The 54280-nt window shown below is 50.5% G+C and carries 70 protein-coding genes and 5 tRNA genes (2 of these 75 only partly in view); 72 read left to right on the top strand and 3 right to left on the bottom strand.

Annotated features, from left to right (window positions below; all coding sequences use genetic code 11):
- Positions 1-556, top strand: partial view of a c-type cytochrome biogenesis protein CcsB gene (ccsB, locus tag ACIKP9_RS08665; protein WP_400881921.1) — the final stretch only. The gene continues 590 nt to the left of window position 1, outside the view; only the last 556 of its 1146 coding nucleotides appear in the window; its start codon lies beyond the left edge, outside the window; its stop codon occupies positions 554-556.
- A 99-nt stretch (positions 557-655) separates the two neighbouring features.
- Here the strand turns inward: ccsB and ACIKP9_RS08660 are convergent, their stop codons facing one another.
- A complete protein-coding gene (locus tag ACIKP9_RS08660) occupies positions 656-2581 on the bottom strand; it encodes an ATP-binding protein (RefSeq protein ID WP_400881469.1) in 1926 nt (641 codons plus the stop codon).
- Positions 2582-3072: 491 nt separating this feature from the next.
- A complete protein-coding gene (locus tag ACIKP9_RS08655) occupies positions 3073-4779 on the bottom strand; it encodes a sensor histidine kinase (protein ID WP_400881468.1) in 1707 nt (568 codons plus the stop codon).
- 235 nt (positions 4780-5014) lie between these two features.
- Here ACIKP9_RS08655 and ACIKP9_RS08650 point away from each other — a divergent pair, with 235 nt between their 5' ends.
- The 25 genes from ACIKP9_RS08650 (at position 5015) to tatC (ending at position 21598) form a co-directional block, all read left to right on the top strand.
- Positions 5015-5677, top strand: coding sequence for a prepilin-type N-terminal cleavage/methylation domain-containing protein (locus ACIKP9_RS08650; RefSeq protein ID WP_400881466.1), 663 nt, complete (start codon positions 5015-5017; stop codon positions 5675-5677).
- Between the two features lie 109 nt (positions 5678-5786).
- Entirely contained in the window at positions 5787-6593 is an 807-nt protein-coding gene (locus ACIKP9_RS08645) for an ABC transporter ATP-binding protein (RefSeq protein WP_400881464.1), read from the top strand.
- Positions 6586-7377 (top strand): lipid asymmetry maintenance ABC transporter permease subunit MlaE, encoded by a 792-nt coding sequence (mlaE, locus tag ACIKP9_RS08640; protein WP_230348106.1) that lies wholly within the window; start codon positions 6586-6588, stop codon positions 7375-7377. Before ACIKP9_RS08645 ends, mlaE begins: the two co-directional genes overlap by 8 nt.
- 21 nt (positions 7378-7398) lie before the next feature.
- Positions 7399-7866: an outer membrane lipid asymmetry maintenance protein MlaD gene (mlaD, locus tag ACIKP9_RS08635; protein ID WP_400881461.1), complete on the top strand. Its 468-nt coding sequence runs from the start codon at positions 7399-7401 to the stop codon at positions 7864-7866.
- Between the two features lie 40 nt (positions 7867-7906).
- The gene (locus tag ACIKP9_RS08630; RefSeq protein ID WP_400881919.1) at positions 7907-8506 is read left to right on the top strand and encodes an MlaC/ttg2D family ABC transporter substrate-binding protein; all 600 of its coding nucleotides are present in this window, start codon (positions 7907-7909) and stop codon (positions 8504-8506) included.
- Positions 8507-8520: 14 nt separating this feature from the next.
- A complete protein-coding gene (locus tag ACIKP9_RS08625) occupies positions 8521-8826 on the top strand; it encodes an STAS domain-containing protein (RefSeq protein WP_400881459.1) in 306 nt (101 codons plus the stop codon).
- 30 nt (positions 8827-8856) lie between these two features.
- Positions 8857-9750, top strand: coding sequence for an ABC transporter ATP-binding protein (locus tag ACIKP9_RS08620; RefSeq protein WP_400881457.1), 894 nt, complete (start codon positions 8857-8859; stop codon positions 9748-9750).
- A complete protein-coding gene (locus ACIKP9_RS08615) occupies positions 9750-10529 on the top strand; it encodes an ABC transporter permease (protein WP_400881455.1) in 780 nt (259 codons plus the stop codon). Before ACIKP9_RS08620 ends, ACIKP9_RS08615 begins: the two co-directional genes overlap by 1 nt.
- A gap of 3 nt (positions 10530-10532) precedes the next feature.
- Positions 10533-10784: a BolA family protein gene (locus ACIKP9_RS08610; protein WP_400881453.1), complete on the top strand. Its 252-nt coding sequence runs from the start codon at positions 10533-10535 to the stop codon at positions 10782-10784.
- A gap of 30 nt (positions 10785-10814) precedes the next feature.
- Entirely contained in the window at positions 10815-11132 is a 318-nt protein-coding gene (grxD, locus tag ACIKP9_RS08605; RefSeq protein ID WP_400881451.1) for a Grx4 family monothiol glutaredoxin, read from the top strand.
- A 3-nt stretch (positions 11133-11135) separates the two neighbouring features.
- Positions 11136-12407, top strand: a complete 1272-nt coding sequence (murA, locus tag ACIKP9_RS08600; protein WP_400881449.1) for a UDP-N-acetylglucosamine 1-carboxyvinyltransferase — start codon at positions 11136-11138, stop codon at positions 12405-12407.
- A 15-nt stretch (positions 12408-12422) separates the two neighbouring features.
- Positions 12423-13067: an ATP phosphoribosyltransferase gene (hisG, locus tag ACIKP9_RS08595; RefSeq protein ID WP_400881448.1), complete on the top strand. Its 645-nt coding sequence runs from the start codon at positions 12423-12425 to the stop codon at positions 13065-13067.
- 12 nt (positions 13068-13079) lie between these two features.
- Positions 13080-14387, top strand: coding sequence for a histidinol dehydrogenase (gene hisD / locus ACIKP9_RS08590; protein ID WP_400881446.1), 1308 nt, complete (start codon positions 13080-13082; stop codon positions 14385-14387).
- A 2-nt stretch (positions 14388-14389) separates the two neighbouring features.
- The gene (gene hisC, locus ACIKP9_RS08585; RefSeq protein ID WP_400881444.1) at positions 14390-15454 is read left to right on the top strand and encodes a histidinol-phosphate transaminase; all 1065 of its coding nucleotides are present in this window, start codon (positions 14390-14392) and stop codon (positions 15452-15454) included.
- A gap of 165 nt (positions 15455-15619) precedes the next feature.
- On the top strand, positions 15620-16285 hold the full coding sequence (gene hxlA, locus ACIKP9_RS08580) for a 3-hexulose-6-phosphate synthase (RefSeq protein WP_230348286.1): 666 nt from the start codon (positions 15620-15622) through the stop codon (positions 16283-16285).
- A gap of 131 nt (positions 16286-16416) precedes the next feature.
- Entirely contained in the window at positions 16417-17004 is a 588-nt protein-coding gene (hisB, locus tag ACIKP9_RS08575; protein WP_230348094.1) for an imidazoleglycerol-phosphate dehydratase HisB, read from the top strand.
- 27 nt (positions 17005-17031) lie between these two features.
- The gene (gene hisH / locus ACIKP9_RS08570; RefSeq protein WP_400881442.1) at positions 17032-17676 is read left to right on the top strand and encodes an imidazole glycerol phosphate synthase subunit HisH; all 645 of its coding nucleotides are present in this window, start codon (positions 17032-17034) and stop codon (positions 17674-17676) included.
- Positions 17677-17695: 19 nt separating this feature from the next.
- The gene (gene hisA, locus ACIKP9_RS08565; protein WP_230348092.1) at positions 17696-18439 is read left to right on the top strand and encodes a 1-(5-phosphoribosyl)-5-[(5-phosphoribosylamino)methylideneamino]imidazole-4-carboxamide isomerase; all 744 of its coding nucleotides are present in this window, start codon (positions 17696-17698) and stop codon (positions 18437-18439) included.
- Positions 18436-19194, top strand: coding sequence for an imidazole glycerol phosphate synthase subunit HisF (hisF, locus tag ACIKP9_RS08560; RefSeq protein WP_230348091.1), 759 nt, complete (start codon positions 18436-18438; stop codon positions 19192-19194). Before hisA ends, hisF begins: the two co-directional genes overlap by 4 nt.
- Complete coding sequence (gene hisI, locus ACIKP9_RS08555; protein WP_400881439.1) at positions 19191-19583, top strand: phosphoribosyl-AMP cyclohydrolase; 393 nt, start codon at positions 19191-19193, stop codon at positions 19581-19583. Before hisF ends, hisI begins: the two co-directional genes overlap by 4 nt.
- Positions 19576-19896, top strand: coding sequence for a phosphoribosyl-ATP diphosphatase (locus ACIKP9_RS08550; RefSeq protein WP_400881437.1), 321 nt, complete (start codon positions 19576-19578; stop codon positions 19894-19896). Before hisI ends, ACIKP9_RS08550 begins: the two co-directional genes overlap by 8 nt.
- 34 nt (positions 19897-19930) lie before the next feature.
- Positions 19931-20269, top strand: coding sequence for a histidine triad nucleotide-binding protein (locus tag ACIKP9_RS08545; RefSeq protein ID WP_400881435.1), 339 nt, complete (start codon positions 19931-19933; stop codon positions 20267-20269).
- Positions 20270-20285: 16 nt separating this feature from the next.
- Positions 20286-20504: a Sec-independent protein translocase subunit TatA gene (tatA, locus tag ACIKP9_RS08540; protein ID WP_400881433.1), complete on the top strand. Its 219-nt coding sequence runs from the start codon at positions 20286-20288 to the stop codon at positions 20502-20504.
- A 15-nt stretch (positions 20505-20519) separates the two neighbouring features.
- Positions 20520-20867 carry a Sec-independent protein translocase protein TatB gene (gene tatB / locus ACIKP9_RS08535; protein ID WP_400881431.1) on the top strand — a complete coding sequence of 116 codons (348 nt, stop codon included), beginning with the start codon at positions 20520-20522 and terminating at the stop codon, positions 20865-20867.
- Positions 20864-21598 (top strand): twin-arginine translocase subunit TatC, encoded by a 735-nt coding sequence (gene tatC / locus ACIKP9_RS08530; RefSeq protein ID WP_400881429.1) that lies wholly within the window; start codon positions 20864-20866, stop codon positions 21596-21598. Before tatB ends, tatC begins: the two co-directional genes overlap by 4 nt.
- A 42-nt stretch (positions 21599-21640) precedes the next feature.
- On the opposite strand, the gene ACIKP9_RS08525 is transcribed toward tatC, so the two are convergent.
- Positions 21641-22807: a Do family serine endopeptidase gene (locus tag ACIKP9_RS08525; RefSeq protein ID WP_400881427.1), complete on the bottom strand. Its 1167-nt coding sequence runs from the start codon at positions 22805-22807 to the stop codon at positions 21641-21643.
- A 40-nt stretch (positions 22808-22847) separates the two neighbouring features.
- On the opposite strand from ACIKP9_RS08525, the gene ACIKP9_RS08520 reads away from it, so the two are divergent.
- The 46 genes from ACIKP9_RS08520 to rpsM form a co-directional block, all read left to right on the top strand.
- Positions 22848-23594 (top strand): Nif3-like dinuclear metal center hexameric protein, encoded by a 747-nt coding sequence (locus ACIKP9_RS08520; RefSeq protein ID WP_400881425.1) that lies wholly within the window; start codon positions 22848-22850, stop codon positions 23592-23594.
- A gap of 166 nt (positions 23595-23760) precedes the next feature.
- Entirely contained in the window at positions 23761-24360 is a 600-nt protein-coding gene (locus tag ACIKP9_RS08515; RefSeq protein ID WP_400881423.1) for a glutathione S-transferase N-terminal domain-containing protein, read from the top strand.
- 8 nt (positions 24361-24368) lie between these two features.
- The gene (locus ACIKP9_RS08510) at positions 24369-24788 is read left to right on the top strand and encodes a ClpXP protease specificity-enhancing factor (protein ID WP_400881421.1); all 420 of its coding nucleotides are present in this window, start codon (positions 24369-24371) and stop codon (positions 24786-24788) included.
- Between the two features lie 14 nt (positions 24789-24802).
- Positions 24803-24878 (top strand) — tRNA-Thr (locus tag ACIKP9_RS08505).
- Between the two features lie 60 nt (positions 24879-24938).
- Positions 24939-25023: transfer RNA gene (locus ACIKP9_RS08500), tRNA-Tyr, on the top strand.
- 42 nt (positions 25024-25065) lie between these two features.
- Positions 25066-25141: transfer RNA gene (locus tag ACIKP9_RS08495), tRNA-Gly, on the top strand.
- A gap of 24 nt (positions 25142-25165) precedes the next feature.
- Positions 25166-25240: transfer RNA gene (locus ACIKP9_RS08490), tRNA-Thr, on the top strand.
- Between the two features lie 61 nt (positions 25241-25301).
- A complete protein-coding gene (gene tuf / locus ACIKP9_RS08485; RefSeq protein WP_400881408.1) occupies positions 25302-26492 on the top strand; it encodes an elongation factor Tu in 1191 nt (396 codons plus the stop codon).
- Positions 26493-26550: 58 nt separating this feature from the next.
- Positions 26551-26626: transfer RNA gene (locus tag ACIKP9_RS08480), tRNA-Trp, on the top strand.
- A gap of 18 nt (positions 26627-26644) precedes the next feature.
- The gene (gene secE / locus ACIKP9_RS08475) at positions 26645-26992 is read left to right on the top strand and encodes a preprotein translocase subunit SecE (protein WP_400881419.1); all 348 of its coding nucleotides are present in this window, start codon (positions 26645-26647) and stop codon (positions 26990-26992) included.
- Positions 26992-27531 carry a transcription termination/antitermination protein NusG gene (gene nusG / locus ACIKP9_RS08470; protein WP_230346614.1) on the top strand — a complete coding sequence of 180 codons (540 nt, stop codon included), beginning with the start codon at positions 26992-26994 and terminating at the stop codon, positions 27529-27531. Before secE ends, nusG begins: the two co-directional genes overlap by 1 nt.
- Before the next feature lie 148 nt (positions 27532-27679).
- Positions 27680-28111: a 50S ribosomal protein L11 gene (gene rplK / locus ACIKP9_RS08465; protein ID WP_067267457.1), complete on the top strand. Its 432-nt coding sequence runs from the start codon at positions 27680-27682 to the stop codon at positions 28109-28111.
- Entirely contained in the window at positions 28112-28804 is a 693-nt protein-coding gene (rplA, locus tag ACIKP9_RS08460; RefSeq protein ID WP_025873088.1) for a 50S ribosomal protein L1, read from the top strand. It abuts the gene before it with no gap.
- A 234-nt stretch (positions 28805-29038) separates the two neighbouring features.
- Complete coding sequence (gene rplJ, locus ACIKP9_RS08455; RefSeq protein ID WP_230346613.1) at positions 29039-29563, top strand: 50S ribosomal protein L10; 525 nt, start codon at positions 29039-29041, stop codon at positions 29561-29563.
- A 31-nt stretch (positions 29564-29594) separates the two neighbouring features.
- On the top strand, positions 29595-29978 hold the full coding sequence (rplL, locus tag ACIKP9_RS08450) for a 50S ribosomal protein L7/L12 (RefSeq protein WP_230346612.1): 384 nt from the start codon (positions 29595-29597) through the stop codon (positions 29976-29978).
- A gap of 122 nt (positions 29979-30100) precedes the next feature.
- Positions 30101-34273 carry a DNA-directed RNA polymerase subunit beta gene (gene rpoB / locus ACIKP9_RS08445; RefSeq protein ID WP_400881415.1) on the top strand — a complete coding sequence of 1391 codons (4173 nt, stop codon included), beginning with the start codon at positions 30101-30103 and terminating at the stop codon, positions 34271-34273.
- A 12-nt stretch (positions 34274-34285) separates the two neighbouring features.
- Positions 34286-38515 (top strand): DNA-directed RNA polymerase subunit beta', encoded by a 4230-nt coding sequence (gene rpoC, locus ACIKP9_RS08440; RefSeq protein ID WP_400881413.1) that lies wholly within the window; start codon positions 34286-34288, stop codon positions 38513-38515.
- A 94-nt stretch (positions 38516-38609) separates the two neighbouring features.
- Positions 38610-38987 (top strand): 30S ribosomal protein S12, encoded by a 378-nt coding sequence (gene rpsL, locus ACIKP9_RS08435; protein ID WP_230346609.1) that lies wholly within the window; start codon positions 38610-38612, stop codon positions 38985-38987.
- 36 nt (positions 38988-39023) lie between these two features.
- Positions 39024-39494, top strand: coding sequence for a 30S ribosomal protein S7 (rpsG, locus tag ACIKP9_RS08430; protein WP_230346608.1), 471 nt, complete (start codon positions 39024-39026; stop codon positions 39492-39494).
- A gap of 31 nt (positions 39495-39525) precedes the next feature.
- Entirely contained in the window at positions 39526-41619 is a 2094-nt protein-coding gene (gene fusA, locus ACIKP9_RS08425; RefSeq protein WP_400881410.1) for an elongation factor G, read from the top strand.
- A gap of 48 nt (positions 41620-41667) precedes the next feature.
- Positions 41668-42858: an elongation factor Tu gene (gene tuf / locus ACIKP9_RS08420; RefSeq protein ID WP_400881408.1), complete on the top strand. Its 1191-nt coding sequence runs from the start codon at positions 41668-41670 to the stop codon at positions 42856-42858.
- Positions 42859-42938: 80 nt separating this feature from the next.
- The gene (rpsJ, locus tag ACIKP9_RS08415; protein WP_011478646.1) at positions 42939-43247 is read left to right on the top strand and encodes a 30S ribosomal protein S10; all 309 of its coding nucleotides are present in this window, start codon (positions 42939-42941) and stop codon (positions 43245-43247) included.
- A gap of 98 nt (positions 43248-43345) precedes the next feature.
- Complete coding sequence (gene rplC, locus ACIKP9_RS08410) at positions 43346-43990, top strand: 50S ribosomal protein L3 (RefSeq protein ID WP_230346605.1); 645 nt, start codon at positions 43346-43348, stop codon at positions 43988-43990.
- On the top strand, positions 43990-44616 hold the full coding sequence (gene rplD, locus ACIKP9_RS08405) for a 50S ribosomal protein L4 (protein WP_230346604.1): 627 nt from the start codon (positions 43990-43992) through the stop codon (positions 44614-44616). The genes rplC and rplD overlap by 1 nt, the downstream gene beginning before the upstream one ends.
- Positions 44613-44921 (top strand): 50S ribosomal protein L23, encoded by a 309-nt coding sequence (rplW, locus tag ACIKP9_RS08400; protein ID WP_230346603.1) that lies wholly within the window; start codon positions 44613-44615, stop codon positions 44919-44921. Before rplD ends, rplW begins: the two co-directional genes overlap by 4 nt.
- Before the next feature lie 8 nt (positions 44922-44929).
- Positions 44930-45763 (top strand): 50S ribosomal protein L2, encoded by an 834-nt coding sequence (gene rplB, locus ACIKP9_RS08395; protein WP_230346602.1) that lies wholly within the window; start codon positions 44930-44932, stop codon positions 45761-45763.
- Between the two features lie 5 nt (positions 45764-45768).
- Positions 45769-46044, top strand: coding sequence for a 30S ribosomal protein S19 (gene rpsS / locus ACIKP9_RS08390; protein ID WP_230346601.1), 276 nt, complete (start codon positions 45769-45771; stop codon positions 46042-46044).
- Positions 46045-46054: 10 nt separating this feature from the next.
- On the top strand, positions 46055-46384 hold the full coding sequence (gene rplV, locus ACIKP9_RS08385) for a 50S ribosomal protein L22 (protein WP_230346630.1): 330 nt from the start codon (positions 46055-46057) through the stop codon (positions 46382-46384).
- Between the two features lie 10 nt (positions 46385-46394).
- Positions 46395-47105, top strand: coding sequence for a 30S ribosomal protein S3 (rpsC, locus tag ACIKP9_RS08380; protein WP_400881403.1), 711 nt, complete (start codon positions 46395-46397; stop codon positions 47103-47105).
- On the top strand, positions 47089-47505 hold the full coding sequence (gene rplP, locus ACIKP9_RS08375) for a 50S ribosomal protein L16 (RefSeq protein ID WP_011478654.1): 417 nt from the start codon (positions 47089-47091) through the stop codon (positions 47503-47505). The genes rpsC and rplP overlap by 17 nt, the downstream gene beginning before the upstream one ends.
- 2 nt (positions 47506-47507) lie before the next feature.
- Positions 47508-47717, top strand: coding sequence for a 50S ribosomal protein L29 (gene rpmC, locus ACIKP9_RS08370; RefSeq protein WP_011478655.1), 210 nt, complete (start codon positions 47508-47510; stop codon positions 47715-47717).
- Positions 47718-47728: 11 nt separating this feature from the next.
- Positions 47729-48001: a 30S ribosomal protein S17 gene (rpsQ, locus tag ACIKP9_RS08365; RefSeq protein WP_025872351.1), complete on the top strand. Its 273-nt coding sequence runs from the start codon at positions 47729-47731 to the stop codon at positions 47999-48001.
- A 162-nt stretch (positions 48002-48163) separates the two neighbouring features.
- Positions 48164-48532, top strand: coding sequence for a 50S ribosomal protein L14 (gene rplN, locus ACIKP9_RS08360; protein WP_011478657.1), 369 nt, complete (start codon positions 48164-48166; stop codon positions 48530-48532).
- Positions 48533-48543: 11 nt separating this feature from the next.
- A complete protein-coding gene (rplX, locus tag ACIKP9_RS08355; RefSeq protein ID WP_400881400.1) occupies positions 48544-48861 on the top strand; it encodes a 50S ribosomal protein L24 in 318 nt (105 codons plus the stop codon).
- A 9-nt stretch (positions 48862-48870) separates the two neighbouring features.
- Complete coding sequence (rplE, locus tag ACIKP9_RS08350) at positions 48871-49410, top strand: 50S ribosomal protein L5 (protein ID WP_230346598.1); 540 nt, start codon at positions 48871-48873, stop codon at positions 49408-49410.
- A gap of 2 nt (positions 49411-49412) precedes the next feature.
- Positions 49413-49718, top strand: a complete 306-nt coding sequence (rpsN, locus tag ACIKP9_RS08345) for a 30S ribosomal protein S14 (RefSeq protein WP_400881397.1) — start codon at positions 49413-49415, stop codon at positions 49716-49718.
- Between the two features lie 14 nt (positions 49719-49732).
- Positions 49733-50128 carry a 30S ribosomal protein S8 gene (gene rpsH, locus ACIKP9_RS08340; RefSeq protein WP_400881395.1) on the top strand — a complete coding sequence of 132 codons (396 nt, stop codon included), beginning with the start codon at positions 49733-49735 and terminating at the stop codon, positions 50126-50128.
- Positions 50129-50138: 10 nt separating this feature from the next.
- Positions 50139-50672 carry a 50S ribosomal protein L6 gene (gene rplF / locus ACIKP9_RS08335; protein WP_400881393.1) on the top strand — a complete coding sequence of 178 codons (534 nt, stop codon included), beginning with the start codon at positions 50139-50141 and terminating at the stop codon, positions 50670-50672.
- Positions 50673-50681: 9 nt separating this feature from the next.
- Positions 50682-51035, top strand: coding sequence for a 50S ribosomal protein L18 (gene rplR, locus ACIKP9_RS08330; protein ID WP_230346594.1), 354 nt, complete (start codon positions 50682-50684; stop codon positions 51033-51035).
- A 15-nt stretch (positions 51036-51050) separates the two neighbouring features.
- Complete coding sequence (gene rpsE, locus ACIKP9_RS08325; RefSeq protein ID WP_230346629.1) at positions 51051-51560, top strand: 30S ribosomal protein S5; 510 nt, start codon at positions 51051-51053, stop codon at positions 51558-51560.
- Positions 51561-51565: 5 nt separating this feature from the next.
- Positions 51566-51763 (top strand): 50S ribosomal protein L30, encoded by a 198-nt coding sequence (rpmD, locus tag ACIKP9_RS08320; RefSeq protein WP_230346593.1) that lies wholly within the window; start codon positions 51566-51568, stop codon positions 51761-51763.
- Positions 51763-52197: a 50S ribosomal protein L15 gene (gene rplO, locus ACIKP9_RS08315; protein WP_230346592.1), complete on the top strand. Its 435-nt coding sequence runs from the start codon at positions 51763-51765 to the stop codon at positions 52195-52197. The genes rpmD and rplO overlap by 1 nt, the downstream gene beginning before the upstream one ends.
- 7 nt (positions 52198-52204) lie before the next feature.
- On the top strand, positions 52205-53527 hold the full coding sequence (gene secY / locus ACIKP9_RS08310; RefSeq protein WP_230346591.1) for a preprotein translocase subunit SecY: 1323 nt from the start codon (positions 52205-52207) through the stop codon (positions 53525-53527).
- An 8-nt stretch (positions 53528-53535) separates the two neighbouring features.
- Positions 53536-53754, top strand: coding sequence for a translation initiation factor IF-1 (infA, locus tag ACIKP9_RS08305; protein ID WP_011478668.1), 219 nt, complete (start codon positions 53536-53538; stop codon positions 53752-53754).
- 22 nt (positions 53755-53776) lie between these two features.
- Positions 53777-53890 (top strand): 50S ribosomal protein L36, encoded by a 114-nt coding sequence (gene rpmJ, locus ACIKP9_RS08300; RefSeq protein WP_081620790.1) that lies wholly within the window; start codon positions 53777-53779, stop codon positions 53888-53890.
- Positions 53891-54014: 124 nt separating this feature from the next.
- Positions 54015-54280 carry the 5' portion of a 30S ribosomal protein S13 gene (gene rpsM, locus ACIKP9_RS08295; RefSeq protein WP_011478670.1) on the top strand. Its footprint extends 97 nt past the window's final position, so 266 of the gene's 363 nt are visible here — the first part of the coding sequence; its start codon is at positions 54015-54017; its stop codon lies off the right edge, out of view.

Here is a 54280-nt window from a genome sequence, read left to right as displayed (position 1 = left end):
TGCCACGCGTCAATTGGGTGGCTTTGTGTTGATCGTGATCAATGCCGCGGTCGGCTTTATCCTCTGGTATACCTTTGATCGCCAAGCGTATGAAATCCAGCCACTGGTGCCCGCACTACAATCTTACTGGATGAAAATCCACGTACCGGCCAACTTTATCGGCTATGGCACATTTGCGCTGGCAGCGATGGTGGCTGCTGCTTATCTGCTGGTGAGCAAGGGTATTCTTGCTTCACGCCTACCCAGCCTGGAAGTGCTGGATGATCTGATGTACAAGGCGATTTCTGTAGGTTTTGCCTTTTTTACCATCGCTACTATTCTTGGTGCCATGTGGGCTGCTGAGGCTTGGGGCGGTTACTGGTCGTGGGATCCTAAGGAAACCTGGGCCTTGATTGTCTGGCTCAACTATGCGGCTTGGTTACACCTGCGGCTCGTTAAGGGGCTGCGTGGCCCTATCTTGGCCTGGTGGGCACTGGTCGGTTTGGTAGTCACTACCTTTGCTTTCCTCGGGGTGAACATGTTCCTGTCTGGCTTGCATTCTTATGGTGAGTTGTAAGTGATTTCATCATAAAAAAGGCCGCAGTGATGCGGCCTTTTTTATTGCCTGCTAGTTGATGTGCCTGTGCTTAGGCTCCCTGTGGCCTGTTCTCAAAGGCTATTCACTACTTACTGAATGGGTGAGAGCAGCTGCTGTATATGCCTGCAATGGGGAGCTTGGCGTGTTAGGCATTATCATCGCAATACGTTTTTGGCTAAGCAAAGGTCTCAAGTAGTTCTGTCTAATAGTTTCAGCATTCCTCTTTAAGATCAAAGATAACTCATCAACTCGCCATGCTCTGTACTGGCAAAGCTCCACAATGAGATCTTGCACTTCAGAAGGAGGGTGGCGCCGACCTACAGCTCCAACCTTTGCTGCCAACTGGCCCGGTAAAATATCCAATATGGAGTTACGTGCACCTTCAAGCTCCCTACTATGTTGGGAGTTATCCTTACTAGATAAGGAATCAAGCTCACTAGATAATTCTGTAGGCCTACTAGATAGCTCACTCTCCTTACTAGATAACGCCTCCACCTTACTATCTAAGCTCTTATCTCCTATTAACTTCAATGTAGGTATGTAGTATGTTGCTGAAGCCCTACCTTGTTGGACAAGCAGGCCAGCATCACGAAGCTTACGTAAAGCACTACTAGCTGCCAAAGCGTCAACCTTATTGATAGCTCGATAAGTAGCGTTATCTATAAAGCCAGCCTCTCTTGCCACGACAAGAGACCTGCACTCTTCATTATTAAGATGCAAGTCCTTAAACCTGGACAGCCAACGTAAATCATCCTCACCCAAGAAGTGATGAAATAGAAACTGTGTCACAAAAATATCTTGGCTGCGATCAGATTCGAACAATGGTGGCACTAAACCGCTAGATTCCATAGCTTCGCGTATGGCGCGAATGCCACTTCCTTTGGTTTCAGCAAAGCGAGTTTCATTTAAAACTGCGGCAATGACGGGGTTTCGAGGTATAGAGCCTGGCTCCCCCAAATGCTCAGGAGATTTCAAGGAAAATCCTGGATTCCGTATTTCCAATCGATTTGAATATCGAATTACTTGAACTGGAGCATTGGTGCGATAAGTTCTATGGAGCAAAGCGTTGACGATGGCTTCACGTAAAGCGCGCAGAGGTATTATCGGGGTGTCATTTCGCTGGAGAGATCCTTCATCTAATCCAAAGGCCTTGGGCAAGTCATCAATGATCGAAGTTTGTGTTCGGCGAAGTAAGCTGAATAATGGCCCCCTCAACTCTACGCTTTCAAAGCGAACATCTGGCTGTGGTACCCACTCTCTCCCAGGTACTCGAATGTAATCCACCCTAGTCATGGGAAATGATCGCCTAAGGGCAAAGCTTTTTCCGAAAAGCAAAATTCCAGCAACTGTAGGCTTAAAATCACCTTGTACAGTACGCCTAACTGCCTTGATTGCTTCAAGAAGCTCAATATCGGTCCACCTTAACTCTTCCGCATCAGGATTGGCATCTGCTCGAGACTTACGGTAGTCATTAATTGCCGCTTCATCAAAATCATCTATAGATGCATCTAAAACGACACCTGCATCGAAACTTTCCGCATGCCGAGATTGGAAAAAAATTTCCAAATCATCATCGGTACACCTTTGATCTGTGCTACCTATACGTCTATAAGCACCTTTGGGCAGTCCCGTTGCTTTGAAACTGACGGGCTTATCTTGTGGCGAAGCCTCTGGCACATAAACAGCAATTACTGTCTTGCCATTTATTTGCTCTGTGGATATGTCCACCCTGACAGACGTATTGAATGTAGTAGCACACTGGCTAGCTAAATCTGCACTCACTTTGTCAGGATTGGCGACTCCATTGACTACATATGATGTGAATAAAGACGAATCATCCCTTTGCACCCCTAGCAGAATCCATCCTCCATCAAGGCCTGGCTCATTTGAAAACGCGCACACAGTCTCCAATAGAGATTTACCCACTTCACTGGCGCTTTTTGCTTCTATGCGTTCATTCTCATCAAGAAGGTTTAACTGTTCTAATAACTCTGAGGGTTTCATGGAGAGGAATGCCGTTTTAAACTGATGATTTGAGAGATAGCTACAATTGTCCTTAATCTGTTTATAAGTTGCAAATAACTAAACCACCCCAACCTCACCACGCAGAAACTACACCCATAGCAGCGCTGGAGTATCATCAAGCTGCCTTTAGCTATAAAGTCGGAGGGCCACGGAGTGATGTCTACACGTTGTAAAAATGAAACATCTGCTTAATGATTAGTCAATAATTTTACGGTGCCCAAAGCACTCATATGAAAGTGCCCGATTCATACCTTACCCAAATTAGGTAGCAATAAAAAAATTGGGGTAACTAAGGGGGTAACTGAAAAACTACTATATTTAGATTCATTGCTATATCAACGTTTCAACGATTTGTTCTAGAGGCCCCATCCCAAACATTTTGTCATTGGTGATTAGCCAAGCTAATAAAAAAACTGCTTCAGCCGGGTTTTTTATTGCGTAATGTGGCGCCTGCCTGGTTGAGTCTTATGCTATTTCATTGCTAGCCTGAAGCATACTTGGCGCGGCTGGTTGTTTACCAGTGAGAGCTGGTAGCCTGCTTGTTGTGCTTGGCGTCCAGCCTGGTATAGCCCGATGCCCAGCCCACCTTCGGAGCGGATACGCTTGCGGAACAGGCTTGCAGCCACATCATCCGGCATCGGGTTGCCGCTGTCGGTGACTTCAACAAAAACCTGTTCATTCATTACTACATGAGCGTGGATAGCAATTTCAGGTTCTTGCCTGGCTTTTGCCAGGGCATTTTGTAGCAAGTTATCTACTACGCTGTCCCACACCTCGCTATCGATTTTGCATTCGCTATCCATCATGATGATTTCGCTGAAGCTGATGCGTGTGCCGTTGTAGCGTTGTTGCAGGTTGTCCCACCATTCTAGTAGGGGCAGCATGCGCGTGGCCTCGTTGCGCGGCGCTCCCAGCTTGTCCAGCGTCAATGCCAAGCGTTGGTTGAGGAGAGGCAACTGTTTACGAATCAGCGCTACCAGGCGATCGTTATCTGCTTCTGTTGCTTGTTCCGCAGCGCTGCATAGTGCGTTCATGGATTGCACGATGTTTTTCATGTCGTGCGTGAGTCTTGCGCCAGTTTCATAGATGGCCTGCATATAAGTGTTTTGCAGCAAGGCCTCCTCGCGGCGCTTCGCTTCATGAAACTCGCCTAGGATTTGCGTGAGTAGTTTGAGATGGATGATCAGGGCTGGCGTGAGAGGCCAGCGGCTATAAAGCGTGAGGTGGAAATCGTGAAACTCAAGATCAGCATGGTAAGGTGCCTGGGCGCCAAATTCGCCTTCATCCTCTTCGGTTTGCCAGTGTCCACCTGCCACCCAGGGCAAGGTCTCTACTTCATTCATGGCTGCATGCATGAACTCTTTGGCGCTGGTTTCTCGCTCGGCAAGCTCGGCGATATTCTTGATCCAGCGCTCGAATGGCAAGCCTACGCTCAGTAGGTAGCGTGATAGCAGCTGCCCGATGCCGCTAAAGCCAGCGCGCGGGTTCCATAGCCAGCTGGCCAGCACCAATGCGCCTGCCAGGCCAAACACTACCCACACCACTACTTCAGCATAATCTGCTTCAGTGGTACGCGAGATCGTGACAATGCTCAGGATGAGCGTCACCGAAAGCAGGAACAGCAACAGTGTGTAGAAAAAATCGAGGATAGGCGCATGTTGATGGGTTTCTTGCTTGACGCGCAGAAACAAGATCACCAGTGGCAGGATGGGTAGCAGGTAGAACATCAGGAAGGCTGCTACTTCTATTGCCGTATCGGCACCTAGTAAATGAGGGATGACCCACAGCAGCAGGACTGAAAGCAGATACGTGGCGGCGAATAAGTAACTGAGGCGCGAGGCCTGTGCAGTTGCCGAAAAGATGCGCCCGCCCAGCAGGCCAAACAAGGCAGAAAGCCAGATGGCAAGCAGCCACCAACTGACAAACGTAGCGAGCAAAATGCCGCCTGCCGCAAACAGAAGTATGGCCTGCGCTGAAAGCTTTTCCTTGGTTTGCCAGATCGGCTGCCAGATCAGGAACAAGCCGTAATGGCAGAGCAGGAGGCCTTTTTGCAACGGGTCATCAAATCCCCAAAGCATGACGCCGTGCAGGCTTAACAACATCAACCCTAACATCCACTGTTGCATGGTGGATGCACTGGGGCGGTAGGTGTTGCTCAGGCTATTCAGACTGGCCATGAAATAAAGGCATCTCTAGTAATGAGTGTCGTAATTTTGTCACTATGGACGAAATCTCAACACTTTGGCGATGTTTTGGCAAGCATGGAATTCGGCCAAATCTGGTTGAAACCTGCGCCGTTATTGGGTTTATCTTTAATTTGGGCTGGATGTTAATTGGCATGAGAGTTGCATATCTCATACCAACTTATTTATTTGGGGCTGCCATGCCGGCAACCTCGCGCAAGGATAGCATATGAAAAAAACATCCGGCTTCACGCTGATCGAGCTGGCGATAGTCCTGGTGATTATCGGTCTGCTGCTGGGCGGCGTGCTCAAGGGGCAGGAATTGATTAATAGTGCCAAAGCGAAAAATATTGCCAATGATTTAAAAAACGTACAGATATTGCTTTATGGATATCAGGATAAGTATAGAGCATTGCCTGGGGATGATGCGGCTGTTGCTATGCATATAACCAATGGGACACCGGCGGCGGCCGCTAGTCGTGGTAATGGGCGAATTGATGGACATTGGAATTCTGTTACGCAGACAGATGAGTCTTACTTATTCTGGCAGCATGTCCGGCTGGCGGGTTTGGCGACAGGTTCGACGCAAGTTGGAACTGATGCTTATATTCCAAGGAATGCAGACGGCGGACGTATTGGAGTGCAAAGCCTGAATGGGTTCAATACGATTCAGGATGAAGCCAATCCTATGGTGGGTACATTTGTTGTGTGTTCTGAGGGAATTACTGGGCGGCTAGCAAAGCAGATTGATGTGTTGCTGGATGATGGGTTGACAAATAACGGAGCTGTGCGTGTTGCTACTACTCCTGCTGCTGTTGGTACAGCTGGCAACTCGCTTGAGAATGGAGGTGTTCCTGATGGTGGTACTTTCACTGTTTGTATGTCTTTCTAATATGGATGTTTGAAGTAAAAGCCCGCATTTGCGGGCTTTTACTTTTCCTGCGTTATGAACTCGAGCGCTTTTGCATTAAAATAGTCGGCTAATCAAAAAAGTAGCGATCATGAGCGACAACATCGTCGAAATCGACAACTTATCTTTTGGATACAAGACGCGCCTGTTACACAAGGGAATCAATATGAAGTTCCCACGTGGCAAGGTGGTGGCCATCATGGGTGGGAGCGGCAGTGGCAAGACCACGTTGTTACGCCTGATTGGTGGGCAGTTGAAGCCATCGGGTGGTGAAGTGCGCGTGACCGGCAAGGTGGTGCACAAGCAGGATCGCAAAGGGTTGCAGACATTGCGCCGCAAGATGGGCATGCTGTTTCAGCAGGGCGCTTTGTTCACTGATCTGTCCGTGTACGAGAATGTTGCGTTCCCTATTCGCGAGCATACTGATCTGCCAGAGTCCATGATTCGCGACTTGGTCATGATGAAGCTCAATGCAGTTGGTCTGCGTGGTGCTCGTGATCTCAAGGCTACCGAGCTTTCCGGTGGCATGGCGCGGCGTGTGGCGTTGGCACGTGCTGTGGCGCTTGATCCTTCCATTATCATGTATGACGAGCCGTTTGCCGGCTTGGACCCGATTTCAATGGCGGTAACTTGTAACCTGATCCGCAGCCTCAATGATGCGCTGGGTGCCACCTCTATCATCGTCACGCATGATGTGGAGGAGGTGTTTGCCTTCGCTGATTATGTATATTTCGTCGCTGATGGTGTGGTGGCTGCAGAGGGCTCTCCAGAGGATTTGCGCAAATCCGAGCTGCCATTTGTTCACCAATTTGTACATGGTGAAGTGGATGGTCCTGTGCCTTTCCACTATGCAGCCCCTGACTACAGGCAGGATATCTTGAGGAGTGCGAATGTTTAGTGCTGTGGCGAATGTGTTGCGTGGTATCGGTCACCGCGTCATTGATCGTATCTGGCGCTTTGGCTCCAGCTTGCGCTTTTTCTTTTATGTGCTGATCTACTCGGGCGAAAGCTTCCGTCGCTTGCACCTGACCATACGCGAGATTTATGCGACGGGCGTGCTGTCGTTGATTATTATCCTGGTGTCGGCATTTTTCGTTGGCATGGTGTTGGCGTTGCAGGGTTACAACACCTTGCAACGGTATGGCTCCTCAGAGGCCATCGGTGTATTGGTGGCCTTGTCGCTGGTGCGTGAGCTGGGGCCTGTGGTCACTGCGCTCCTGTTTGCGGGTCGCGCTGGAACAGCGATTACTGCGGAAATCGGCCTGATGAAGGCTACGGAACAGTTATCTGCCATGGAAATGATGGCGGTGAGTCCCGTTGGGCGCGTGGTGGCTCCGCGATTCTGGGCTGGCGTTATTTCAATGCCTTTGCTGGCAGCCTTGTTTTCCATGGTGGGCGTACTGGGCGGTTACCTTGTGGCGGTGCCACTGATTGGTGTTGATGCAGGTGCCTTCTGGTCACAAATGCAGGCTAGTGTGGATTGGCGTGAAGATATTGTGAATGGGGTGATCAAGAGTGTGGTGTTTGGCATTGCTTGTACCATGATTGCCTTGTTTGAAGGGTTTGATGCGCCGCCGACGGCGGAAGGTGTGAGCCGTGCGACGACGCGCACTGTGGTGAATTCATCACTGGCAGTGTTGGGTCTTGATTTTGTAATGACTTCGTTCATGATTGTTGCGTAAACGCAACACACTGGAGAAAAGATGGAACGTACAACAATTGATCTTTGGGTCGGTGTTTTTGTTGCAGCAGGTGCTGCTGCACTGTTTGGTTTGGCTTTGAAAGTAGGTAATTTTAATAGCGCCACCTTGGGGGAAACCTACAGTGTGACGGGAGCTTTTGAGAATATTGGCAGTCTCAAGCCACGTGCACCGGTGAAAAGTGCTGGTGTGGTAGTTGGGCGTGTAGACAGTATCAAGTTCGATCCCGAGACTTATGAAGCGCTGGTGACAGTCAAGGTCGACAAACGGTATCCTTTCCCCAAAGATACGTTTGCCAACATCTATACTGCTGGCTTGCTGGGCGAACAGTACATCGGCCTGGAGGCTGGTGGTGATGACAAGATGCTGAAGAATGGCGACAAGTTCAGCAAGACACAAGATGCTGTAGTGCTGGAAAAGATGATCAGCCAGTTCCTCTACAGCAAGGCATCGGAATCAGACGACAAGTAAGTCGAACGATAACTAAAGAGGCGGAGTAAGTATGCAAAAGATGATGAAGTGGATGGCCGCAATGGCATTTGTCGGTTGCGCAAATCTGGCGATGGCAGAGATAGCGCCAGATGCCTTGGTGAAGAAAACAGCGGAAGATGTGCTTGCCGTTGTGAAGCAGGATAAGGACATCCAAGCCGGTAACCAAAGCAAGATTTTTGCATTGGCAGAAGAAAAGATCCTGCCTAACTTTAACTTTGACCGTGTGTCACGCCTGGTGCTGGGCAAGGCTTGGGGCAAGGCTTCAGCTGAGCAGAAGAAGGCTTTCCAGGAAGAGTTCCGTAGCTTGTTGCTGCGCACCTATGCCACTGCGCTGTCTAAATATCGCAACCAGACCATTGAATACAAGCCATTCCGTGCGCAGCCTAGCGACACCGATGTGACAGTGAAAACCCAGATTCTGCAACCCGGTGGTCAGCCTGTTGCGGTAGATTACAGCCTGGAAAAAAATGGCGAGAGCTGGAAGGTTTATGACATCACGATTGAAGGTGTTAGCCTAGTGACCAACTATCGTGGTCAATTCAGCAACGAGATTCGTCAAGGTGGCCTGGATGGTTTGATCCAGAAGTTGGCTGCCAAGAATCAGGAATCCAACAAGTAAACGAAGAGTAGAACTTGGCACAGATTCAACAACAAGGAAGCCGCTGGCTAATCAGCGGTGAGATGACCATCAATCAGGTAGATGTGTTGCTGGCTGAAAGCAAGGCCTTGCAGATGCCTGCTGAACTGGAGGTTGATCTTGCTCAAGTGGCAGAGGTCGATACCGTGGCACTCAGCCTGATCTTTGAGTGGCTACGTCATGCTGCCGCCAACAAGGCCAATATCAAGCTGGTTAATTTGCCGGCTAATCTTGTCAGCTTGGCGACGCTATACGGCGTGTTAGCGCTGATTCCACAATCAGGCACTAGCCACAGCCATTGAGTTTTGGGGCTTCGGCCCCAATTTCTATTCATGATTCCCGCAATCAATATCCAACAGGTACACAAGCGTTTTGGCGATTTACATGCGCTAAAAGGGATAGATTTGTCTATCAAGCAAGGCGAATTTTTTGCGTTGCTTGGCCCGAACGGTGCGGGAAAATCCACCCTGATCAACCTGTTGGCAGGCTTGCTTCGCCCTACCAGCGGGCAATTGCAAGTCATGGGTTTTGACGTCAATACCCAATATGCCCAAGCGAGACAGGCCTTAGGGGTGGTGCCGCAAGAGTTGGTGTTTGACCCGTTTTTCAATGTGCGTGAAATGTTGCGTTTCCAGGCTGGCTACTTCGGCAAGGGGCGCAGCAATGATGCCTGGGTGGATGAAATCATCGAATCACTCGGTCTGGCAGACAAGGCGCATGTCAATATGCGCCGCTTGTCTGGAGGTATGAAGCGCAGGGCATTGATCGGCCAGGCTTTGGCGCATAAGCCTCCCGTCATCGTGTTGGATGAGCCAACTGCGGGCGTGGACGTCGAGTTGCGCCAAAGCATGTGGGAGTTCATTCGTCGCTTGAATCGCGAAGGTCACACCATCATCCTGACGACCCACTATCTGGAAGAGGCAGAGACACTCTGTAGCCGGATTGCCATGATGAAGCAGGGTGAAATCGTTGCATTGGATAGCACGCGCAATCTCTTGAATCGCGTGCCCGGCAAGCGTTTGTGCCTCAAACTTGCTGCTGCCTTGCCTGCAATCTTGCTGCCACTGGTGCGTGACCAGCAAGGCGATACTTATGTGCTGGCGCTGACCGAAGTCGCGCAACTGGAATCCATCTTGGCAGAATTGCGGCTTGCAGGTGTGGCAGTAGAGGATATGCAATTGATCGAAGCAGATCTTGAAGATGTGTTCGTGGAGATCGTGAGCTGATGAACGGCCTGATCAAGCATAATCTGCGCGGCCCGTGGACTTTGTTCAAGAAAGAGTTGCTGCGTTTCTGGCGTGTGAGCTTCCAGACGGTGGCAGCCCCGGTCATGACGGCATTGCTTTATCTGCTGATTTTCTCGCATGTGCTGGAAGGGCGGGTGCAGGTGTACCCTGGAGTGGGCTACACGGCTTTTCTTATTCCTGGCCTGATCATGATGTCGCTATTGCAGAATGCCTTTGCCAATAGCTCCTCCAGCCTGATTCAGTCCAAGGTCATGGGTAACCTGATTTTTATCTTGCTGACGCCGATTTCCTATCTGGGGATGTATCTGGCTTTTCTGGCAGCTTCGATCATTCGGGGCTTGGTGGTCGGCTTGGGTATTTACCTGGTATCTATGATCTTCATTGATCTGCCCGTGACACACCCAGGCTGGATATTGACGTTTGCTGTGCTGGGCAGTGGCTTGCTCGGTACTTTTGGCATCATTGCCGGTATCTGGGCAGAAAAATTCGATCAAATGGCTGCGTTCCAGAATTTTGTCATCATGCCGCTTTCATTCCTGTCAGGAGTGTTTTACTCGATACACTCCTTGCCACCATTCTGGCAGCAGGTATCGCACCTTAATCCATTTTTCTACATGATAGATGGCTTTCGTTACGGCTTTTTCGGCACTGGCGATATTTCGCCCTATATCAGCCTGGGCGTTGTGGCTGGATGCTTTTTTGCCCTATCATTCATTACTTTACAGATGCTGAAATCTGGCTACAAATTGCGAGGCTGAACCGTGTTAAGTGCAGAAGCATTGAAAAACTACATTACCCAGGGCCTGGCTTGCGATCATGTGCAGGTGCTGGGTGACGACGGACAGCATTTTGAGGCTGTGATTGTCAGCCCGTTGTTCACGGGCAAGAACATGGTGCAACAGCACCAACTGGTTTATCAGGCGCTGGGTGAGCGCATGCGCGAAGAGATTCATGCCTTGTCGATGCGTACATTTACCCCGGAAGCCTGGGCCAAACTCAATGCCACGCTGTAATGGCAACTGATTTTATTTGAAGGAAACAACATGGATACGCAAGAACTGATCAAGAGCCAGGTAACAAGCAACCCGGTAGTGCTTTACATGAAGGGCAGTCCAAAATTCCCACAATGTGGTTTTTCTGGCCTGGCCGTACAAATTCTGCAAGCCAGTGGCCTGAAGGATTTTGTCGCGATTGATGTATTGGCTGATCCCGCCATCCGCGAGGGCATCAAGGTCTATGCCAACTGGCCGACTATCCCGCAGCTGTACATCAATGGCGAATTCATTGGTGGTGCAGACATCATGCGCGACCTGTATCAGCAAGGTGAGTTGCAAAAACTATTGCAGGAAGCCCAGGCATAACACGTGGATAAGCTAGTCATCCAGGGCGGCAGCCCTTTAAATGGTGAAATATCAGTCTCCGGTGCCAAGAATGCGGCCTTGCCCATTCTGTGTGCCGCGCTGTTGACGGATGGGCCGTTGGTATTAGGCAATGTGCCAGAGTTGCATGACATTGCCACCATGCGTAAATTGCTTGCCCATATGGGCGTCAAGATTGAGGCCGCAGGTGAGGCTGGCTTGAGCCTGGATGCCAGCGACATTCATACCTGTGAAGCACCTTACGACATGGTCAAGACCATGCGAGCTTCCATTCTGGTGCTGGGGCCTTTGCTTGCGCGATTTGGCCATGCCCGGGTTTCGTTGCCGGGTGGCTGTGCGATAGGCTCTCGCCCTGTTGACTTGCACATCAAGGGCTTGCAAGCCATGGGTGCGGAAATCCATATTGAGCACGGGTATATCGAAGCCAAGGCAGCCAAGCTCAAGGGCGCACGCGTCTTCATGGATATCGTCACCGTGACGGGGACGGAAAACCTCATGATGGCAGCTGCGCTGGCAGAGGGCACCACTGTGCTGGAGAACGCCGCCCGTGAGCCTGAAGTGGTGGACCTTGCCGAATGTCTGATCAAGATGGGTGCCAAGATTGAAGGGGCTGGCACAGATGTGATCACTGTCACCGGTGTTGCCAGCCTGCATAAGGCCCAGCATGATGTGGTCTGTGACCGCATTGAAGCGGGTACTTACATGGTGGCTGCCGCGATGACCGGTGGCAAGGTCAAGCTCAACAATGCGCGTGCCGATTTACTGGATGCCGTGATCGACAAATTGCGTGAGAGCGGTGCGCAGATTGAATATGACAGTCATAGTATTACGGTGAAAAGCCAGGGTGTGCTTCAGCAACGGGGAGCGCTAAAATCTGTCAATATCAGAACCGCACCACATCCGGCTTTCCCGACTGATATGCAGGCGCAATTCATGGCCTTGAATACGGTAGCGGATGCCGTGGCCACCGTGACGGAAACGATTTTCGAGAATCGCTTCATGCATGTGCAAGAGATGCAGCGCCTGGGAGCCAATATCGAAGTGGAAGGCAATACTGCGATTGTGCGTGGTTGTGAGTTCCTTGAGGGAGCTACCGTTATGGCGACTGATTTGCGTGCTTCTGCCAGTTTGGTGTTGGCTGCCCTGGTGGCACGTGGCGAGACGGTGATTGAGCGTATCTACCATCTTGACCGTGGCTATGAGCGCCTGGAAGAAAAATTGGGTCAACTGGGTGCAAACATCCAGCGGGTCAAATAACCAAGAAAGACAGCAATGATTACTATCGCCCTTTCCAAGGGTCGCATTTTCGAGGAAACCACGCCCTTGCTGGCGGCGGCGGGTATTACCGCGCTTGAAGATCCCGAAGCATCCCGCAAGCTGATCCTCCCGACCAATCGCCCTGATGTGCGCCTGATCATCGTACGCGCCACTGATGTGCCAACCTATGTGCAATACGGCGCTGCCGATTTGGGCATTGCTGGCAAGGATGTACTGGATGAGCATGGCGGGGATGGCTTGTACCAGCCACTGGATCTGAACATTGCACGTTGTCGCATGATGGTGGCGGTGCGCGAGGATTTTGATTATTTCGGTTCTATTCGCCGTGGTGCTCGCCTCAAGGTGGTGACCAAGTACGTGAAGACTGCCCGTGAACATTTTGCTGCCAAGGGCATGCATGTTGACCTGATCAAGCTCTATGGCTCTATGGAATTGGGGCCTTTGGTAGGCCTTGCTGATGCTATCGTGGACTTGGTGAGCACTGGCGGCACGTTGCGTGCCAATAATCTCAAGGCGGTGGAAGAAATTACCGACATCAGTTCGCGTCTCGTCGTGAACCAGGCGTCGCTCAAACTCAAGCGCGACCAGTTGCAGTCTATCATGGATGCATTTGCCAAGGCCGTGGCGGCCAATCAATAACAGGTTGAAATCATGAATATCAGACGTTTTTCTACTAACGATGCGAGCTTTGATCAAGACCTGAAGGCCTTGCTTGCATTCGAGACCGCGCAAGATGACCAAATAGACAACGTGGTGGCCGATATCCTGCGCAATGTCAAAACGCGTGGTGATGCTGCGGTGCTGGAATATACCCAGCGCTTTGATCGTCTGGATGCGCAAGCTGCACAATCAATGTCGCAGCTTGAGATTGCTCATGATGAGTTGCAAGCCGCGCTGGCCGGATTGCCTGCTGAGCAGCGAGATGCGCTGCAACAGGCCGCTGAACGTGTGCGCACTTATCACGAGAAGCAACTGATGGCTTCCTGGACTTATACCGAGGAAGATGGCACTTTGCTCGGCCAGCAGGTGACGGCCTTGGATCGTGTTGGTCTCTACGTGCCGGGTGGCAAAGCGGCTTATCCGTCATCCGTCTTGATGAATGCCATCCCTGCCAAGGTGGCAGGTGTGCAAGAGCTCATCATGGTGGTACCGACACCAGGTGGTGAGAAGAATCAACTGGTGCTAGCGGCTGCCGCTGTTTGTGGTGTTGACCGTGTATTCTGTATCGGCGGTGCCCAGGCGGTGGGTGCATTGGCTTATGGCACGGAAACCGTACCACAAGTCGACAAGATTGTTGGCCCCGGTAATGCCTATGTGGCCGCCGCCAAGCGTCGTGTATTTGGCGTAGTGGGTATCGACATGGTGGCAGGCCCTTCTGAAATCCTGGTTATTTGCGATGGCAAGACCAACCCGGACTGGGTGGCGATGGACTTGTTCTCCCAGGCCGAGCACGACGAATTGGCGCAAGCCATCTTGCTTTCACCTGATGCCGCGTTCCTTGATGCCGTGCAAGCCAGCATTGAAAAACTAGTGGAGGAAATGCCGCGCAAGGAAATCATCCGTACGTCGCTACAAAACCGTGGCGCCTTGATCAAGGTACAGGATCTGGAACAGGCGGCAGAGATTGCCAACTATATTGCGCCAGAGCACTTGGAGTTATCGGTGGATGAGCCGCTGGCATACAGCAAGAAAATCCGTCACGCCGGTGCAATTTTCATGGGGCGAGATAGCTGCGAGGCCTTGGGCGATTACTGTGCTGGTCCTAACCACGTATTGCCGACGTCGCGTACTGCACGCTTCTCCTCGCCATTAGGTGTTTACGATTTTCAGAAGCGCTCCAGCCTGATCATGGTCTCCAGCGCCGGTGCACAGAAGTTGGGACGTGTAGCTGCCACCCTCGCATATGGCGAAGGTTTGCAGGCTCATGCACGCTCGGCTGAATTCCGTTTGAAAGGCTGATCTTGAGCAAGTTCTGGAGCAAGGTTGTTCATGAGCTAACCCCCTATGTCCCGGGGGAGCAGCCTAAACTGGCGAATCTGGTCAAGCTCAATACCAACGAAAATCCCTATGGGCCCAGCCCCAAGGTGTTTGCTGCACTTGAGGCGGAAGTTGGTGATAGTCTGCGCCTCTACCCTGATCCAACGTCAGAGCGCTTGGTGCAAGCGGTGGCGCAGTTTTACGATGTGCCTGCTACCCATGTGTTTGTCGGTAATGGTTCTGACGAGGTGTTAGCGCATACTTTCCAGGCCTTGCTCAAGCATGATGCGCCCATTCTGTTTCCTGATATCACCTACAGCTTTTACCCTGTCTATTGTGGTTTGTATGGCATAGATTACCAAACGGTGGCCTTGGGTGAAGACTTTGAGATCAATATCGCTGATTACCAGCGACCGAACGGCGGCATTATCTTCCCCAATCCGAATGCACCCACTGGCCGAGGTTTGCCACTGGCAGAGATTGAGCGCTTGCTTAACGCTAATACAGAGTCGGTCGTGGTGATCGATGAAGCCTATGTCGATTTTGGCGCAGAGTCTGCGGTTGGCCTGGTGGCGCAGTATCCTAATCTGCTCGTGACCCATACCTTGTCCAAGGCGCGCTCATTAGCAGGCTTGCGTGTTGGTTATGCGATTGGGCAGCCTCACTTGATTGAAGCCCTAATCCGGGTCAAGGATAGTTTCAACTCTTATCCGCTGGATCGTTTTGCCATCAGTGGCGCAGTTGCTGCGATTGAGGATAAGGCCTATTTTGAAGAGACTTGTCGCAAAGTCATGGCGACCAGGGAAGCGTTGATCGCCGACTTGCAGGACTTGGATTTTGTCGTCCTGCCCTCCGCGGCCAATTTCATTTTTGCCCGGCATGGCACGCGTAGTGGAGCAGAGCTGGCTGCTAGTTTGCGGGAACGCAGCATCATCGTACGTCATTTCAGCAAGCCTGCACGTATCAGTGATTTCTTGAGGATTACCATCGGTACTGATATGCAGTCGCAAGCCCTGGTTAATGCATTAAAAGAGATTTTAACCCCTTAAAAACTGGCGCATTTAGCGGGCTATGGCGTTGATTTCCCGATAAATTAAGAGAATAGTGCACCATTACTTCCCTTAATCCGTGGAAAAAATGTATCATAGCGCGGTCAGTACATCATAATTCTGTAATTAAGCGGAGGAAGCATCGTGGCAAAACCATTAGTTCAAATGGCATTAGATTCACTAGATTTCGATCAGACCGTAGCACTTGCTACGACTGTTGCACCACACGTTGATATTCTTGAAATTGGTACACCCTGCATCAAGTACAACGGTATCAAACTGCTGGAAACTCTGCGCGCAAAGTTCCCTAACAACAAGATCCTGGTTGACCTGAAGACTATGGATGCTGGCTTCTACGAAGCTGAGCCATTCTTCAAGGCTGGCGCTGACATCGTTACCGTATTGGGTACTGCTGACATCGGCACTATCAAGGGTGTAATTGATGTAGCTAACAAGTACGGCAAGAAGGCACAGATCGACCTGATCAACGTAGTTGATAAGGCTGCTCGCACCAAGGAAGTTGCTAAGCTGGGCGCGCACATCATTGGCGTTCACACTGGTCTGGACCAACAAGCCGCTGGTCAAACTCCTTTCGCTGACCTGGGTCTGGTATCCGGTCTGAACCTGGGCGTGGATATTTCCGTTGCAGGTGGCGTGAAGGCAACTACTGCTAAGCAAGTGGTTGATGCAGGCGCGACTATCGTTGTTGCTGGTGCTGCTATCTACGGTGCGGCTGATCCAGCTGCTGCTGCTGCTGAAATCAGCGCTGCTGCTAAGGGTACCCAAAGCAGTGGTGGTGTGTTCGGCTGGCTGAAGAAGCTGTTCAGCTAATCAAGCTGTTTGCGGCATATCCAGTAGATATGCCGATATTTAGCTTGTCTGGAACCGTTGCAAGACTGTATCGACTGTTTTGCAACGGTTTTGATTTTATGACTCAATGATTTGTGATGTGAATGACTGCCATGCGTAACGCTGAAGTGAGCCGCAATACTCTAGAAACCAAGATTGCTGTTGCCATCAATCTGGATGGCACCGGTGTATCCAAGCTAAATAGCGGGGTTGGTTTTTTTGATCATATGCTGGATCAAATCGCCCGACATGGCATGATGGATATTAATGTTGAGTGTCAGGGCGACCTGCATATTGACGCTCACCACACCGTTGAGGATGTAGGCATTGCCTTGGGCCAGGCCTTTAGCCGGGCATTAGGCGACAAAAAGGGCATACGCCGTTATGCACATGCGTATGTGCCATTGGATGAAGCTTTATCGCGCGTTGTGCTGGATATTTCCGGGCGTCCAGGGCTGGAGTTCAACGTGGACTTTACCCGTGCTCGCATCGGTGAATTCGATGTTGATTTGGTGCGTGAATTTTTCCAGGGCTTTGTTAATCATGCTGCGATTACGCTGCATATCGACAACCTGCGTGGCAAGAATGCGCACCATCAAGCAGAAACCATTTTCAAGGCTTTTGGCCGTGCTTTGCGCGCTGCGGTTGAACTTGACCCCCGTATGGTGGGTATAATGCCTTCAACCAAAGGCAGTTTATAGACATTTCCGGTTTCCTACCGACTTACCATGACAGATATAGCCGTTGTTGATTATGGCATGGGCAATCTGCGCTCAGTGTCCAAGGCGTTGGAGCACGTTGCGCCCAACCAGACCGTTGTTGTGACCAGTGACCCGGCAGAGATTGCTGCTGCCTCACGTGTGGTTTTTCCTGGCCAAGGTGCCATGCCGGACTGTATGCGTGAGTTGGAGGCACGTGGCTTACGCGAGGCGGTGATGGTTGCCGCAGCAGATAAGCCATTCCTGGGCATCTGCATTGGCTTGCAGCTATTGTTTGAGCATAGCGAAGAGGGAGATGCCTCAGGGTTGGGATTGTTCAAGGGCCAGGTCAAGCGCTTTGCCGCTGCCGACATGCATGATGAGCATGGCGCTAAACTCAAAGTGCCACACATGGGCTGGAACCAAGTGCGTCAAAGCATAGCTCATCCGCTATGGCATGGCATTGAGGATGGCGAGCGCTTTTACTATGTGCACAGCTATTATGTGGCTCCTGAAAATGCCAGTTTGGCTGCGGGATATAGCGAATATCCCAAGCGCTTTACTAGTGCTATTGCCCATGGCAACCTGTTCGCGGTGCAGTTTCATCCGGAAAAGAGCCATCATGCTGGCCTTCAACTTCTTTCAAACTTCGTCCAGTGGGACGGGGTGTTTTAATCGTTAATTCGTCAATATCATGCTGATTATTCCTGCTATCGACCTGAAAGATGGTCATTGTGTTCGTTTAAAACAAGGTTTAATGGAAGATGCCACGGTGTTTTCCGAAGATCCCGGTGCCATGGCCAGACATTGGGTTGACCAAGGCGGCAAGCGATTGCACTTGGTTGACCTGAATGGCGCGTTTGCCGGCAAGCCTGTGAATGAAGATGCCATCAAGGCGATTGTGCAAGCCGTGGGTAACGATATCCCTATCCAGTTGGGTGGCGGTATCCGCGATCTCGAGACCATAGAGCGTTACTTGGATAACGGTATCAGCTATGTGATCGTGGGCACAGCTGCGGTCAAGAGTCCAGGTTTCTTGCATGAAGCCTGTTATGCTTTCCCTGGCCAGATCATGGTCGGGTTAGATGCCAAGGATGGCAAGGTTGCGGTCGATGGTTGGTCCAAGCTGACCGGCCACGACGTCATCGACCTTGCCAAGAAGTTCGAGGATTACGGTGTAGAAGCCGTGGTTTATACCGACATTGGGCGTGATGGCATGCTAACTGGTGTCAATATTGAGGCGACCGTGGCATTAGCCCAAGCGCTGACTATTCCAGTGATCGCCAGTGGCGGTGTCACCAATCTTGATGATGTGCGGCGTCTGGTTGAGGTTGAGAGTGAGGGTGTAATGGGTGCGATTACAGGTCGTGCTATTTACGAAGGCACTTTGAATTTTACCGAGGCCCAAGCGCTCGCGGATGAATTGAGTCAGGCATGAGCTTAGCCAAGCGCATCATTCCTTGCCTGGATGTCACCAATGGCCGCGTGGTCAAGGGGGTGAATTTCCTGGAACTGCGTGATGCTGGCGATCCCGTGGAGATTGCGCGCCGGTATGATGAGCAGGGCGCGGATGAATTGACTTTTCTGGATATTACCGCCAGTTCTGACAATCGTGGACTAATTCTTGGCATCATCGAGCAAGTCGCTTCGCAAGTATTTATTCCATTGACGGTGGGCGGTGGTGTGCGGGCGGTGGAAGATGTCCGTCGATTGCTCAATGCTGGTGCGGATAAAGTCAGCATTAATACTGCCGCAGTGACAAATCCTCAATTGGTGGCAGATGCTGCCAGTCGATTCGGTTCGCAGTGCATAGTCGTGGCTATTGATGCCAAGCAGGTTGGAGACCATTGGGAGATATTTACCCACGGTGGGCGCAATCCCACTGGTCTGAATGCGGTAGATTGGGCGCGCAAGATGGTAGAGCTGGGTGCTGGCGAGTTGCTAGTGACCAGCATGGATCGTGACGGTACTAAAATGGGTTTCAATCTCCCGCTGAATCGGGCAATCAGTGAGGCTGTGGATGTGCCCATTATTGCTTCCGGTGGTGTGGGGAACCTAGTGCACCTGGTTGAAGGCGTGAAAGAAGGTGGGGCAGATGCGGTGCTGGCTGCCAGTATTTTTCATTATGGCGAATATACCGTGCGTCAAGCCAAGGAATATATGCGAGAGCATGGGATCGAGGTGCGCTTATGAGCATGCAATGGCTGGAGCATGTTAAATGGACCGAAGATGGTCTGGTGCCTGTGATTGCTCAGGAAGTCGGGACCAACAAGGTATTAATGTTTGCCTGGATGAATCGCGAAGCATTGCGCCTCACTGCTGAAACCCAGCAAGCTGTTTATTGGTCACGTTCGCGAGGCAGGCTCTGGCATAAAGGCGAGGAATCTGGTCATGTGCAGAAAGTGCATGAAATCAGATTGGATTGCGATGAAGATGTCATCCTGATTCAAGTGGAGCAGGTGGGTGGTATCGCTTGCCATACCGGGCGCCATAATTGTTTTTTCCAGAAGTTGGAACAGGAACATTGGATTGTTGACCAAGCGGTTATCAAGAATCCAGAGGATATTTATCACCATGAGTGACGTGCTAGATAGATTAGCTGAGTTGCTGGAACAGCGCAAAAGTGCAGATCCGCAGTCATCTTATGTCGCCAAGCTATATGCAAAAGGCCTGGATGCTATCTTGAAAAAGGTAGGCGAAGAAGCGGCTGAGACGATTATTGCTGCCAAAGATGGCGATGCGGATCAGATCATTTATGAAACGGCTGATCTCTGGTTTCATAGCCTCGTTATGTTGGCCCATGCAGGCTTAGGTCCTCAGGATGTGCTGAAAGAGCTGGCTAGGCGCGAAGGCTTGTCTGGGCTTGAAGAGAAGGCCTCTCGTCCGGTAGAGTGAGAAATAAGCGTTTTGTATTGGAGTGGAATATCAGATGAGTGCTGATTGTATTTTTTGTAAGATAGTGACGAATGATATTCCTTCCAATAAGTTCTACGAGGATGATGAAGTCATTGCTTTTCACGACATTCGTCCTATTGCCCCCGTGCATTTTCTGATCGTGCCGAAAGTCCACGTGGAGAGCTTGGCTAGCTGCGATGCTTTGCACCAGGTCTTACTTGGCAAGATAATGTTGCTAGCCCCCAAGCTTGCTGCGCAGTTGGGCTTGAAGGGCTTTCGTACCATGATCAATACTGGTCGCGAAGGTGGGCAAGAAGTCTTTCATTTGCATATTCACGTATTTGGTGGTGGCGACACCTTGCCAAAAGTTTGACATTAGGAGACTGGCGATGGGTTCATTCAGCATTTGGCATTGGTTGATCGTGCTTGCGATCGTGGTTCTGATTTTTGGCACCAAGCGTTTACGTAATTTAGGTAGCGATGTCGGTGGTGCGGTCAAGGGCTTCAAGGAAGCAGTCAATCAAGGTAAATCTGGCAATGCTGCGCTTGATGATGATGCCAAGGGGCAGACAGTAGACAACGATATCAGACACAAGGAAAAGCAGTAGCATTCCGAGTCGCCTGTGTTCGATATTGCTTTTTCAGAACTGGTGGTGATCGGGATCGTGGCACTTGTGGTCATTGGTCCGGAAAAACTCCCCAAGGTTGCCCGCACAGTAGGTCTACTGTTAGGGCGGGTGCAGCGTTATGTCAATAACGTCAAGTCGGATATCAGTCGGGAATTACGCTTTGAAGAGTTGCAGCGATTGCAGTCTGATATGCGCGATGCCGAGTCTGCCTTGAAGCAGGTGGGAACTGATATAGAGCAGGAGGTGCAGCAAATGGCCTCTTCTGCCCAAGATAGCCTAGAGTCTCAAGTCCATGATCATCCTGTGGAGGATGGTCCAAAAAATCGCGGCATACCAGATTGAATAATCCCTCTGATACTTTCGTCTCGCACCTGATTGAGTTGCGTGATCGTCTGCTGCGCATCATGATCGGGATCGTCCTGATTACACTGGTGCTGTTCCCATTTGCTAACGATATTTATCATTTCCTGGCGCAGCCTCTGCTACAAAGCCTGCCTGTGGGTGGGCAGATGATTGCCACGGATGTGACAACACCATTCTTTGTACCGATGAAAGTCGTCCTGCTAGCAGCTTTCATGATTTCGTTGCCGCATACCTTGTACCAGATATGGGCATTTGTCGCCCCCGGTCTCTATACTCATGAGCGACGCTTGATTGGGCCGCTGGTGTTTGCGAGTACCCTGCTATTCTTGCTTGGTATGGCGTTTGCCTATTTCCTGGTTTTTCCTGTCGTGTTCGGTTTTATTACACATACAGCTCCAGAGGGAGTGGCTGTCATGACGGACATAGGGAAATACCTAGATTTTGCCATTACCTTATTTATTGCTTTTGGTTTGGCGTTTGAGGTGCCGGTGGCTGTAGTGTTGTTAGTGAGTGCTGGCATTGTGAGTGTCGCTTCACTGCGCGAGGCGCGCTCTTACGTCATCGTTGGCGCATTTGTCCTGGGGGCGATTTTTACCCCGCCTGACGTGATTTCCCAGGTAATGCTGGCCGTGCCTTTATGGTTGCTATATGAGGTGGGGATTCTAGTTGCAAGCCTGATACAGAGAAAAAGTCGGCAACAACTGCATTAAGTTGTTGCCTCCGGGCTGGATCCTTGACGCTAGACTGATGAGCTATTCCCGGTTACGTGCCAGTTGCGGTGTGGGGCGTTTGCCTATCATGATCGGTAATGTAAGTTCGTTTTCATTGCGGGCGAGCTTGATCATTACCTTTTTCTCCGGTTTGAGATTGGAGATCACATTCAGCATGGTCGAGCTGTCGATGACTTCTCTGCCATCAATTTCAAGCAAGATATCCCCGGGCCGTAATCCCGCCTTGTCCGCAGGTCCGCCGCGTACAACGCCAGCTACCAGAGACCCTCGTACTTGCTTCAAGTGAAAGGACTCGGCCAGCTCCGGTGTGATGTCTTGTGCTTCTATACCAATCCAGCCACGAGTGACACTACCCTGGCGGATAATTTGCTCCATGACTTGCTTGACTAGACTCACAGGGATAGCAAACCCTATACCCATGGAGCCGCCACTACGTGAGTAGATTGCGCTATTGATACCGACCAAATTGCCTTCGGTATCAATGAGTGCGCCACCGGAATTGCCAGGGTTGATCGGGGCATCGGTCTGAATAAAGTTCTCAAAGGTGTTAATTCCGAGATGACTGCGACCAAGTGCGCTAATAATGCCCTGAGTAACGGTTTGTCCAACACCGAAAGGATTGCCAATCGCCAATACAACATCTCCTACACTGAGATTGCTTGGTTGGGCAAAAGTAATTGCAGGCAGGTTGCGGACATTGATTTTCAGGACAGCAAGGTCGGTTTCAGGGTCTGTGCCGACGATGCGTGCGGGAAAGGTCCTGCCATCCGGTAAGGCAACTTCGATTTCATCTGCAGATTCAATCACGTGGTGATTGGTCAGGATTAGCCCTTGACTGTTGACAATGACGCCGGAACCTAGACTATTTTCGCGTTGGCTTTGTTGTTCGTCCATTTGATCACCGAAAAAGTGGCGAAACAAAGGATCATCCATGAATGGGTTAGCGGAGGGTTGATTCGCTTTTTTTGAGGTGAAGATATTGACTACGCTAGGCATTGCTGCTTGTGCCGCATGGCGATAAGAGCCTGGTTGTGTGTGGTTGTCTTCAGCTTGAGAAGGCGCTTCTTTGATTGAGGTCGCTGATTTTTCATTCAGGGGCAGAAGTTGTGGGTAGAACAATTGCACTACGAAAAGAGCAGCGAGACTGATAGTGACGGTCTGTGCAAAAATAAGCCAGAGTTTGCGCATGTTGATGTCGACGTTGCGAATCTAAATGTTGGAGATGTCAATGAAATTGAAAGAGCTGGTTAATTATACCGGACAATTTCTTGAGGTAGAGCGCTTCAAGGATTATTGTCCGAACGGATTACAGGTGCAAGGTTGTGATGAAGTCAGGAAGCTGGTATCCGGAGTGACGGCCAGTATGGCTTTGCTTGAGGCTGCAAAATCGGCCGGTGCTGATGCTGTCTTGGTTCATCATGGATATTTCTGGCGTAACGAATCCCCTGTGGTAACGGGTGTTAAACATGCGCGATTGAAGTTCTTGCTGCAGCATGACATGAGTTTGCTGGCATATCACTTACCGTTGGATGCTCATCGGGAGCTGGGTAATAACGCCAGGCTGGCACAAATCATGAATGTTGCAATAGAAGGTTGGACGGGTGAGCAAGGCCTGATCGCGTATGGTTCATTAATGAAGGAAAGTACATTGGCTGAGTTTGCCGATGTGCTGGCGGTAAAGTTGCAACGCACGCCACAGATATTTGGTGAGCCTCAGAGGAAAATACGGCGTATTGCCTGGTGTAGTGGTGGGGCGCAAGGCTATTTTGAGGCTGCTATCGCGCTGGGTGTTGATGTATATATCAGTGGGGAAGTATCCGAGCAGGTGTTTCATTTGGCGCAGGAAACTGGCGTGGCCTACATTGCAGCGGGGCATCATACTACCGAACGCTATGGTGTGGAGATGTTGGGGCGGCATCTGGCAGAGAAATTTGCCTTGGAATATGAGTTTATTGATATAGAAAATCCAATATAACCCAATGATTATTAAGTTTAAATTTAACTAATTGTTTCATTTTTGTTGGGATTTCTGTAGAATTCTGCCCTTGCTTGACTGGGCGCGTTGCGTTTGGTCATGGCCTTTCTACTATCCGATGGGTTTCACATTGCCTGTCGGGCATTCTTCAAGTGAGATATGAATTATGATGACCTTGTATTCCGGTACTACCTGTCCTTATAGCCATCGTTGCCGCATCGTGTTGTTCGAAAAGGGCATGGATTTTCAGGTGATTGATGTGGATATGGCGAACAAGCCGGAAGACTTGGCGGTCATCAATCCGCACAACACCGTGCCTGTATTGGTTGAGCGTGATTTGGTGCTTGAACAAGCCAATATCATCAATGAATATATTGATGAGCGTTTCCCTCATCCGCAACTGATGCCGGCTGACCCTGTAATGCGTGCCCGTGCCCGTTTGTTCTTGCATAACTTTGAAGAGCAACTCTTTAGCCATATTGCAGATATTGAATCGGGAAATGTTAAGGCGGCAGATAAGGCGCGTGCGACGATTCGGGATAATCTGACCCAGATCGTGCCGCTGTTTAGTCGTCAGGAATATATTTTGGGGGATGAGTTTTCTATGCTGGATGTTGCCATTGCACCGTTGCTCTGGCGATTGGGGCATTATGGTATCGAGCTTCCAAAGCAAGCAGCCCCTTTACTAAAATACGCAGAACGTATATTCTCTCGCCCGGCTTACATTGAAGCAATGACACCTTCTGAAAAAGCAATGCGCAAGTAGGTGGGGAAATGAGTGAAATTACCTCAACCAAACCATATATGGTGCGCGCTATTCATGAGTGGTGTACGGATAATGGTTTGACTCCGCACTTGTTGGTTGCTGTCAATTCGCAAACTGTAGTGCCCATGGCTTACGTAAGAGATGGGCAAATTGTGCTAAATATTAATTACAGTGCTACAAAAGGTTTGCATATTGGCGCTGATGCTGTTACATTCTCAGCCCGTTTCAACGGTGCATCGAATGAGTTGTATGTGCCGATGAATGCGGTGCGAGGAATATTTGCTCGCGAGAATAATCAGGGTATGTTTTTTGATGTGGATTCGCCTGAGGATCCGGACGAAAAAAATACTCAAGGTGCTGACGGTGGGGTGGTTGCCTCTTCTGATGTGCCAGTGGTCAAAAAGCCATCGTTAAGGGTGGTGAAGTAACAGGTTTTAGTTGTGCCGGATTAGCTCAGTTGGTAGAGCAGCGCACTTGTAATGCGAAGGTCGTCAGTTCGATTCCGACATCCGGCACCATTTCTTTCAAAATGCGTTTGACACTAAGTCAAAATATACGCATAATCCCGGGTTCTGTTTGGAGGGGTGGCCGAGTGGTTAAAGGCGACGGACTGTAAATCCGTTCTCTCAGAGTACGAAGGTTCGAATCCTTCCCCCTCCACCAGCATAGAATTTGGGGCCAGGGCATAGATTTCTGGTTAGATGTGCGGGTGTAGCTCAGTTGGTAGAGCACTTGCCTTCCAAGCAAGATGTCGCGAGTTCGAACCTCGTCGCCCGCTCCAATTCAAAATCAGAATTTAAGAATTGCCCATGTGGCTCAGTGGTAGAGCACTCCCTTGGTAAGGGAGAGGTCGCGGGTCCGATTCCCGCCATGGGCACCATTTGGTGCTTGGATATTAAACGCACTCATTAACTTGATAAAGTCGGTTAAAGGAAACGGAAATGGCAAAAGGTAAATTTGAGCGGACGAAGCCGCACGTCAACGTAGGCACGATTGGTCACGTTGACCATGGTAAGACAACATTGACGGCAGCGATCACCACTGTATTGACCAAGAAATTTGGTGGTGAAGCCAAAGACTACTCCCAGATCGACAACGCGCCAGAAGAAAAGGCACGTGGCATCACCATCAACACCTCACACGTAGAATACGAAACAGAAACTCGTCACTACGCCCACGTTGACTGCCCAGGCCACGCCGACTACGTCAAGAACATGATTACCGGTGCAGCCCAAATGGACGGCGCCATCCTGGTAGTGTCTGCTGCTGACGGCCCAATGCCACAAACACGTGAACACATCCTGCTGGCTCGCCAAGTTGGCGTACCTTACATCATCGTCTTCCTGAACAAGGCTGACATGGTAGATGACGCAGAACTGCTCGAGCTCGTAGAAATGGAAGTGCGTGAGCTCCTCTCCAAGTACGACTTCCCAGGCGATGACACTCCTATCGTTAAGGGTTCTGCTAAGCTTGCGCTGGAAGGCGACCAATCGGATATCGGCGAACCTGCTATCTTCCGCCTGGCTGAAGCACTTGACAGCTACATCCCAACACCAGAGCGCGCTGTTGACGGCACCTTCCTGATGCCAGTTGAAGACGTATTCTCCATCTCCGGTCGTGGTACCGTGGTGACTGGTCGTGTAGAGCGCGGCATCGTCAAGGTTGGTGATGAAATCGAAATCGTTGGCCTGAAGCCAACCCTCAAGACCACCTGTACTGGTGTTGAAATGTTCCGCAAACTGCTTGACCAAGGTCAAGCGGGAGACAACGTTGGTGTACTGCTGCGTGGTACCAAGCGTGAAGAAGTTGAGCGTGGTCAAGTGTTGTCGAAGTCTGGTTCTATCAAGCCACACACCAAGTTCACTGCTGAAATCTACGTATTGGGTAAAGATGAAGGTGGTCGTCACACTCCATTCTTCAACGGCTACCGTCCACAATTCTACTTCCGTACCACTGACGTAACAGGTGCAGTAGAACTGCCAGCAGGTACCGAAATGGTGATGCCAGGCGACAACGTCTCCATCACTGTTGCCCTGATCGCACCAATCGCGATGGAAGAAGGTCTGCGCTTCGCGATTCGTGAAGGTGGTCGTACCGTCGGTGCCGGCGTTGTGGCTAAAATCGTAGAGTAATATCTCCTCGGGTCGTGTACTTAATATAAGTATGCGACCTTTGTTGGTAAAGCGTTACAGGCCAGTAGCTCAATTGGCAGAGTATCGGTCTCCAAAACCGAGGGTTGGGGGTTCGAGGCCCTCCTGGCCTGCCATTATATTAAGTGCAAAATATGACCGAGAAGATTAAGCTGGTAATTTCCCTGCTGCTGGTTGCTGCTGGGGTTGCCGGCTTTTATTTGTTGGCTGATCAGGCGTTGGTGGTGCGTATTCTGGCCTTTTTGGCGGGGATTATTGTTGCACTGCTTGTGCTGAAAACAACCTCGACTGGGCAGGGTGCGTTTGCGTTTGCGCGTGAGGCCGTAGTTGAAACACGTAAGGTTGTCTGGCCGACCCGTAAGGAAACAATACAGACTACTGCTGCAGTGTTTGGGTTAGTGATTGTAATGGCCATTTTCCTCTGGATGGTTGATGTTGGCTTCATGTGGGCTGTGAAGCAGTTGATGGGGAGGGGCGCTTGATGAGTAATATGCGATGGTATGCCGTGCAGGCTTTCTCTGGATTTGAGAAGTCAGTCAAAAAAGGTTTGGAAGAGCGTATTGCCCGTTCTGATGTGGGTGATTTGTTCGGCGATATTCTGGTGCCTGTTGAGGAAGTCGTTGAAATGAAAAACGGCGTCAAGAGTATTACCGAGCGTAAGCTGTATCCAGGCTATGTGCTGGTTCAGATGCAGATGAGTGATGAGAGTTGGCACTTGGTGAAGAGTACGCCTCGCGTGACTGCATTTATCGGTGGTACTGCGCAAAAGCCAACCCCAATTAAGGATAAGGAAGTTGAAATCATCCTGCAGCGTATGGATGAGAGTAAGAGCAATCCTACACAGAAGATGACCTTTGATAAGGGTGAATCTGTGCGTGTGATTGATGGCCCGTTCAAGGATTTCTCTGGCAGTGTTGAGGATATCAACTATGAAAAGAGCAAGCTGCGTGTGTCGGTAGTCATCTTTGGTCGTGCGACACCTGTAGAGCTGGATTTCAGCCAGGTGGAAAAGGAAGTTTAAGAATTTTGAGCTGTGTCTTGCCTTGATGGCAAGATGCGGCTTTTTGCACTCCAGAGTTTTGGAGTGTTTGGCGTGGTGCTTTGCATCACATCGATGTGGATGGGGAGCTTGTGTGAGCAAGCGTTATTACCCAAATTAGGAGTTTAAGATGGCAAAGAAAGTTATCGGCTATATCAAGCTGCAGATTCCTGCAGGTAAAGCCAATCCAAGTCCCCCAGTTGGTCCTGCATTGGGTCAGCGTGGTCTGAATATTATGGAGTTCTGTAAGGCATTTAATGCAGCAACTCAAAGCCTGGAACCAGGTTTGCCTATTCCTGTCGTGATCACTGCGTTTGCGGATAAGAGCTTCACCTTCGTGATGAAGACTCCTCCAGCTACCATTCTGATCAAGAAGGCAGCCAAGATCGACAAGGGTTCCCCGCGTCCTCATACAGACAAGGTTGGCAAGATCACTCGTGCTCAAGCCGAAGAGATTGCCAAGACCAAGGCCCCTGATTTGACAGCGGCTGATCTGGACGCTGCAGTACGCACCATCGCTGGTAGCGCACGCAGTATGGGTATTGAAGTGGAGGGTGTGTAAATGGCTAACGTTTCTAAGCGTATCGAGGCCTTGCGCGCCAAGGTTGATCGTAACAAGGTATATCCAGTGGCTGAAGCCCTGACTTTGGTCAAGGAAACAGCAACTGCTAAGTTTGACGAGTCTGTAGACGCTGTTATTAATCTGGGTATTGATGCACGTAAGTCTGACCAATTGGTGCGTGGTGCGCTGGTGTTGCCACATGGTACAGGCAAGACCAAGCGTATCGCCGTGTTCGCACAGGGTGCTGCTGCTGAAGCTGCCAAGGCTGCTGGTGCTGATATCGTTGGTTTTGAAGATCTGGCTGAGCAGGTTAAGGGCGGTATGCTGGACTTTGACGTTGCAATTGCAACGCCAGATGCGATGCGTATCGTTGGTACCCTTGGTCAAGTGTTGGGCCCGCGTGGTCTGATGCCTAACCCTAAGGTTGGTACTGTGACTCCAGACGTGACTACCGCAGTCAAGAATGCTAAGGCTGGTCAAGTCCAATACCGTACCGACAAGGGTGGTATCGTACATTGCACTATCGGTCGTGCTTCCTTCGGTGTAGATGCACTGAAAGAAAACCTGGCTGCTCTGGTTGATGCATTGAACAAGGCAAAGCCTGCTTCTTCCAAGGGTGTTTACCTGAAGAAGGTTTCCGTTTCCAGCACCATGGGTGCCGGTGTGCGTGTAGACCAGTCAAACCTGGCTTAATAAATTTGGTGCCAACTTCGAAGTTGGCACCGCAAAGAACTTTGGGCCCATGGCGTGAGCCATGGGGTTATCAAAGACCGTAGGAGCCATCGCTGGCTTAATGGCGGCAAAATTCTAGCCAAGTCCTACGCAGATGGCGTTACCCGGAACAGGATTTTTATTCCTGATGAAAGGTCGCCGTGGGAAGGTGTTTGTGGCTTGCTACAAATGCTTAATTAACGGAAGGAGAAGACCTTGAGTCTTAATCTTGAGCAGAAAAAGGCAGTAGTTGCTGAGGTTAGCGAGCAAGTCGCTCAGGCTCAGGCAATTGTTCTTGCTGAGTATCGTGGCATCGAAGTGGGCGACATGACCAAGTTGCGCGCCGAAGCTAGAAAATCTGGTGTTTACCTGCGTGTTCTGAAGAACACGCTGGTTCGTCGCGCTGTCGACGGCACACAGTTTTCTGGTCTGGCAAACGACATGGTTGGCCCATTGGTATTCGGTATTTCTACCGATCCAGTTGCTGCGGCAAAGGTATTGAACAATTTTGCCAAAGCCAATGACAAGTTCGTTATCAAGGCTGGTGCTCTGCCAGGCAAGGTTCTGGATGCTAAGGCTGTACAAGCCCTGGCTACCCTGCCAAGCCGCGAAGAGTTGCTGGCCAAGTTGCTCGGCACGATGCAAGCGCCTGTTGCACAGTTTGTACGTACACTCAACGAAGTGCCTACAAAGTTTGCACGTGGTCTTGCTGCAGTGCGCGATCAAAAGCAAGCAGCCTAATCAATATTATATTTATCAGGAGTATTAACAAATGGCATTATCCAAAGCAGAAATTCTTGACGCTATTGCGTCCCTGACCGTTCTCGAACTGTCCGAACTGATCAAGGATCTGGAAGAGAAGTTTGGCGTATCCGCAGCTGCAGCTGCTGTTGCAGTAGCTGCTCCTGCAGCTGGCGGCGACGCTGGTGCTGGCGCTGCTGAAAAGACTGAGTTTGACGTTATCCTGGCTTCTGCTGGCGACAACAAAGTGAACGTCATTAAGGCAGTTCGCGAACTGACTTCCCTGGGCCTAAAGGAAGCTAAGGACCTGGTTGACGCTGCTCCTAAGGCAGTTAAGGAAGGCGTTTCCAAGGCTGATGCTGAAGCTGCTGCTAAGAAGCTGGAAGAAGCTGGCGCTAAGGCTGAAATCAAGTAATACCGCTGTAAATCATGGTGGATGGGCTGACAGGAAACTGTCAGCCTTCACCATTTTAAGAAGTTAGAAGACAGCAGTCCCTCTGGGCTGCTGTCTTCTGCCCTCTATCCTCAGGAGATGCTATGAGCTATTCCTTTACCGAAAAGAAACGTCTGCGTAAAAGTTTCGCCAAGCGTGAAAGCGTGCAGGAGGTTCCTTACCTGCTCGCCATGCAATTGGAATCCTACGCTGCATTTTTGCAAGCTGAAGCCCATGCTGACAAGCGTTCTGACGCGGGTCTTCAAGCAGCATTCAGTTCGGTTTTCCCAATCGTCAGCCATTCCGGCAATGCACGACTGGATTTTGTTAGTTATAACCTCGGCCAAGAGCCTTTTGATGTCAAGGAATGTCAGCAGCGTGGCTTGACCTATGCTGCGCCTTTGCGCGTCAAGGTGCGCTTGACCATCATGGATAAAGAGGCTTCCAAACCTACTGTCAAAGAGGTGAAGGAGCAAGAAGTGTACATGGGTGAATTGCCACTCATGACGGAAAACGGCTCTTTTGTGATCAACGGTACCGAACGTGTCATCGTGTCACAATTGCATCGTAGCCCTGGTGTGTTCTTTGAGCATGACCGCGGCAAGACGCACAGCTCGGGCAAGCTGTTGTTCTCTGCACGTATCATCCCTTACCGTGGTTCTTGGCTCGATTTCGAATTCGACCCTAAGGATTACCTGTATTTCCGAGTTGACCGTCGCCGCAAGATGCCGGTGACCATTCTCTTGAAGGCGCTTGGTTTCTCACCAGAGCAAATTCTGGAAACATTCTACGACTTCGATACTTTTCATATCGCGAAGAAGGGCGTGCAGTTTGAACTGGTGCCTGAGCGTTTGCGTGGTGAGGTAGCGAAGTTCGATATCCTTGATAAGGATGGCAAGGTCATCGTTGCCAAGGATAAGCGCATTACCGTCAAGCACATCCGTGACATGGAAAAGGCTGGTATCAGCAAGATTACCGTACCGGAAGAGTTCTTGCTTGGTCGCTCCTTGGCCGCTGGTATTGTAGACAAGTCCACTGGCGAAGTTGTGGCTAATGCGAATGATGAAGTGACTGAGTCCATGCTGGACAAGCTGCGCGAAGCAGAAGTTAGCAAGATCAGCACCTTGTATGCCAATGATCTTGATCATGGCGACTACATCTCGCAAACATTGCGTATTGATGAAATCCCTGACGAGTACAGTGCTCGCGTTGCCATCTACCGCATGATGCGCCCTGGTGAGCCTCCAACTGAAGAGGCTGTGCAGGCTTTGTTTGAGGGCTTGTTCTTCAATGAAGATCGTTACGACTTGTCTTCTGTTGGTCGCATGAAGTTCAATCGCCGCGCCTTCCCTGAGAAGATTGAAGAGCGTACCGCTGCTTGGTTGCGCCGCTTCTATGAGAAGGTCGGTCCGCAAGGTGCCGAGGGTGCTGGCATCCTAGCTAACGACGATATCCTGGCTGTGATCGCTGTCTTGATCGAACTGCGCAATGGTCGCGGTGAGATTGATGACATTGACCACTTGGGTAACCGTCGTATCCGTTCAGTTGGTGAGTTGGCTGAGAACCAGTTCCGTGCTGGCCTGGTGCGTGTTGAGCGTGCTGTAAAGGAGCGTTTGTCTCAGGCTGAGTCCGATAATCTGATGCCGCATGATTTGATTAATGCGAAGCCAGTGTCGAGTGCTATTCGTGAGTTCTTCGGTTCTTCACAGTTGTCCCAGTTTATGGACCAAACCAACCCATTGTCTGAAATCACGCACAAGCGTCGTGTTTCTGCCTTGGGCCCTGGCGGTTTGACCCGTGAACGCGCTGGCTTTGAAGTGCGTGACGTGCATTCCACTCACTATGGTCGTGTTTGCCCAATTGAAACACCTGAAGGTCCAAACATTGGTCTGATCAACTCATTGGCGCTGTATTCTCGCACCAATCAGTATGGTTTCCTGGAAACACCTTACCGTCGTGTAGATAGCAACAAGGTCTCGGCAACGATTGATTACTTGTCCGCGATTGAAGAAAGCCAGTACATGATCGCCCAGGCGAACTCAGAACTGGACAAAGATGGCAAGTTCAAGGAAGACCTGGTTTCTGCGCGTTACCATAACGAATTCACCATGGCACAGCCTGACCGTGTTCAATACATGGACGTGGCGCCTGGCCAGATCGTTTCCGTGGCGGCATCCCTGATTCCGTTCCTCGAACACGATGATGCGAACCGTGCCTTGATGGGTGCCAACATGCAACGTCAAGCTGTGCCATGTTTGCGTGCTGAGAAGGCCGTGGTTGGTACTGGCATTGAACGTACTGTTGCGGTTGACTCCGGTACTGTCGTTACAGCGCGTCGTGGTGGTGTGGTTGACTATGTTGACTCCAGCCGTATCGTGGTGCGTGTGCATGACGAAGAAGCTGCTGCTGGCGAAGTCGGTGTTGATATCTACAACCTGATCAAGTACACACGTTCCAATCAGAACACCAATATCAACCAGCGTCCGTTGGTGAATGTCGGTGACGTATTGGCGCGTGGTGACGTGATCGCCGATGGTGCTTCCACCGATATGGGTGAGTTGGCGCTGGGCCAGAACATGCTGGTCGCCTTTATGCCATGGAACGGTTACAACTTTGAGGATTCGATCCTGATTTCAGAGCGTGTAGTGGCCGATGACCGCTATACCTCCATCCATATCGAGGAATTGTCCGTTGTTGCCCGCGACACCAAGCTGGGCGCGGAAGAAATCACACGCGATATTTCCAATCTGTCTGAGCGTATGCTCGGTCGTCTGGATGATTCCGGCATTATTTACATTGGTGCTGAAGTCGAAGCCGGTGATGTGTTGGTTGGTAAGGTGACACCTAAGGGTGAAACCCAGCTGACTCCTGAAGAGAAGTTGCTGCGTGCAATCTTCGGTGAAAAGGCATCCGATGTGAAGGATACATCTCTGCGCGTACCTTCTGGCATGTCCGGTACCGTGATCGATGTGCAAGTGTTCACTCGCGAAGGTATTGAGCGCGATGCGCGTGCACAGCAGATCATTGATGATCAGTTGGCCGACTACAAGCAAGACTTGGCTGACCAGATGCGTATCGTGGAAGACGACGCGTTTGGCCGTATCCGCCGCCTGATCGAAGGCAAGGTTGCGACCGGTGGTCCACAAAAGCTGAAAAAGGGCGAAACCGTTAATGCTGAGTATCTGGATGGTTTGGCACGCTACGATTGGTTTGACATTCGTCTGAGCGATGAAGATGTTGCACGTCAACTCGAACAATTGCGTGACAGCTTGTCCCAGGCACGTATCGAGTTCGATAGCAAATTCGAAGAGAAGAAGCGCAAGCTTACCCAGGGTGATGAATTACCTCCTGGCGTACAGAAGATGGTCAAGGTTTACCTTGCTGTTAAGCGTCGTATCCAGCCTGGTGACAAGATGGCGGGCCGTCACGGTAACAAGGGTGTGGTTTCCAAGATCGTGCCGATCGAAGATATGCCGCACATGGCCGACGGTACACCTATGGATATCGTGCTGAACCCGTTGGGCGTTCCTTCACGGATGAATATTGGTCAGATTCTCGAAGTGCACTTGGGCTGGGCTGCCAAGGGTCTTGGTATCCGTATCGGCAATATGTTGCAGGCGCAAGCCAAGACCGCCGAGTTGCGTAGCTTCTTTGAACAGATCTACAACAAGAGCAGCGGCAAGTCTGAAGATATTGCTTCCTTGAGCGATGTGGAAGTCTTGGATCTGGCACGTAACCTCAAAAATGGTGTGCCATTTGCAACGCCTGTATTCGATGGTGCTGCTGAGTCCGATATCAAGGCAATGCTTGACTTGGCATTCCCTGATGAAGATCCACGTACACAGCAATTGCAGTTTGCTTCCGGCAAGACGCAAGTGACCTTGTTTGATGGTCGCACTGGCGATGCTTTCGAGCGTCCTGTGACTGTAGGTTATATGCACGTGCTCAAGCTGCATCACTTGGTTGATGACAAGATGCATGCTCGTTCTACAGGTCCTTACTCGCTTGTGACCCAGCAGCCGTTGGGTGGTAAAGCGCAGTTCGGTGGCCAGCGTTTCGGTGAAATGGAAGTGTGGGCACTGGAAGCTTACGGTGCATCCTATACCTTGCAGGAAATGCTGACAGTGAAGTCTGATGACGTGTCTGGCCGTACCAAGGTATACGAAAACATTGTCAAGGGTGAGCACAAGATTGACGCTGGTATGCCAGAGTCCTTCAACGTGTTGGTGAAGGAAATTCGCTCGCTCGCCATCGATATTGATCTTGACCGCAACTAAGGAGAAACGCGCGTGAAAGCTCTATTAGATTTATTCAAGCAGGTCACTCAGGAAGAAGAGTTTGACGCGATCAAGATCGCGTTGGCTTCTCCTGAAAAGATTCGCTCCTGGTCTTACGGTGAGGTCAAGAAGCCTGAGACCATTAACTATCGTACCTTCAAGCCAGAGCGTGACGGCTTGTTCTGCGCCAAGATTTTTGGCCCGATCAAAGACTACGAGTGCTTGTGCGGCAAGTACAAGCGCCTCAAGCACCGTGGCGTGATCTGTGAAAAGTGCGGCGTTGAAGTGACCTTGTCCAAGGTGCGTCGCGAGCGTATGGCCCACATCGAGTTGGCCAGCCCGGTTGCGCACATCTGGTTCTTGAAGTCCTTGCCTAGCCGCTTGGGTATGGTGCTGGATATCGCGTTGCGTGATATCGAGCGCGTGCTGTACTTTGAAGCATATATCGTCATTGATCCAGGTATGACGCCACTGACTCGTGGTCAGCTGTTGACTGAAGATGATTACCTGGCCAAGGTCGAAGAGTACGGCGACGAATTCAATGCCGTGATGGGTGCAGAAGCAGTGCGCGAGTTGTTACGCACGATGGATGTACATACTGAAATCGAGAAGCTGCGCCGTGAACTCGGTGAAACTGGTTCCGAAGCCAAGATTAAGAAAATCGCCAAGCGCCTGAAGGTGCTGGAAGCATTCCAGAAGTCCGGCATCAAGCCAGAGTGGATGATCCTAGAAGTATTGCCGGTCTTGCCTCCAGAGTTGCGTCCGTTGGTACCGTTGGATGGTGGTCGTTTTGCGACTTCCGACTTGAACGATCTCTATCGTCGTGTGATCAACCGTAACAACCGTCTGAAGCGTTTGTTGGAACTGAAGGCACCTGAAATCATCGTGCGCAACGAAAAGCGTATGTTGCAGGAAGCTGTAGATTCACTGCTGGATAACGGTCGTCGCGGCAAGGTCATGACTGGCGCTAACAAGCGTCCGCTCAAGTCGCTGGCTGACATGATTAAGGGTAAGGGCGGTCGTTTCCGTCAGAACCTGTTGGGTAAGCGTGTGGACTACTCCGGTCGTTCTGTGATCGTGGTGGGTCCTCAGCTCAAGCTGCATCAGTGCGGCTTGCCAAAGAAAATGGCACTGGAACTGTTCAAGCCTTTCATTTTCCATAAGCTGGAAGTATTGGGCCTGGCTACGACCATCAAGGCTGCCAAGAAAAAAGTTGAAGAGGAAGGTCCAGAAGTCTGGGATATCCTGGAAGACGTGATTCGCGAGCATCCAGTATTGCTCAACCGTGCACCTACTTTGCACCGTCTGGGTATTCAGGCGTTTGAGCCGACACTGGTTGAAGGTAAGGCGATCCAGCTGCACCCATTAGTATGTGCTGCGTTTAACGCCGACTTTGACGGCGACCAGATGGCGGTACACGTACCATTGAGCCTGGAAGCGCAAATGGAAGCCCGCACCTTGATGCTGGCCTCCAATAACGTATTGTCTCCAGCTAACGGCGAGCCAATTATCGTGCCATCCCAGGATATCGTCTTGGGTCTGTACTACATGACACGTGAGAAGAAGGCTGCTCGCGGTGAAGGCATGCGTTTTGCCAATATTGCCGAAGTGCAACGTGCCTATGACAATCGCCTGATTGATCTGCACGCACGTATTACTGTTCGTCTGCGTGAGTTCGATGTTGAGCTGGATGGTCAGAAGCGTGAAAAGATTACGCGTTATGAAACGACTGTTGGTCGTGCATTGCTGTCAGAAATTTTGCCAGCTGGCCTGCCATTTAGTGTTATCGATAAGGCGCTGAAGAAGAAGGAAATCTCTCGTCTGATCAATGCGAGCTTCCGCCGCGTTGGCATTCGCGAGACTGTGATTTTTGCCGATAAGTTGATGTACACCGGTTACACCTACGCGACACGCGCTGGTATCTCCATCAGTATTAACGATATGTTGGTACCGCCAGAGAAGGAGCAATTGATTGCTTCTGCCGAAGCCGAAGTCAAGGAAATCGAAGACCAATACGTTTCTGGTCTGGTGACTCAGGGTGAGCGTTACAACAAGGTTGTTGATATCTGGGGTCGTGCCGGTGACAAGGTTGCGGATGCGATGATGAAGCAACTGCGTGAAGAAACTGTGCTGGATGCCGATGGCGCAATCGCCAAGGATGCAGATGGCAAGGACATCAAGCAGGAATCCTTCAATGCCATTTACATGATGGCTGACTCTGGTGCGCGGGGTTCCGCTGCTCAGGTGCGTCAGCTGGCTGGTATGCGCGGCCTGATGGCTAAGCCTGATGGTTCTATCATTGAAACGCCGATTACCGCGAACTTCCGTGATGGTCTGAACGTGTTGCAATACTTTATTTCAACACACGGTGCACGTAAGGGTCTGGCAGATACCGCCTTGAAGACCGCTAACTCTGGTTACCTGACTCGTCGTCTGGTAGACGTGACGCAGGACTTGGTGGTGACTGAGCATGATTGCGGCACGACAGAAGGTCTGTACACCAAGGCACTGGTCAAGGGCGGTGAAGTGGTTGAGCCTTTGCATGATCGTATCTTGGGTCGTGTCGCTGCGTTGGATGTGCTTCATCCTGAAACACAGGATGTGGTGTATCCGGCTGGCACCCTCTTGACCGAAGATGAAGTTGAGCAAATTGATGCTTTGGGCATTGATGAAGTCAAGGTGCGTACTGCGCTGACTTGCGATACTCGTTATGGTATTTGCGCCAAGTGCTATGGTCGTGACTTGGGTCGCGGCAAACTCATCAACATGGGTGAGGCTGTTGGCGTGATTGCGGCTCAGTCCATTGGGGAGCCTGGTACACAGCTGACCATGCGTACCTTCCACATCGGTGGTGCGGTATCGCGTGCAGCCTCTGTTAGCCAAGTGGAAAGCAAGTCCAACGGTATTGTGCATTTCACATCGACCATGCGTTATGTGACCAATGCGCGTAACGAGCAAGTGGTGATTTCCCGTAACGGTGAAGCCATCATCCAGGATGAAAATGGTCGTGAGCGTGAGCGTCACAAGGTGCCTTACGGTGCTACCTTGCAGATTACTGATGGCAAGCAAGTTAAGGCTGGTCAGGCTCTGGCTACCTGGGATCCGCATACTCGCCCGATTATTACCGAGTACGCAGGTCGAGTGAAGTTCGAGAACGTGGAAGAAGGTGTCACTGTTGCTAAGCAGGTAGACGAAGTCACTGGCTTGTCCTCCTTGGTGGTAATTGATCCTAAGCAACGTGCTGGCCAATCCAAGGGCTTGCGCCCACAAGTGAAATTGCTCGATGCCAATGGCGTCGAAGTCAAGGTTGCCGGTGGTGAAGCACCTGTCAGCGTGACCTTCCAGCTCGGTTGTATCATTACCGTGAAGGATGGTCAGGAAGTGGGTGTTGGTGAAGTGCTGGCGCGTATTCCGCAAGAGTCTTCCAAGACCCGTGACATTACCGGTGGTCTGCCACGTGTGGCTGAGTTGTTTGAAGCACGTTCACCTAAGGATGCTGGCTTGCTGGCAGAGGTGACAGGTACGATTTCCTTCGGTAAGGATACCAAGGGTAAACAGCGTCTGGTGATTACAGATCTTGACGGCGTTTCCAATGAGTTCCTGATTCCTAAGGATAAGCACGTGACCGCGCATGATGGTCAAGTGGTGACCAAGGGCGAGAGCATTGTCGACGGTCCAGCAGATCCGCAAGACATTCTGCGTTTGCAAGGTCGCGAAGCATTGGCTCGCTACATCATTGATGAAGTCCAAGACGTTTACCGTTTGCAAGGCGTGAAGATCAACGACAAGCACATTGAAGTGATTGTTCGTCAGATGCTGCGTCGTGTACGGATTACCGATGCTGGTGATACCAGCTTCATCTTGGGTGAGCAGGTTGAGCGTGCGGACGTGTTGACTGAAAATGAACGTGTATTGGCAGTGGATGGCCGTCCAGCCAGCTTTGAATATGTATTGCTGGGTATTACCAAGGCCTCTCTGTCTACAGACTCCTTCATCTCTGCTGCGTCGTTCCAGGAAACAACGCGTGTGCTTACCGAAGCTGCGATCCTGGGCAAGCGCGACGAGTTGCGTGGTCTGAAAGAGAACGTCATTGTGGGTCGATTGATTCCTGCTGGAACCGGTCTTGCCTATCATGAAACACGTAAACGTAATGTTGCAGGTGTAGATTCAGCGCCTGCCATCATTGAAGATGCAGGAGATGTGCAAGTCGAAGAAACCTCTGGAAATCCTGAGGTTGCTTGACAACACATTGAACGCTAAATAAAATGCTAAGTTTTCCGGGATGGCGTTTGCCATCCCGTAATTTTTAGCGGTTAAAATATAAAGGCTAAAGGTTATGCCAACCATCAATCAATTAGTGCGCAAGCCGCGCCAAAAAGTAGTTGCCAAGAGCAAGGTGCCAGCACTTGAGAGCTGCCCACAAAAGCGTGGTGTATGTACTCGTGTTTACACCACAACCCCTAAGAAACCTAACTCCGCTTTGCGGAAGGTTGCCAAAGTGCGCCTGACCAATGGCTATGAAGTCATTAGCTATATCGGCGGTGAAGGCCACAACTTGCAGGAGCACTCTGTTGTGCTGTTGCGCGGCGGTCGTGTAAAGGACTTGCCAGGTGTGCGTTATCACATGGTGCGCGGTAGTCTGGATACTGCTGGTGTTAAAGACCGTAAGCAATCCCGCTCCAAGTACGGTGCTAAGCGCCCTAAGGCTGCTTAATTACAGCGGCCAAAAGTTTAAGGAATCGAGAAAGCCATGCCAAGACGTAGAGAAGTTCCCAAGCGTAACATCCTGCCTGATCCTAAGTTCGGTAGTCAGGAAGTTTCAAAGTTCGTTAATGTGCTGATGACCGGTGGCAAGAAGTCGGTTGCAGAGCGTATTCTGTACGGCGCATTTGATCAAATCACACAAAAGAGCGGCAAGGAAGCGCTGGAGGTGTTTACTCTGGCTATCGGCAATTTGCGTCCGGTTGTGGAAGTGAAGAGCCGTCGTGTTGGTGGTGCTAACTACCAAGTGCCTGTTGAAGTTCGTCCCGCTCGTCGCAATGCGCTGGCAATGCGCTGGTTGCGTGACGCGGCTCGTAAGCGTGGTGAGAAGTCCATGGGCTTGCGCTTGGCTGCGGAGTTGCTCGAAGCCTCTGAGGGGCGTGGTGCTGCTATCAAGAAGCGTGAAGAAGTTCACCGTATGGCAGAAGCCAATAAGGCATTCTCGCATTTCCGTTTCTAAACTCAGACAAATTTTAAGTTAGGTAATTACTGTGGCTCGCAAAACCCCTATTGAACGCTATCGCAATATTGGTATCAGTGCGCATATTGATGCTGGTAAAACTACGACTTCTGAGCGTATCCTGTTTTATACCGGGGTTACTCATAAGCTGGGTGAAGTGCATGATGGCGCTGCGACGACTGACTGGATGGAGCAGGAGCAGGAGCGTGGCATCACGATCACCTCTTCCGCTGTGACCTGTTTCTGGAAGGGCATGGATTTGTCCCGTCCTGAGCATCGCATCAACATTATTGATACCCCTGGGCACGTAGACTTTACGATTGAAGTTGAGCGTTCCATGCGTGTGCTGGATGGCGCCTGCATGGTGTACTGTGCGGTGGGTGGTGTGCAGCCTCAGTCCGAGACTGTATGGCGTCAGGCCAACAAGCACAAGGTGCCTCGTCTGGCCTTTGTGAACAAGATGGACCGTACCGGTGCCAACTTCTTCAAGGTTGTCGATCAGATGAAGCTTCGCCTCAAGGCCAATCCTGTGCCTGTGGTGATTCCTATCGGTGCTGAGGATACTTTCGCCGGCGTGGTTGACCTCATCAAGATGAAGGCGATCTTCTGGGATGATGCTTCCCAGGGCATGAAGTTCGAGTACAAGGATATTCCTGCCGATCTCGTCGATACTGCCAATGAGTGGCGCGAGAAGATGATCGAATCTGCTGCCGAAGCTTCTGAAGAGCTGATGAACAGGTATCTGGAAAGCGGTGAATTGTCTGAGGCGGACATCATTGCCGGCTTGCGTCAACGCACTATCGCTACCGAAATTCAGCCTATGCTGTGCGGTTCCGCGTTCAAGAACAAGGGTGTGCAGCGCATGCTGGACGCCGTTCTGGACTTCCTGCCTGCGCCCGTGGATATTCCTGATGTGGCTGGCGAGAGCGAAACTGGCGAGCCATTGACCCGTAAGGCTGATGACAAGGAGCACTTCTCCGCATTGGCGTTCAAGCTCATGAGCGATCCATTCGTCGGTCAATTGACATTCGTGCGTGTGTATTCCGGCGTTCTGACCAAGGGTGAAACGGTTTACAACTCCACCAGTGGCCGTAAGGAACGTATCGGCCGTATCGTGCAGATGAGCGCGAATGATCGGAATGAGATTGAAGAAATCCGCGCCGGCGACATTGCCGCCTGTATCGGCTTGAAGGATGTCACTACTGGTGAGACTCTGTGCTCGCTGGATCATCCTATCATTCTTGAGCGCATGGTATTCCCTGAGCCAGTTATTCACGTGGCTGTTGAGCCAAAGACCAAGAGCGACCAGGAAAAAATGGGCTTGGCCCTTGGCCGTCTCGCGCAGGAAGATCCTTCTTTTCGCGTGCGTACTGATGAAGAGACCAACCAGACCGTTATTTCCGGTATGGGCGAATTGCACTTGGAAATTCTGGTTGACCGCATGAAGCGTGAGTTCAACGTGGAAGCCAATGTTGGCGCTCCGCAAGTGGCTTATCGTGAAGCGATCAAGAAGTCTGTCGAAGTCGAAGGCAAGTTCGTCAAGCAGTCCGGTGGTAAGGGTCAGTACGGTCACGTATGGATTAAGATGGAGCCGAATGAAGCTGGCAAGGGCTATGAGTTTGTCGACCAGATCAAGGGTGGTACTGTGCCGCGCGAATTCATTCCTGCGGTGGATAAGGGTCTGCGCGAAACTATTCCTAGCGGCGTGTTGGCCGGCTTCCCGGTTGTGGATGTCAAGGTTACGCTGTTCGATGGTTCGTACCACGATGTTGACTCCAACGAAAACGCCTTTAAGATGGCGGCTTCCATGGCGTTCAAGGATGGTATGCGCAAGGCGGATCCAATCTTGCTGGAGCCTATCATGGCGGTTGAGGTGGAAACGCCTGAGGATTACATGGGCGACGTCATGGGTGACTTGTCTTCCCGTCGCGGTGTGATTCAGGGTATGGATGATCTGGCTGGCGGTGGCAAGGCTATCCGTGCAGAAGTGCCTTTGTCTGAAATGTTTGGTTATGCCACAACAGTGCGTTCCTTGACGCAAGGTCGTGCGACCTACAGCATGGAGTTCAAGCACTACTCTGAAGCTCCGAGAAATGTGGCAGAAGCCATTATTAATAAGAAGTAATTGAATAATATCTAAGCAAAATAGAATAGATAATTAAAGGAAACGGAAATGGCAAAAGGTAAATTTGAGCGGACGAAGCCGCACGTCAACGTAGGCACGATTGGTCACGTTGACCATGGTAAGACAACATTGACGGCAGCGATCACCACTGTATTGACCAAGAAATTTGGTGGTGAAGCCAAAGACTACTCCCAGATCGACAACGCGCCAGAAGAAAAGGCACGTGGCATCACCATCAACACCTCACACGTAGAATACGAAACAGAAACTCGTCACTACGCCCACGTTGACTGCCCAGGCCACGCCGACTACGTCAAGAACATGATTACCGGTGCAGCCCAAATGGACGGCGCCATCCTGGTAGTGTCTGCTGCTGACGGCCCAATGCCACAAACACGTGAACACATCCTGCTGGCTCGCCAAGTTGGCGTACCTTACATCATCGTCTTCCTGAACAAGGCTGACATGGTAGATGACGCAGAACTGCTCGAGCTCGTAGAAATGGAAGTGCGTGAGCTCCTCTCCAAGTACGACTTCCCAGGCGATGACACTCCTATCGTTAAGGGTTCTGCTAAGCTTGCGCTGGAAGGCGACCAATCGGATATCGGCGAACCTGCTATCTTCCGCCTGGCTGAAGCACTTGACAGCTACATCCCAACACCAGAGCGCGCTGTTGACGGCACCTTCCTGATGCCAGTTGAAGACGTATTCTCCATCTCCGGTCGTGGTACCGTGGTGACTGGTCGTGTAGAGCGCGGCATCGTCAAGGTTGGTGATGAAATCGAAATCGTTGGCCTGAAGCCAACCCTCAAGACCACCTGTACTGGTGTTGAAATGTTCCGCAAACTGCTTGACCAAGGTCAAGCGGGAGACAACGTTGGTGTACTGCTGCGTGGTACCAAGCGTGAAGAAGTTGAGCGTGGTCAAGTGTTGTCGAAGTCTGGTTCTATCAAGCCACACACCAAGTTCACTGCTGAAATCTACGTATTGGGTAAAGATGAAGGTGGTCGTCACACTCCATTCTTCAACGGCTACCGTCCACAATTCTACTTCCGTACCACTGACGTAACAGGTGCAGTAGAACTGCCAGCAGGTACCGAAATGGTGATGCCAGGCGACAACGTCTCCATCACTGTTGCCCTGATCGCACCAATCGCGATGGAAGAAGGTCTGCGCTTCGCGATTCGTGAAGGTGGTCGTACCGTCGGTGCCGGCGTTGTGGCTAAAATCGTAGAGTAATACGTTATTCGGTTGAGCCGTAAGCTTAAATGCTTGCGGCTTTTTCGCTCTTTGGAAATATCGCTCTTTAAGGAAATAACATGGCAGCTCAAAAAATCCGTATCCGTCTCAAAGCATTTGACTATCGTCTGATTGATCAATCCGCACTTGAGATTGTTGAAACGGCTAAGCGTACTGGTGCAGTGGTTAAAGGTCCTGTTCCTTTGCCAACTCGTATTGAGCGCTTTGACATTCTGCGTTCCCCTCACGTTAACAAGACATCCCGTGATCAGTTCGAAATTCGTACTCATCAGCGTTTGATGGATATTGTTGATCCTACTGACAAGACAGTTGATGCATTGATGAAGCTGGACCTGCCAGCGGGTGTTGATGTAGAAATTAAGCTGTAACTTGTGTTTTTGAAGTGGGTCGGATATAATCCGACCCTTTCGCGTACCCGGGTCGGTCAATTGTAATCGGCCTTTTTAATTATTATAAGGAATCGATCATGAGCTTAGGGCTTATTGGTCGCAAGGTGGGCATGACCCGCATTTTTACCGAAGAAGGCGAAAGCGTTCCGGTAACAGTGCTGGAAGTCGTACCTAACCGTGTGACACAGATCAAGACTGCTGCAAGCGACGGCTATACTGGCCTTCAAGTTGCTTACGGTGAGCGTCGTGCCAGCCGCATTGGTAAGGCATTGACCGGTCATTATGCCAAGGCTGGCGTTTCTGCTGGTGCTGGTATCAAGGAATTTCCCGTATCTGATGATGTGTTGGCTAACTACACTGTAGGTGGTCAGATCACTGTTGAGCTTTTCCAAGCAGGCCAGTTGGTTGATGTAACTGGTACCTCTTTGGGTAAGGGCTTTGCTGGTGCTATCAAGCGTCACAACTTCAGTTCCAATCGTGCTTCCCACGGTAACTCCAGATCCCACAATGTGCCTGGTTCTATTGGTATGGCGCAGGATCCTGGTCGTGTTTTCCCTGGTAAGCGCATGCCTGGTCATTTGGGTGCCGCAAAGACTACTGTGCAGAATCTTGAGATTGTGCGTGTAGATGCTGAGCGTAACCTGTTGTTGATCAAGGGTGCGGTTCCTGGCTCTAAAGGCGGCGATGTTGTCGTGCGCCCTAGTGTGAAGGTGAAGGCATAATGGAAATCAAATTAATCGATAAGAATGGCAAGCCAGCTAAAGCTGGGTTGGCTGTTTCTGAAACGACTTTTGGTCGTGAATTCAATGAAGCGTTGGTGCATCAGGTCGTTGTTGCCTATCAGGCCAATGCGCGTACTGCAACTCGTGCTCAATTGACGCGTGCGGAAGTTAGTCACACCACCAAGAAGCCATGGAATCAGAAGGGTACAGGTCGTGCTCGTTCTGGTATGAGCTCTAGCACCATTTGGCGCGGAGGTGGTCGTGCATTCCCGAACACTCCTGACGAAAACTTCAGCCACAAGATCAACCGTAAGGCCTATCGTGCCGGTGTCCGTTCGATCCTGTCCGAGTTGGTGCGTCAAGATCGCCTGAGCGCAGTTGAAGAGTTTGCTGTCGATACTCCTAAAACCAAGCAGTTGCTTGAGAAGATCAAGGGTCTTGGTTACAACGAAGGCTTGTTGGTGTTGGTGGATAAGTTTGATGAAAACTTGTATCTGTCCGCTCGCAACCTGCCTCACGTTCTGGTTCTCGAAGCGCAATATGTTGATCCTGTTAGTTTAGTGCGCTTCCCGCAAGTGCTGGCGACTGCAGGCGCTGTTAAGAAGCTTGAGGAGATCCTGGCATGAGCGCGTTGAGTACTCAAGAACGTTTGTTGCAAGTTATTCTTGCACCACAAATTACAGAAAAAGCTACCCGTATTGCTGATAAGCATCAGCAAATTGCCTTCCGTGTGCGCACTGATGCAACTAAGCCAGAAATTAAGGCTGCGGTTGAGTTGGTGTTCAAGGTGGAAGTTGATGCTGTGACAGTTGTCAATGTGGGCGGTAAGGTAAAGCGTGCTGGCCGTACATTTGGTCGCCGCAAGGACTGGAAAAAGGCTTATGTGAGCCTGAAGCCAGGTCAAGAAATTAACTTCGCAGCGGGCGAATAGGAGAAATCATGGCACTGATTAAAGTCAAGCCTACTTCCCCAGGCCGGCGCGCCGTAGTAAAGGTGGTGACACCTGAGCTGCACAAGGGTAAGCCCTATGCGCCCCTGCTGGAGAAGCAGAGCAAAAAAGCTGGCCGTAACAATAACGGCCATATCACCACACGTCATCAAGGTGGCGGTCACAAGCAGCACTACCGTATTGTTGACTTCCGTCGTAACAAGGACGGCATCACAGCTAAGGTCGAGCGTTTGGAATATGATCCAAACCGCAGTGCGCATTTGGCATTGTTGGTATATGCCGATGGTGAACGTCGTTACATCATTGCTCCGCGCGGTGTTTCCGCTGGTGCGCAGTTGGTGAGTGGTTCCGATGCGCCTATCCGTGCAGGTAATGCATTGCCTTTGCGCAATATTCCTGTCGGTAGCACGATCCATTGCATCGAGTTGCAACCTGGCAAGGGTGCGCAAATTGCGCGTTCTGCCGGTACTTCAGTACAGTTGCTTGCTCGTGAAGGTAGCTATGCTCAGTTGCGTTTGCGTTCCGGTGAAGTTCGCCGTGTGCACGTTGACTGCAAGGCAACCATTGGTGAAGTTGGTAATGAAGAGCACTCCCTGCGCTCTATCGGTAAGGCTGGTGCGGTGCGCTGGCGTGGTGTTCGTCCTACTGTTCGCGGTGTGGTCATGAACCCGGTAGATCACCCGCACGGTGGTGGTGAAGGTAAGACTGCTGCTGGTATGAACCCTGTCAGCCCATGGGGTCTGCCAACCAAGGGTTATCGTACACGTAGCAACAAGCGTACGGATAACATGCGCGTCAGCCGTCGTCCTGCGAATAAGAGGTAATCAATATGGCACGTTCAATTAAGAAAGGGCCATTCGTTGATGGCCATCTGGCGAAGAAGGTAGAAGTTGCTGTCGCTGCTCGCGATAGAAAGCCAATTAAGACTTGGTCACGTCGTTCTACCATCCTGCCTGATTTTATTGGTTTGACCATTGCGGTTCACAACGGCAAGCAGCATGTGCCGGTGTTGATTTCTGAAAACATGGTAGGTCACAAGCTCGGCGAATTTGCGCTGACCCGTACGTTTAAGGGTCATGCTGCCGACAAGAAGGCCAAGAGGTAGGAGAGAGACGATGGAAGTATCTGCTGTATTAAGAGGTGTTCATCTGTCCCCACAGAAGGCTCGCTTGGTCGCTGACCTGATCCGCGGCAAGAAAGTTGACAACGCACTCAATATCCTGAATTTCACACCTAAAAAGGGTGCGGAAATCATTAAGAAGGTTGTTGAGTCTGCAATTGCCAATGCTGAGCATAATGAAGGCGCAGATATCGATGAGTTGAAGGTAACTTCGATTTATGTCGATAAAGGTCTGGTGCTAAAGCGTATCCGCGCTCGTGCCAAGGGTCGCGCTGGACGGATTATCAAGCCAACTTGTCACATCACTGTGACTGTCGGTAACTAAAGGAATCGTTATGGGTCAGAAAATTCATCCGTTTGGTTTCCGTCTGAGCGTCCAGAAAAACTGGTCTTCTCGTTGGTATTCCAATAGCAATAATTTCCCTGCGATGCTGAACAGCGACATCAAGGTGCGCGAGTTTCTGAAGAAGAAGCTTTCCCACGCTGCTGTAAGCAAGATCGTGATTGAGCGTCCTGCAAAGAATGCCAAGATCACGATTTACAGTGCACGTCCTGGTATCGTAATTGGCAAGAAGGGTGAGGACATCGAGTCCTTGCGCTCTGGTCTGCAGGGTCTGATGGGTGTACCTGTGCACCTGAACATCGAAGAAGTGCGTAAGCCTGAAATCGATGCCACCCTGATTGCAGAAAGTATTGCACAACAGCTCGAAAAGCGCGTGATGTTCCGTCGTGCCATGAAGCGTGCGATGCAAAACGCGATGCGTCTGGGTGCTCAAGGCATCAAGATCATGAGTTCTGGTCGTTTGAATGGTATCGAAATTGCGCGTACCGAATGGTACCGTGAAGGTCGTGTGCCTTTGCATACACTGCGTGCTGATATCGATTACGGCGTGGCAGAAGCGAAGACTACCTACGGTATCATCGGTATCAAGGTTTGGGTGTTCAAGGGCGAAGTGTTCGGCAATAAGCTTGAACAAGCCGCTCAACCTGCTGAGCCAGAAAAGAAAGTAAGAAAGTCGGGGGCAAAAAATGCTGCAACCAGCTAGACAAAAATTCCGTAAGATGCAGAAGGGCCGTAATAAGGGCATCGCGACTACCGGTAACAAGGTAAGCTTTGGCGAGTTCGGTCTGAAAGCAATTGGTCGTGGTCGTCTGACCGCACGTCAGATTGAAGCGGCTCGTCGTGTGATGACTCGTCATATCAAGCGTGGTGGTCGAGTATGGATCCGCGTCTTCCCAGATCAGCCGATTTCCAAGAAGCCTGCTGAAGTTCGTATGGGTAATGGTAAGGGTAGTACCGAGTACTACATTGCCCAGATCCAACCTGGAAAGATGTTGTACGAAATGGACGGTGTCAGTGAAGAGCTGGCACGTGAAGCGTTCCGCTTGGCTGCTGCAAAGCTGCCAATCGAGACTACCTTCATTACTCGTCATATTGGGAGCTAGTCATGAAAGCGTCCGAATTGAGAAACAAGACTGTTGAAGAGTTGAACAATGAGTTGATCGAGTTGCGTCGTGCGCAATTCTCTCTGCGCATGCAACTGGCTACTCAACAGTTGAACAAAGTTGACCAGGTAGGCAAAGTGCGCCGTGATATTGCTCGCGTTCGTTCTGTGCTTGCTGAAAAAGCCAAAGCGGCTAATGCAAGTCAAGCGTAAGCGGAGTCATTATGAGCGAAAATCAAACTGAAAAATTAGTTCGCACTTTGAGTGGCCGTGTAGTAAGCGACAAGATGGATAAGACTGTGACTGTTCTAGTCGAGCGTAAGGTGAAACATCCTTTGATCGGCAAGGTGGTACGTCGCTCCAACAAGTTCCATGCTCACGACGAAAACAATGAGTGCAAAGAAGGCGATCTGGTTGTAATCGAAGAAAGCCGTCCGCTTTCCAAGACCAAAACTTGGCGCGTAAGCAAGATTGTAGAAAAAGCACGTATTGTGTAATTAATATTGCCCTTCCACTTGCAATTGCATGGAAGGGCAATATATAATGTCGGACCTTTTGGCGCCCAACAAGCTGGCGCCCCAATACTGACCGTAGTGCTGTCAGCCGTTTTTGACAAGCGGCTGGTGTTGGTTTAACGGATTAAGTTGGAGATTATTCTCATGATTCAAATGCAGTCTCGGCTGGATGTTGCCGATAACACTGGTGCACGTTCCGTAATGTGTATCAAGGTGTTGGGTGGTTCTAAGCGTCGTTATGCTGGTATTGGTGATATCATCAAAGTCAGTGTTAAGGATGCTGCCCCACGTGGTCGCGTCAAAAAAGGCGAGGTTTATAGTGCAGTTGTAGTTCGTACTGCCAAGGGTGTTCGTCGTCCAGATGGTTCCCTGGTTAAGTTCGATAGCAATGCTGCAGTGTTGTTAAACAATAAGCTGGAACCGATTGGTACCCGTATTTTCGGGCCGGTGACACGTGAGCTGCGTGGCGAGCGTTTCATGAAGATCGTTTCTCTGGCACCCGAAGTTCTATAAGGAGTTGCTGGATGAGTAAGATTCGCAAGGGTGATGAAGTCATCCTGAATACAGGTAAAGACAAAGGCAAGCGCGGTACTGTATTGCGCGTGTTGGAGTCCGGCCAAGTTCTGGTCGAGGGTATCAACGTGGTAAAGAAGCATGCCAAGCCTAACCCAATGCGCGGTGTAGCTGGCGGCATTATCAGCAAAGAGATGCCTGTAGACATCTCTAATGTTGCTTTATTCAATCGTGCCACCCAGCAGGGTGATCGCGTTGGCTTCAAGACATTGGATGACGGTCGCAAGGTTCGCGTATTTAAGTCCAGTGGCGAAGTTGTTGACGCATAAGGGTAGATCATGGCTCGTTTAAAAGATTTTTATAAAGACACCGTGGTTAAGCAGCTGGTTGAGCAGTTTGGCTACAAGTCTGTAATGGAAGTGCCTCGCATTGAAAAAATCACCCTGAATATGGGTGTTGGCGAAGCTGTTGCTGACAAGAAAGTCATGGAGAATGCCGTGGCTGACTTGGAAAAGATTGCAGGTCAAAAGGTTGTTGTAACCAAGGCTAAGAAGTCTATCGCTGGTTTCAAGATCCGTGATGGCTACCCTGTGGGTTGCAAGGTAACGCTGCGTCGTGAGCATATGTACGAATTCCTGGATCGTCTGATTACAGTCGCTATTCCTCGTATTCGTGACTTCCGTGGTATTTCTCCTAAGTCATTTGATGGTCGTGGTAACTACAATCTGGGTGTGCGTGAGCAGATTATTTTCCCGGAAATTGAATACGACAAGATCGATGCGTTGCGCGGGTTGAATATCACCATCACTACAACTGCAAAGACTGATGACGAGGCGCGTGCGCTCCTCTCCGCATTCAGCTTCCCATTTAGGAACTAATCATGGCTAAAACCTGCATGATCGAACGCGAGCAAAAGCGTCGCGACACGGTGAAGAAATATGCTGCCAAGCGTGCTGAATTGGTTGCGGTGATCAACGATGTAAATGCATCGGTTGAAGATCGTCGCGCTGCACGTAACAAGCTGCAAAGTTTGCCACGTAACTCCAGCCCTGTTCGCCAACGTAACCGTTGCGCATTGACTGGTCGCCCACGTGGTGTGTTTAGTAAATTCGGCATTGCGCGTGGTAAGTTGCGCGAATTGATGATGCGTGGCGAAGTGCCAGGTGTCACCAAGGCTAGCTGGTAACGGAGGAATTTAGTATGAGTATGAGTGATCCGATTGCCGATATGCTGACGCGCATCCGTAATGCGCAAAGCACGAACAAGGTTTCTGTTTCCATGCCATCATCCAAGCTCAAGCGTGCGATTGCATCTGTGCTGAAGGATGAAGGTTATATTGATGACTTCGCTGTGCAAGATATTGAAGGCAAGCCACAGTTGAACATTAGCCTTAAGTATTATGCTGGTCGTCCAGTGATTGAGAAGATTGAGCGTGTAAGCCGCCCAGGTTTGCGTATCTATCGTGGCAATCAAGAGATTCCAGTGGTAATGAACGGCTTGGGTGTGACCATTGTGTCTACATCCAAGGGTGTGATGACTGATCGTAAAGCACGTGACGCCGGTATCGGTGGTGAAGTGCTCTGCGTTGTGGCTTAAGGAGAAAAACATGTCTCGTGTAGCTAAAAATCCAGTCGCTATCCCTGCCAAGGTTGAAGTTGTATTGAGTGCTGGCAACATTGCGGTCAGTGGTCCATTGGGTAAGCTGTCTTTGCCTTTGAGTGGCGATGTTGCCGTTGAACGTGATGGCGATAACCTGACTTTCGTGGTTGCTCGCGATACCCAGCATGCGCGTGCTATGTCCGGTACTTTGCGTGCTCTGGTCTTTAATATGGTCACCGGTGTTTCTCAAGGCTTCACCCGCAAGCTCAACCTGGTTGGTGTAGGTTACAAGGCTCAGGCTCAGGGAGCTACCCTGAATCTGGATCTGGGCTTCTCCCACCCGGTTAACCATAAGATGCCTGAAGGCGTCACTGTTCAGACTCCGACTCCTACCGAGATCGTACTGACTGGTGCAGACAAGCAGGTTGTGGGTCAGGTTGCCGCGCAGATTCGTGCGTATCGTTCGCCAGAGCCTTATAAGGGCAAGGGTGTACGTTACTCCGATGAAGTGGTGATTATCAAAGAAACCAAGAAGAAGTAAGGTTTAGCCATGAATAATGTAAATTCACGTCTGCGTCGTGCACGTAAAACCCGTGCCAAGATCGCCGAGTTGAAAGCTATCCGCCTGAGTGTGCATCGTAGCAATAGCCACATTTATGCTCAGATTATTGCCGAAACTGGTGACACGGTGCTTGCTAGTGCTTCTACCCTTGAGGTTGAAGTTCGTAACGACATCAAAAATGGTGGCAATATCGCCGCTGCCGCACTTGTCGGTAAGCGTATCGCGGAAAAGGCCAAGGCGGCAGGGATCACTACTGTTGCATTTGACCGTTCCGGCTACAAGTACCACGGTCGTATCAAGGCGTTGGCTGATGCCGCGCGTGAAAACGGCTTGTCCTTCTAAAGACTGAGGTTGATGATGGCAAAAGTTGAAATTGAACAGCAGCAAACCGATGGTTTGCGCGAGAAAATGATCGGCGTCAACCGCGTCACCAAAGTGGTGAAGGGTGGTCGTATCATGAGTTTCGCCGCACTGTCCGTAGTAGGTGACGGTGATGGTGGTGTAGGTATGGGCAAGGGCAAGGCGCGTGAAGTGCCGGTTGCCGTGCAAAAGGCGATGGACGAAGCTCGTCGCGGCATGATCAAGGTTAGCCTGAATAATGGCACTCTTTATCACGCTGTTACTGGCGTTCACGGTGCTGCCAAGGTATTCATCCAGCCTGCTTCTGAAGGTACCGGTATTATCGCCGGTGGTGCAATGCGCGCTATCTTCGAAGTGATGGGTGTGACCAACGTATTGGCAAAATGTATTGGTTCTACCAATCCATATAACGTCGTGCGTGCCACCCTGAACGGCTTGAAGTCCATGAATACTCCTGCTGAAATCGCTGCAAAGCGTGGCAAGAGTGTTGAAGAAATCAGAGGTTAATCATCATGGCTAAGGCAAAAAAAGCAAATGACTTGATCAAGGTAACCTTGATCAAGAGCACCATCGGTAGAATCAAGTCTCACCGTGCAAGCGTCGCTGGCCTGGGTCTGCGTCGCCTGAATCAGACTGTTGAGGTGCAGGATACTCCTGCTAATCGCGGCATGATCAATGCAGTGAGCTATCTGTTAAAGGTAGAAGCATAATGAAACTGAATACTATCAAGCCTGCTGAAGGCGCTAAGCACGCCAAGCGTCGCGTTGGTCGTGGTATTGGTTCCGGTCTGGGTAAGACTGGTGGCCGTGGTCACAAGGGTCAAAAGTCTCGTGCTGGCGGTTTCCACAAGGTAGGTTTCGAAGGCGGTCAAATGCCTTTGCAACGTCGTTTGCCTAAGCGTGGTTTCAATTCCCTGACTAAAGCTGATACTGCAAATGTGCGTACTGCTGATCTGGTTCGCGTTGATGCTGAAGTGGTTGATCTCTTGGCATTGAAGCAAGCTAATGTCATTCCCGGTAGTGCACGTGCTGTGAAAGTATTTCTTTCTGGCGATGTGACTCGTGCTGTGACAGTGCAAGGTCTTGCGTTGAGCAAGGGTGCTCGTGCTGCCGTTGAAGCAGCCGGCGGTAAGATCGTAGAGTAATCAATTCGTGGCTAACGATAGTATTTTTGGTGCAGTGGGAAAAGTCAGCGAGTTGAAAAACCGCTTGCTTTTCGTATTGGGTGCCTTGATCGTTTTCCGCCTTGGCGCGCACATTCCGGTTCCTGGTATTGATCCGGATGTGCTTGCCCGTCTGTTTGAATCGCAGAGTGGCGGTATCCTAGGTATGTTTAATATGTTCTCGGGCGGTGCCTTGGAGCGTTTTACTATTTTTGCCTTGGGTATCATGCCGTATATTTCGGCCTCTATTATCATGCAGCTCCTGACCGTGGTATCACCACGCATGGAACAGTTGAAGAAAGAGGGCGAGAGCGGACGCCGTACAATTACCAAATACACACGCTATGGCACAGTGTTCTTGGCAACTTTCCAGGCTTTGGGTATTGCTATTGCACTGGAGGGTCAAGCTGGTCTCGTACTTGATCCAGGTTTGATGTTCCGTTTTACCACTGTGATTACTTTGGTTGGCGGTACGATGTTCCTGATGTGGCTAGGTGAACAGATCACTGAACGTGGAATTGGTAATGGTATCTCCATCATCATTTTCGCGGGTATTGTTGCTGGATTGCCGCATGCGATCGGTGGAACGCTGGAGTTGGCTCGTACAGGTGCGTTTTCCATTCCGTTGGTATTGTTCCTGTTTGTTGCTGCTGTGCTTGTGACTGCGTTTGTTGTCTTTGTTGAACGTGGTCAACGCAAAATTACAGTGAACTATGCCAAGCGTCAGGTGGGTCGTAAGGTATTTGGTGGGCAAACAAGTCATTTGCCATTGAAGTTGAATATGGCCGGTGTAATTCCGCCGATTTTTGCTTCTAGCATTATCTTGTTTCCTGCGACCATGGCAGGCTGGTTTGGTAGTCACGAAAGCATGTCTTGGCTCAAGGACATTGGTTCAACCCTGTCCCCAGGTCAGCCGCTTTATATTATTTTCTTTGCTACAGCCATTATCTTCTTCTGTTTCTTTTATACGGCGTTGGTATTCAACCCAAAGGAAACTGCAGATAACTTGAAGAAGAGTGGTGCATTTGTTCCAGGAATCCGTCCTGGTGAGCAAACTGCGCGATACATTGATCGCATCATGGGTCGTTTGACCTTGGCTGGTGCACTGTATATCACTGCAGTATGTTTGCTGCCAGAGTTCTTGATTTTGAAGTTCAATGTTCCATTCTATTTTGGTGGTACTTCATTGCTGATTATCGTGGTGGTGACCATGGACTTTATGGCCCAGGTTCAATCCCACTTGATGTCACATCAATATGAAGGCTTGCTGAAAAAAGCTAACTTTAAGGGTGGTGCGGGTCTACCGCGTTAATCTTTAGTATGGCAAAAGAAGATCGTATTGAAATGCAAGGCGAGGTTCTTGAGAACCTCCCAAATGCAACGTTTAGGGTCAAACTGGAAAATGGCCATGTCGTCCTGGGCTATATTTCAGGCAAGATGCGCATGCACTACATTCGTATCCTGCCCGGTGACAAGGTCACCGTGGAAATGACTCCTTATGATTTATCGCGTGCGCGAATTATATTCCGCGCCAAGTAAGTTTTTTGCGAAGAGGTGAGAGATGAGAGTTCGTGCATCAGTGAAGACATTGTGCCGTAATTGCAAGGTGGTTCGCCGCCGTGGTGTTGTGCGTATTATTTGCACTGACCCACGTCATAAGCAACGCCAGGGTTAATCCGGTAACGTGGTTTTAAAAGGGACAGGTTTTTAATCTATTTGTTAAAAACTTGTCAAGCTGTTAAAATTTTGGGCTTTTTTGGCGATTTGAAAACGATGCGCCATTATTTTGGAGTAGCTACATGGCTCGTATAGCAGGGGTAAATATCCCAAATCATAAACATACTGAAATCGCATTGACTTCGATTTACGGTGTGGGCCGTACTACGGCAAAACAAATTTGTCTGGCTGCAGGTGTATCCGCGACAGCGAAGATCAAGGATCTGAATGACGCTGAAGTAGAAAAGCTGCGTGATGAAGTCGCCAAGCTGCAGGTGGAAGGTGATCTGCGCCGCGAAGTGACAATGAATATCAAGCGCTTGATGGATCTTGGCTGCTATCGTGGTAT

The sequence above is a fragment of the Methylobacillus methanolivorans genome, from assembly GCF_044751345.1.
In the GTDB taxonomy this organism is placed as follows: Bacteria; Pseudomonadota; Gammaproteobacteria; order Burkholderiales; family Methylophilaceae; genus Methylobacillus; species Methylobacillus methanolivorans.
The sequence above is the reverse complement of the archived record's forward strand: the minus strand, read 5'-3'. Positions and strand labels throughout refer to the sequence as shown.

What these genes read in the sequence shown, in the direction of transcription:
- ACIKP9_RS08660 (WP_400881469.1), bottom strand. Translation starts at nt 2,581, where the DNA reads ATGAAACCCTCAGAGTTATTAGAACAGTTAAACCTTCTTGATGAGAAT.
- ACIKP9_RS08655 (WP_400881468.1), bottom strand. Translation starts at nt 4,779, where the DNA reads ATGGCCAGTCTGAATAGCCTGAGCAACACCTACCGCCCCAGTGCATCC.
- ACIKP9_RS08650 (WP_400881466.1), top strand. Translation starts at nt 5,015, where the DNA reads ATGAAAAAAACATCCGGCTTCACGCTGATCGAGCTGGCGATAGTCCTG.
- ACIKP9_RS08645 (WP_400881464.1), top strand. Translation starts at nt 5,787, where the DNA reads ATGAGCGACAACATCGTCGAAATCGACAACTTATCTTTTGGATACAAG.
- mlaE (WP_230348106.1), top strand. Translation starts at nt 6,586, where the DNA reads ATGTTTAGTGCTGTGGCGAATGTGTTGCGTGGTATCGGTCACCGCGTC.
- mlaD (WP_400881461.1), top strand. Translation starts at nt 7,399, where the DNA reads ATGGAACGTACAACAATTGATCTTTGGGTCGGTGTTTTTGTTGCAGCA.
- ACIKP9_RS08630 (WP_400881919.1), top strand. Translation starts at nt 7,907, where the DNA reads ATGATGAAGTGGATGGCCGCAATGGCATTTGTCGGTTGCGCAAATCTG.
- ACIKP9_RS08620 (WP_400881457.1), top strand. Translation starts at nt 8,857, where the DNA reads ATGATTCCCGCAATCAATATCCAACAGGTACACAAGCGTTTTGGCGAT.
- ACIKP9_RS08615 (WP_400881455.1), top strand. Translation starts at nt 9,750, where the DNA reads ATGAACGGCCTGATCAAGCATAATCTGCGCGGCCCGTGGACTTTGTTC.
- grxD (WP_400881451.1), top strand. Translation starts at nt 10,815, where the DNA reads ATGGATACGCAAGAACTGATCAAGAGCCAGGTAACAAGCAACCCGGTA.
- hisG (WP_400881448.1), top strand. Translation starts at nt 12,423, where the DNA reads ATGATTACTATCGCCCTTTCCAAGGGTCGCATTTTCGAGGAAACCACG.
- hisD (WP_400881446.1), top strand. Translation starts at nt 13,080, where the DNA reads ATGAATATCAGACGTTTTTCTACTAACGATGCGAGCTTTGATCAAGAC.
- hxlA (WP_230348286.1), top strand. Translation starts at nt 15,620, where the DNA reads ATGGCATTAGATTCACTAGATTTCGATCAGACCGTAGCACTTGCTACG.
- hisB (WP_230348094.1), top strand. Translation starts at nt 16,417, where the DNA reads ATGCGTAACGCTGAAGTGAGCCGCAATACTCTAGAAACCAAGATTGCT.
- hisH (WP_400881442.1), top strand. Translation starts at nt 17,032, where the DNA reads ATGACAGATATAGCCGTTGTTGATTATGGCATGGGCAATCTGCGCTCA.
- hisA (WP_230348092.1), top strand. Translation starts at nt 17,696, where the DNA reads ATGCTGATTATTCCTGCTATCGACCTGAAAGATGGTCATTGTGTTCGT.
- hisF (WP_230348091.1), top strand. Translation starts at nt 18,436, where the DNA reads ATGAGCTTAGCCAAGCGCATCATTCCTTGCCTGGATGTCACCAATGGC.
- hisI (WP_400881439.1), top strand. Translation starts at nt 19,191, where the DNA reads ATGAGCATGCAATGGCTGGAGCATGTTAAATGGACCGAAGATGGTCTG.
- ACIKP9_RS08550 (WP_400881437.1), top strand. Translation starts at nt 19,576, where the DNA reads ATGAGTGACGTGCTAGATAGATTAGCTGAGTTGCTGGAACAGCGCAAA.
- ACIKP9_RS08545 (WP_400881435.1), top strand. Translation starts at nt 19,931, where the DNA reads ATGAGTGCTGATTGTATTTTTTGTAAGATAGTGACGAATGATATTCCT.
- tatA (WP_400881433.1), top strand. Translation starts at nt 20,286, where the DNA reads ATGGGTTCATTCAGCATTTGGCATTGGTTGATCGTGCTTGCGATCGTG.
- ACIKP9_RS08525 (WP_400881427.1), bottom strand. Translation starts at nt 22,807, where the DNA reads ATGCGCAAACTCTGGCTTATTTTTGCACAGACCGTCACTATCAGTCTC.
- ACIKP9_RS08520 (WP_400881425.1), top strand. Translation starts at nt 22,848, where the DNA reads ATGAAATTGAAAGAGCTGGTTAATTATACCGGACAATTTCTTGAGGTA.
- ACIKP9_RS08515 (WP_400881423.1), top strand. Translation starts at nt 23,761, where the DNA reads ATGATGACCTTGTATTCCGGTACTACCTGTCCTTATAGCCATCGTTGC.
- ACIKP9_RS08510 (WP_400881421.1), top strand. Translation starts at nt 24,369, where the DNA reads ATGAGTGAAATTACCTCAACCAAACCATATATGGTGCGCGCTATTCAT.
- tuf (WP_400881408.1), top strand. Translation starts at nt 25,302, where the DNA reads ATGGCAAAAGGTAAATTTGAGCGGACGAAGCCGCACGTCAACGTAGGC.
- secE (WP_400881419.1), top strand. Translation starts at nt 26,645, where the DNA reads ATGACCGAGAAGATTAAGCTGGTAATTTCCCTGCTGCTGGTTGCTGCT.
- nusG (WP_230346614.1), top strand. Translation starts at nt 26,992, where the DNA reads ATGAGTAATATGCGATGGTATGCCGTGCAGGCTTTCTCTGGATTTGAG.
- rplK (WP_067267457.1), top strand. Translation starts at nt 27,680, where the DNA reads ATGGCAAAGAAAGTTATCGGCTATATCAAGCTGCAGATTCCTGCAGGT.
- rplA (WP_025873088.1), top strand. Translation starts at nt 28,112, where the DNA reads ATGGCTAACGTTTCTAAGCGTATCGAGGCCTTGCGCGCCAAGGTTGAT.
- rplL (WP_230346612.1), top strand. Translation starts at nt 29,595, where the DNA reads ATGGCATTATCCAAAGCAGAAATTCTTGACGCTATTGCGTCCCTGACC.
- rpoB (WP_400881415.1), top strand. Translation starts at nt 30,101, where the DNA reads ATGAGCTATTCCTTTACCGAAAAGAAACGTCTGCGTAAAAGTTTCGCC.
- rpsL (WP_230346609.1), top strand. Translation starts at nt 38,610, where the DNA reads ATGCCAACCATCAATCAATTAGTGCGCAAGCCGCGCCAAAAAGTAGTT.
- rpsG (WP_230346608.1), top strand. Translation starts at nt 39,024, where the DNA reads ATGCCAAGACGTAGAGAAGTTCCCAAGCGTAACATCCTGCCTGATCCT.
- tuf (WP_400881408.1), top strand. Translation starts at nt 41,668, where the DNA reads ATGGCAAAAGGTAAATTTGAGCGGACGAAGCCGCACGTCAACGTAGGC.
- rpsJ (WP_011478646.1), top strand. Translation starts at nt 42,939, where the DNA reads ATGGCAGCTCAAAAAATCCGTATCCGTCTCAAAGCATTTGACTATCGT.
- rplC (WP_230346605.1), top strand. Translation starts at nt 43,346, where the DNA reads ATGAGCTTAGGGCTTATTGGTCGCAAGGTGGGCATGACCCGCATTTTT.
- rplD (WP_230346604.1), top strand. Translation starts at nt 43,990, where the DNA reads ATGGAAATCAAATTAATCGATAAGAATGGCAAGCCAGCTAAAGCTGGG.
- rplW (WP_230346603.1), top strand. Translation starts at nt 44,613, where the DNA reads ATGAGCGCGTTGAGTACTCAAGAACGTTTGTTGCAAGTTATTCTTGCA.
- rplB (WP_230346602.1), top strand. Translation starts at nt 44,930, where the DNA reads ATGGCACTGATTAAAGTCAAGCCTACTTCCCCAGGCCGGCGCGCCGTA.
- rpsS (WP_230346601.1), top strand. Translation starts at nt 45,769, where the DNA reads ATGGCACGTTCAATTAAGAAAGGGCCATTCGTTGATGGCCATCTGGCG.
- rplV (WP_230346630.1), top strand. Translation starts at nt 46,055, where the DNA reads ATGGAAGTATCTGCTGTATTAAGAGGTGTTCATCTGTCCCCACAGAAG.
- rpsC (WP_400881403.1), top strand. Translation starts at nt 46,395, where the DNA reads ATGGGTCAGAAAATTCATCCGTTTGGTTTCCGTCTGAGCGTCCAGAAA.
- rplP (WP_011478654.1), top strand. Translation starts at nt 47,089, where the DNA reads ATGCTGCAACCAGCTAGACAAAAATTCCGTAAGATGCAGAAGGGCCGT.
- rpmC (WP_011478655.1), top strand. Translation starts at nt 47,508, where the DNA reads ATGAAAGCGTCCGAATTGAGAAACAAGACTGTTGAAGAGTTGAACAAT.
- rpsQ (WP_025872351.1), top strand. Translation starts at nt 47,729, where the DNA reads ATGAGCGAAAATCAAACTGAAAAATTAGTTCGCACTTTGAGTGGCCGT.
- rplN (WP_011478657.1), top strand. Translation starts at nt 48,164, where the DNA reads ATGATTCAAATGCAGTCTCGGCTGGATGTTGCCGATAACACTGGTGCA.
- rplX (WP_400881400.1), top strand. Translation starts at nt 48,544, where the DNA reads ATGAGTAAGATTCGCAAGGGTGATGAAGTCATCCTGAATACAGGTAAA.
- rplE (WP_230346598.1), top strand. Translation starts at nt 48,871, where the DNA reads ATGGCTCGTTTAAAAGATTTTTATAAAGACACCGTGGTTAAGCAGCTG.
- rpsN (WP_400881397.1), top strand. Translation starts at nt 49,413, where the DNA reads ATGGCTAAAACCTGCATGATCGAACGCGAGCAAAAGCGTCGCGACACG.
- rpsH (WP_400881395.1), top strand. Translation starts at nt 49,733, where the DNA reads ATGAGTATGAGTGATCCGATTGCCGATATGCTGACGCGCATCCGTAAT.
- rplF (WP_400881393.1), top strand. Translation starts at nt 50,139, where the DNA reads ATGTCTCGTGTAGCTAAAAATCCAGTCGCTATCCCTGCCAAGGTTGAA.
- rplR (WP_230346594.1), top strand. Translation starts at nt 50,682, where the DNA reads ATGAATAATGTAAATTCACGTCTGCGTCGTGCACGTAAAACCCGTGCC.
- rpsE (WP_230346629.1), top strand. Translation starts at nt 51,051, where the DNA reads ATGGCAAAAGTTGAAATTGAACAGCAGCAAACCGATGGTTTGCGCGAG.
- rpmD (WP_230346593.1), top strand. Translation starts at nt 51,566, where the DNA reads ATGGCTAAGGCAAAAAAAGCAAATGACTTGATCAAGGTAACCTTGATC.
- rplO (WP_230346592.1), top strand. Translation starts at nt 51,763, where the DNA reads ATGAAACTGAATACTATCAAGCCTGCTGAAGGCGCTAAGCACGCCAAG.
- infA (WP_011478668.1), top strand. Translation starts at nt 53,536, where the DNA reads ATGGCAAAAGAAGATCGTATTGAAATGCAAGGCGAGGTTCTTGAGAAC.
- rpmJ (WP_081620790.1), top strand. Translation starts at nt 53,777, where the DNA reads ATGAGAGTTCGTGCATCAGTGAAGACATTGTGCCGTAATTGCAAGGTG.